This window comes from Amphibacillus marinus (assembly GCF_900110345.1).
GTDB classification, from domain to species: Bacteria; Bacillota; Bacilli; order Bacillales; family Amphibacillaceae; genus Amphibacillus_D; species Amphibacillus_D marinus.
The window spans coordinates 1-57,671 of record NZ_FODJ01000009.1 but is presented as its reverse complement, the minus strand read 5'-3'; the positions used below and the strand labels follow the sequence as shown (position 1 = coordinate 57,671).

The 57,671-nt window shown below is 39.1% G+C and carries 48 protein-coding genes; 16 read left to right on the top strand and 32 right to left on the bottom strand.

The features are described 5' to 3' along the window. Positions 1 to 171 precede the first annotated feature (171 nt). Positions 172 to 1,104 (top strand): LCP family glycopolymer transferase, encoded by a 933-nt coding sequence (locus BM000_RS12025; protein ID WP_177178294.1) that lies wholly within the window; start codon positions 172 to 174, stop codon positions 1,102 to 1,104. A 348-nt stretch (positions 1,105 to 1,452) separates the two neighbouring features. Here BM000_RS12025 and trhA read toward each other — a convergent pair whose 3' ends face one another. The 3 genes from trhA to BM000_RS12010 form a co-directional block, all read right to left on the bottom strand. After that, positions 1,453 to 2,103: a PAQR family membrane homeostasis protein TrhA gene (trhA, locus tag BM000_RS12020; protein ID WP_091498974.1), complete on the bottom strand. Its 651-nt coding sequence runs from the start codon at positions 2,101 to 2,103 to the stop codon at positions 1,453 to 1,455. 294 nt (positions 2,104 to 2,397) lie between these two features. Next, a complete protein-coding gene (locus BM000_RS12015) occupies positions 2,398 to 4,320 on the bottom strand; it encodes a PTS fructose transporter subunit IIABC (RefSeq protein WP_091498722.1) in 1,923 nt (640 codons plus the stop codon). Between the two features lie 92 nt (positions 4,321 to 4,412). Further along, the gene (locus BM000_RS12010) at positions 4,413 to 6,341 is read right to left on the bottom strand and encodes a BglG family transcription antiterminator (RefSeq protein WP_091498719.1); all 1,929 of its coding nucleotides are present in this window, start codon (positions 6,339 to 6,341) and stop codon (positions 4,413 to 4,415) included. Positions 6,342 to 6,482: 141 nt separating this feature from the next. Here BM000_RS12010 and BM000_RS12005 point away from each other — a divergent pair, with 141 nt between their 5' ends. After that, positions 6,483 to 7,877 (top strand): Na+/H+ antiporter NhaC family protein, encoded by a 1,395-nt coding sequence (locus BM000_RS12005; protein ID WP_091498716.1) that lies wholly within the window; start codon positions 6,483 to 6,485, stop codon positions 7,875 to 7,877. Positions 7,878 to 7,923: 46 nt separating this feature from the next. Here BM000_RS12005 and BM000_RS12000 read toward each other — a convergent pair whose 3' ends face one another. The 3 genes from BM000_RS12000 to BM000_RS11990 form a co-directional block, all read right to left on the bottom strand. Next, entirely contained in the window at positions 7,924 to 8,502 is a 579-nt protein-coding gene (locus tag BM000_RS12000; RefSeq protein ID WP_091498714.1) for a thioredoxin family protein, read from the bottom strand. A gap of 266 nt (positions 8,503 to 8,768) precedes the next feature. Further along, entirely contained in the window at positions 8,769 to 9,455 is a 687-nt protein-coding gene (locus BM000_RS11995; protein ID WP_091498711.1) for an LrgB family protein, read from the bottom strand. Beyond that, complete coding sequence (locus tag BM000_RS11990) at positions 9,452 to 9,811, bottom strand: CidA/LrgA family protein (RefSeq protein WP_091498708.1); 360 nt, start codon at positions 9,809 to 9,811, stop codon at positions 9,452 to 9,454. The genes BM000_RS11995 and BM000_RS11990 overlap by 4 nt, the downstream gene beginning before the upstream one ends. A 234-nt stretch (positions 9,812 to 10,045) precedes the next feature. Here BM000_RS11990 and BM000_RS11985 point away from each other — a divergent pair, with 234 nt between their 5' ends. The 3 genes from BM000_RS11985 (at position 10,046) to BM000_RS11975 (ending at position 12,020) form a co-directional block, all read left to right on the top strand. Then, entirely contained in the window at positions 10,046 to 10,420 is a 375-nt protein-coding gene (locus tag BM000_RS11985) for a GNAT family N-acetyltransferase (RefSeq protein WP_091498706.1), read from the top strand. A 15-nt stretch (positions 10,421 to 10,435) separates the two neighbouring features. Continuing rightward, entirely contained in the window at positions 10,436 to 10,894 is a 459-nt protein-coding gene (locus tag BM000_RS11980; protein WP_091498703.1) for an SH3 domain-containing protein, read from the top strand. 397 nt (positions 10,895 to 11,291) lie between these two features. Beyond that, entirely contained in the window at positions 11,292 to 12,020 is a 729-nt protein-coding gene (locus BM000_RS11975; protein ID WP_091498700.1) for a GntR family transcriptional regulator, read from the top strand. A gap of 25 nt (positions 12,021 to 12,045) precedes the next feature. Here BM000_RS11975 and BM000_RS11970 read toward each other — a convergent pair whose 3' ends face one another. The 6 genes from BM000_RS11970 to BM000_RS11945 form a co-directional block, all read right to left on the bottom strand. Next, on the bottom strand, positions 12,046 to 12,783 hold the full coding sequence (locus BM000_RS11970; RefSeq protein ID WP_091498697.1) for a sugar isomerase domain-containing protein: 738 nt from the start codon (positions 12,781 to 12,783) through the stop codon (positions 12,046 to 12,048). A 2-nt stretch (positions 12,784 to 12,785) separates the two neighbouring features. Further along, positions 12,786 to 14,048 (bottom strand): PTS ascorbate transporter subunit IIC, encoded by a 1,263-nt coding sequence (locus tag BM000_RS11965; RefSeq protein WP_091498695.1) that lies wholly within the window; start codon positions 14,046 to 14,048, stop codon positions 12,786 to 12,788. Between the two features lie 35 nt (positions 14,049 to 14,083). After that, the gene (locus BM000_RS11960; RefSeq protein WP_091498692.1) at positions 14,084 to 14,359 is read right to left on the bottom strand and encodes a PTS sugar transporter subunit IIB; all 276 of its coding nucleotides are present in this window, start codon (positions 14,357 to 14,359) and stop codon (positions 14,084 to 14,086) included. 47 nt (positions 14,360 to 14,406) lie between these two features. Next, on the bottom strand, positions 14,407 to 14,835 hold the full coding sequence (locus BM000_RS11955; protein WP_091498690.1) for a PTS sugar transporter subunit IIA: 429 nt from the start codon (positions 14,833 to 14,835) through the stop codon (positions 14,407 to 14,409). A gap of 186 nt (positions 14,836 to 15,021) precedes the next feature. Next, positions 15,022 to 15,846 (bottom strand): ABC transporter permease, encoded by an 825-nt coding sequence (locus BM000_RS11950; protein WP_091498687.1) that lies wholly within the window; start codon positions 15,844 to 15,846, stop codon positions 15,022 to 15,024. 11 nt (positions 15,847 to 15,857) lie between these two features. Next, positions 15,858 to 16,787, bottom strand: a complete 930-nt coding sequence (locus BM000_RS11945) for an ATP-binding cassette domain-containing protein (protein ID WP_091498684.1) — start codon at positions 16,785 to 16,787, stop codon at positions 15,858 to 15,860. A 198-nt stretch (positions 16,788 to 16,985) separates the two neighbouring features. Between BM000_RS11945 and BM000_RS11940 the strand changes: the two genes are divergently transcribed. Both BM000_RS11940 and BM000_RS11935 read left to right on the top strand, forming a co-directional pair. Then, positions 16,986 to 17,732 (top strand): MerR family transcriptional regulator, encoded by a 747-nt coding sequence (locus tag BM000_RS11940; protein ID WP_091498682.1) that lies wholly within the window; start codon positions 16,986 to 16,988, stop codon positions 17,730 to 17,732. Between the two features lie 53 nt (positions 17,733 to 17,785). Next, on the top strand, positions 17,786 to 18,070 hold the full coding sequence (locus tag BM000_RS11935; protein WP_091498679.1) for an MGMT family protein: 285 nt from the start codon (positions 17,786 to 17,788) through the stop codon (positions 18,068 to 18,070). Between the two features lie 117 nt (positions 18,071 to 18,187). Here the strand turns inward: BM000_RS11935 and nagE are convergent, their stop codons facing one another. Both nagE and BM000_RS11925 read right to left on the bottom strand, forming a co-directional pair. Next, positions 18,188 to 19,630: an N-acetylglucosamine-specific PTS transporter subunit IIBC gene (gene nagE, locus BM000_RS11930; protein ID WP_091498676.1), complete on the bottom strand. Its 1,443-nt coding sequence runs from the start codon at positions 19,628 to 19,630 to the stop codon at positions 18,188 to 18,190. A 223-nt stretch (positions 19,631 to 19,853) separates the two neighbouring features. Further along, entirely contained in the window at positions 19,854 to 24,482 is a 4,629-nt protein-coding gene (locus BM000_RS11925) for an LPXTG cell wall anchor domain-containing protein (protein ID WP_177178293.1), read from the bottom strand. A 200-nt stretch (positions 24,483 to 24,682) separates the two neighbouring features. Here BM000_RS11925 and BM000_RS11920 point away from each other — a divergent pair, with 200 nt between their 5' ends. Continuing rightward, on the top strand, positions 24,683 to 25,339 hold the full coding sequence (locus BM000_RS11920; protein ID WP_143063934.1) for a response regulator transcription factor: 657 nt from the start codon (positions 24,683 to 24,685) through the stop codon (positions 25,337 to 25,339). Positions 25,340 to 25,405: 66 nt separating this feature from the next. Here BM000_RS11920 and BM000_RS11915 read toward each other — a convergent pair whose 3' ends face one another. The 11 genes from BM000_RS11915 to BM000_RS11865 form a co-directional block, all read right to left on the bottom strand. Beyond that, positions 25,406 to 27,460, bottom strand: coding sequence for a sensor histidine kinase (locus BM000_RS11915; protein WP_177178292.1), 2,055 nt, complete (start codon positions 27,458 to 27,460; stop codon positions 25,406 to 25,408). A 156-nt stretch (positions 27,461 to 27,616) separates the two neighbouring features. Then, positions 27,617 to 28,657: a MupG family TIM beta-alpha barrel fold protein gene (locus BM000_RS11910; RefSeq protein WP_177178291.1), complete on the bottom strand. Its 1,041-nt coding sequence runs from the start codon at positions 28,655 to 28,657 to the stop codon at positions 27,617 to 27,619. Then, positions 28,650 to 30,074 (bottom strand): PTS transporter subunit EIIC, encoded by a 1,425-nt coding sequence (locus tag BM000_RS11905; protein WP_091498664.1) that lies wholly within the window; start codon positions 30,072 to 30,074, stop codon positions 28,650 to 28,652. Before BM000_RS11905 ends, BM000_RS11910 begins: the two co-directional genes overlap by 8 nt. Before the next feature lie 21 nt (positions 30,075 to 30,095). Further along, complete coding sequence (gene murQ / locus BM000_RS11900) at positions 30,096 to 30,989, bottom strand: N-acetylmuramic acid 6-phosphate etherase (RefSeq protein ID WP_091498661.1); 894 nt, start codon at positions 30,987 to 30,989, stop codon at positions 30,096 to 30,098. Next, complete coding sequence (locus BM000_RS11895) at positions 30,982 to 31,836, bottom strand: MurR/RpiR family transcriptional regulator (RefSeq protein ID WP_091498659.1); 855 nt, start codon at positions 31,834 to 31,836, stop codon at positions 30,982 to 30,984. Before BM000_RS11895 ends, murQ begins: the two co-directional genes overlap by 8 nt. Positions 31,837 to 32,120: 284 nt before the next feature. Continuing rightward, positions 32,121 to 33,206, bottom strand: a complete 1,086-nt coding sequence (locus tag BM000_RS11890; RefSeq protein WP_091498656.1) for a DUF871 domain-containing protein — start codon at positions 33,204 to 33,206, stop codon at positions 32,121 to 32,123. Positions 33,207 to 33,224: 18 nt separating this feature from the next. Beyond that, a complete protein-coding gene (gene anmK, locus BM000_RS11885) occupies positions 33,225 to 35,264 on the bottom strand; it encodes an anhydro-N-acetylmuramic acid kinase AnmK (protein ID WP_177178290.1) in 2,040 nt (679 codons plus the stop codon). A gap of 23 nt (positions 35,265 to 35,287) precedes the next feature. Beyond that, entirely contained in the window at positions 35,288 to 35,578 is a 291-nt protein-coding gene (locus tag BM000_RS11880) for a hypothetical protein (RefSeq protein ID WP_091498651.1), read from the bottom strand. 1 nt (position 35,579) lies between these two features. Then, entirely contained in the window at positions 35,580 to 35,900 is a 321-nt protein-coding gene (locus BM000_RS11875) for a PTS lactose/cellobiose transporter subunit IIA (RefSeq protein WP_091498649.1), read from the bottom strand. Positions 35,901 to 35,969: 69 nt separating this feature from the next. Then, positions 35,970 to 37,298 carry a PTS sugar transporter subunit IIC gene (locus tag BM000_RS11870; protein ID WP_091498973.1) on the bottom strand — a complete coding sequence of 443 codons (1,329 nt, stop codon included), beginning with the start codon at positions 37,296 to 37,298 and terminating at the stop codon, positions 35,970 to 35,972. Between the two features lie 36 nt (positions 37,299 to 37,334). After that, the gene (locus tag BM000_RS11865; protein WP_091498646.1) at positions 37,335 to 37,640 is read right to left on the bottom strand and encodes a PTS sugar transporter subunit IIB; all 306 of its coding nucleotides are present in this window, start codon (positions 37,638 to 37,640) and stop codon (positions 37,335 to 37,337) included. A 617-nt stretch (positions 37,641 to 38,257) separates the two neighbouring features. Between BM000_RS11865 and BM000_RS17105 the strand changes: the two genes are divergently transcribed. After that, entirely contained in the window at positions 38,258 to 40,972 is a 2,715-nt protein-coding gene (locus tag BM000_RS17105) for a glycosyl hydrolase 53 family protein (RefSeq protein ID WP_091498644.1), read from the top strand. A gap of 32 nt (positions 40,973 to 41,004) precedes the next feature. On the opposite strand, the gene nagB is transcribed toward BM000_RS17105, so the two are convergent. From nagB to BM000_RS11840, 4 genes are all read right to left on the bottom strand, one after another. Beyond that, a complete protein-coding gene (gene nagB / locus BM000_RS11855; protein ID WP_091498641.1) occupies positions 41,005 to 41,733 on the bottom strand; it encodes a glucosamine-6-phosphate deaminase in 729 nt (242 codons plus the stop codon). A gap of 88 nt (positions 41,734 to 41,821) precedes the next feature. Beyond that, a complete protein-coding gene (locus BM000_RS11850; RefSeq protein WP_091498640.1) occupies positions 41,822 to 43,222 on the bottom strand; it encodes a PTS transporter subunit EIIC in 1,401 nt (466 codons plus the stop codon). A gap of 20 nt (positions 43,223 to 43,242) precedes the next feature. Next, on the bottom strand, positions 43,243 to 43,974 hold the full coding sequence (gene chbG / locus BM000_RS11845) for a chitin disaccharide deacetylase (protein WP_091498637.1): 732 nt from the start codon (positions 43,972 to 43,974) through the stop codon (positions 43,243 to 43,245). Between the two features lie 22 nt (positions 43,975 to 43,996). Beyond that, positions 43,997 to 45,322, bottom strand: a complete 1,326-nt coding sequence (locus BM000_RS11840) for a 6-phospho-alpha-glucosidase (protein ID WP_091498635.1) — start codon at positions 45,320 to 45,322, stop codon at positions 43,997 to 43,999. Positions 45,323 to 45,471: 149 nt separating this feature from the next. On the opposite strand from BM000_RS11840, the gene BM000_RS11835 reads away from it, so the two are divergent. Next, a complete protein-coding gene (locus BM000_RS11835) occupies positions 45,472 to 46,188 on the top strand; it encodes a GntR family transcriptional regulator (protein ID WP_091498632.1) in 717 nt (238 codons plus the stop codon). Between the two features lie 44 nt (positions 46,189 to 46,232). After that, complete coding sequence (locus BM000_RS11830; RefSeq protein WP_091498631.1) at positions 46,233 to 47,156, top strand: alpha/beta hydrolase; 924 nt, start codon at positions 46,233 to 46,235, stop codon at positions 47,154 to 47,156. Between the two features lie 14 nt (positions 47,157 to 47,170). Here BM000_RS11830 and BM000_RS11825 read toward each other — a convergent pair whose 3' ends face one another. Beyond that, positions 47,171 to 47,893 carry an SDR family NAD(P)-dependent oxidoreductase gene (locus tag BM000_RS11825; protein WP_091498628.1) on the bottom strand — a complete coding sequence of 241 codons (723 nt, stop codon included), beginning with the start codon at positions 47,891 to 47,893 and terminating at the stop codon, positions 47,171 to 47,173. A gap of 165 nt (positions 47,894 to 48,058) precedes the next feature. On the opposite strand from BM000_RS11825, the gene BM000_RS11820 reads away from it, so the two are divergent. The 3 genes from BM000_RS11820 to BM000_RS11810 all read left to right on the top strand — a co-directional run bounded on the left by BM000_RS11820 (position 48,059) and on the right by BM000_RS11810 (position 54,020). Continuing rightward, a complete protein-coding gene (locus tag BM000_RS11820) occupies positions 48,059 to 49,429 on the top strand; it encodes an MATE family efflux transporter (RefSeq protein WP_091498626.1) in 1,371 nt (456 codons plus the stop codon). Between the two features lie 250 nt (positions 49,430 to 49,679). Next, on the top strand, positions 49,680 to 50,801 hold the full coding sequence (locus BM000_RS11815) for a response regulator (protein ID WP_091498623.1): 1,122 nt from the start codon (positions 49,680 to 49,682) through the stop codon (positions 50,799 to 50,801). Positions 50,802 to 50,921: 120 nt separating this feature from the next. Continuing rightward, complete coding sequence (locus BM000_RS11810; protein WP_091498621.1) at positions 50,922 to 54,020, top strand: hybrid sensor histidine kinase/response regulator; 3,099 nt, start codon at positions 50,922 to 50,924, stop codon at positions 54,018 to 54,020. A gap of 263 nt (positions 54,021 to 54,283) precedes the next feature. On the opposite strand, the gene BM000_RS11805 is transcribed toward BM000_RS11810, so the two are convergent. Together BM000_RS11805 and BM000_RS11800 are read right to left on the bottom strand one after the other, a co-directional pair. Continuing rightward, positions 54,284 to 55,408, bottom strand: a complete 1,125-nt coding sequence (locus BM000_RS11805) for a glycerol dehydrogenase (RefSeq protein ID WP_091498618.1) — start codon at positions 55,406 to 55,408, stop codon at positions 54,284 to 54,286. Positions 55,409 to 55,816: 408 nt separating this feature from the next. After that, positions 55,817 to 56,731 (bottom strand): DUF2628 domain-containing protein, encoded by a 915-nt coding sequence (locus BM000_RS11800; protein WP_177178289.1) that lies wholly within the window; start codon positions 56,729 to 56,731, stop codon positions 55,817 to 55,819. 260 nt (positions 56,732 to 56,991) lie between these two features. Between BM000_RS11800 and BM000_RS11795 the strand changes: the two genes are divergently transcribed. Then, complete coding sequence (locus BM000_RS11795; RefSeq protein ID WP_091498612.1) at positions 56,992 to 57,354, top strand: competence protein ComK; 363 nt, start codon at positions 56,992 to 56,994, stop codon at positions 57,352 to 57,354. A 48-nt stretch (positions 57,355 to 57,402) separates the two neighbouring features. Continuing rightward, the coding region (locus BM000_RS11790) for a transposase (RefSeq protein ID WP_143063867.1) at positions 57,403 to 57,671 on the top strand (269 nt) is incomplete at its 3' end.

Below are 57,671 nucleotides of genomic sequence, written 5' to 3'. Positions count from 1 at the left end.
TTTTTTGTAAAATAGTTATATCTTTGTTGTCCCTGTGAAATAGAATACTCTTGGCAAGAACAAACAGATTAATTAAAAAAAACTTGTTAAAATTATTGTTTTTGCTATACTTGAGAGATAGTAAATTATTCAAAAAGATAGTTTTTATTAATCATAGATAGGAAGATGAATATGAGTAGAAAAAGAAATGCTAACAAAAATCGTAAAAAAAGAAATTGGTGGGTTTTAACACCTTTAATTGCTATCCTTGTCTTATTTCTTGCTGTAGGTTCATACGCTGCCTATATCTATTTTAGTGTTAAAGGAAATATTGATGGTCAAATGCATGAATCCGTCTCAGCAATCGACTCAGAACGAACGCAAAAGAAATTAAACGAACGCGACAATTTAAATATTCTTTTACTTGGTCTGGACGCAGAGTCCTCAGATTCTGGACGTAGTGATGCAATTATGGTGATGACATTAAAGCCTGATGGCGATCGTATGCAATTAATTAGTATTCCTCGTGACACACGCACAACCATTATTGGTCGTGAAGACAGAGGAGAAGATAAAATAAATCATGCCTATGCATTTGGTGGTGCTGATATGGCAATTGAAACCGTTGAGAACTTTCTTGGCATTGATTTAGACTTCTTTGTTAGATTAAATATGGATGGATTGGCTGAATTAATTGATGAGCTCGGTACCATAACCGTTAATAACGAACTTGAATTTAGCCAGAGCGGCTACGACTTCCCTATCGGTCCAGTCGACATGGACGGAGCGAAAACAATGAGCTATGTTCGGATGCGTAAGCAAGACCCAGCTGGCGATTTTGGCCGTACTGAACGGCAACGTAAGGTTATAGAAGCGATTGTCAATGAGGGAGCGACTGTTGCAAACGCAACACGGATTGTTGAATTTACTGATATACTTGGTGGAAACATGGGAACGAACATGGAGTTTAATGACATGCTAACATTATTACAGCATTACCGAAATACAAGAAGAAATTTTGAAACATACCAAGTCCAAGGTTCTGGGACAATGATCAATGGTGTTTACTACTACATTGTTGATGAAGAAGAAGTTGCCAGTGTTAAAAGTATGATTGAATCCTAATAAGAAATACGCGTGCCTCAAAAGTTTGAATTACTATTCAACTTTTGAGGTTTTTATATGGACATTTTTTATCAACTCGCCCTCAGCCTCAATTTCGACCAGATAGTTGTGTTAATATCGGCGGCTCTTTTCTCCGCTTCGTTAATGCAAGTTCAAAAGTGGGAAGTGAATGATTGATTTTTGTTCTTACCAGCTAAACTAATTTTACTGATCAGATAGATTAATACCGCAATTGCCAAATTCTTTCGTTTTCGGTGCAGTAAAAAGCTAGATTTAGTCTGATAAACCATAAGACTAAATCTAGCTGAGTCAATGCTTAATTATTTCTTCTAAAAGCGTAGCGTTCACCTAAACAATAACTGGTAGCACATAAAAGATCACTGAAAAAAAATGCATAATTGTGCCTGCTAGTACAAACAGATGCCAAATCATATGATGAAATTTAAACCACCGCCAAATATAAAAGATAGCGCCAAGTGTGTACAAGACACCACCGATAATTAACAAGTGTAGCCCTCGTGTTGCAAGGTTTACTGACAGCATTGGCCAACCAATGATAATCAGCCAACCCATAATGACATACATGAGTGTTGATACAAACACAAATCGTTTGACAAAGAAAACCTTAAAAATTGTACCACCAATTGCTAATAGCCATACTGTCCCGAACAATGACCAACCGATTGGTCCTCGAACAATAACTAACAGAAAAGGTGTATAGGACCCTGCTATAAAAAAATAAATAGACGAGTGATCCAATATTTCAAAAACATTCTTTGCCTTCCCTTCTGGAAGACTATGTAATAATGTCGATGAGGTATACATTAAAACCATTGTCACACCAAATATAGTGAAGCTGACAATATGCCATACTGATCCATAAAGTGATGAGAATACAATTAACAACACTAACGCTGCACTACTCATTAGCGCTCCGACTCCATGAGTCGTTGCATTAGCGATCTCTTCACCTAATGAAAAACGGTGAGTTCCACCCATCATAGCTCCCCCCTCCTTATACTTCCAATTATGAATCGTTCAGATAAAAAAAGCAAGATACGGCTTATTGATCAATCAGTGCTTCTCTCACTAGAGTGTTACTAACATATTACACTAATTAACTAAAAACGCATCATTAACCTGTTTATGCTACCTAAGTTCTTCAAATTGACTATATCGCGTTATAGATTCCAGATAATTAATAAACATAGATACAGAAGAGATTCGCTAACACAACACACCTTGTTAGCGAATCTCTATTTAAACCTGTATTTGAACAAACGCTTACTTCACTTAAATTTGTTCGAGTAACGCATAGGCCTCTTCGGTTGATTGCACTGACAATAACTTTTCTCTGAATCCATCATCCATTAGCTTTCTTGATAACATTTGTAGAATTTTAAGGTGAGCATCGCCTTCAGACTCCTTGGGCACAGCAATTAGAAAAATCAGTTTAGATAAGCTCCCATCAACACTTTCCCAATTAACCCCCTCCTGTTTAATTCCAAATACAACCCGGGGCGCTGTTACTGTGTCAGACTTACCATGAGGGATAGCAACATTCATGCCAATTCCCGTTGTACTTTGCGCTTCACGCTCTAACAGTACTTGCTTAAAAGCTTCTTTTGAAGATAAGACACCTTCACCATCAAGTAGTTCAATCATTTCATCTAAAACTGCATCACGACTTGTCCCTCGCAATGATGTTGTTATTAATGCTCTGCTAGTAATATCCGTTAAGTGATCAATAACTTGATTGTTTGATGTTGATGCTTCTACTAAATCATCTTCATCTTTAGCATCTGAAACTTGATCATCATGAGAAGCAACATCACCTTTTAATAGCTTGATCATAAAGGCAACAACAAGAGAACCGACAGCAATTGCCACAAAAAACATGATAACATTAGTAACTGCACCTAATAATCCAACAATTGGACCACCATGAGCAACCCTATTCCCCACACCGCTCATCATCGCAATAACAGCTCCAGCCATCGAACCAACCATTATACTTGGAATAACACGTAGTGGATCTTGTGCAGCAAACGGGATTGCACCTTCGGTAATTCCAAAAAAGCCCATTGTAATAGAAGCTTTCCCAGTTTCACGTTGTTCCGGCAAAAACTTATTTTTAAACATCAAGGTAGCTAGACCTAGTCCAATTGGTGGGATTGCAATTGCAGCCGCAATTGGACCCATAATCCCGTAGTTGCCCTCAACAATCATAGCTGAGCCGAACATGAAAGCCACCTTATTTACTGGACCACCCATATCAAAAGAAATCATTGCCCCTAAGATGAGTGCGAGTAAAACAGAGCTTGTTCCTTGCATCCCTTCCAGCCAGCTTGTTAAAGAGACAAATAACTGCGCTACAGGAGCACCGATGACTAAAACAAAAATAAGACCAACAATTAATGATGAAAATACTGGAATAATAATAATTGGCATAATCGGATTCATCATTTTGGGAACTTTAATTCGCTTAATAGCTAACGCGACATAGCCAGCTAAAAAACCTGCGATAATACCACCAAGAAAACCGGCATCAGCCTCAGAGCCATAGAAGCTTCCATTTGCAGCAATGAAGCCGCCAATCATCCCTGGGGCAAGACCAGGACGATCCGCAATACTGTATGCTATATAGCCCGCTAAAATAGGCACCATAAAACCAAATGCCGCTCCACCAAGGGCTTCAATTGTGGACCAAATTGAGTCTTCTGGGATCGCAATCCCTTCTGCGCCCGGAACACCACCAATCGTTAATGCAATCGCAATTAGCAATCCACCAACAACAATGAATGGAACCATAAAGGAAACACCATTCATAAGATGCTTATAAACCGGATTCTGCTTATCATTTGCAGAACGCGTTGGCATCGAGAGACTATCATCATTGCCACGATACTCTTTAACATCACTATTTTCAAACCGCTTAATAATCTCCTCTGGCTTACGTATCCCCTCTTGAACACCAACTGCGACAAGTTTTTTTCCAATAAATCGTTCTTTTTCGACTGTCTTATCCGCAGCAATAATGACACCGTCTGCTCCTTCAATATCTTTTTGTTCTAATGCGTTTTCTACACCGACAGAGCCTTGTGTTTCAATTTTAATCTCCACACCTAGCTTATCGGCTGCTTTTTGTAGATTCTCAGCAGCCATATACGTATGGGCAATCCCATTTGGACATGAAGTAATCGCTACCAATTTCATTTTGAAAAACCTCCTTCTTTTTTCCCTTAATAAAAGTATATTCCCATTTTGAATGATAAAAATTAAGGACTTTTTCCGGAAGTTGTGGAAAGTTAGATTTTTTTAATCAACGCTGTCTTGTTCGTTATCTGTACAAGCTGATTGACAACGCTATGCTGCTCAGCTAATACCGTTAAACGTTGGTAAAGCTCACGACGATTAACACGAGAGTCTGGGCGAATAGCCAGCAGAAAGACTAACGAAACACGTTCACCATCCCAGTCTAATGGCTTTCGTAACGTTGCCACCGCAATAGCAGATTGCTCGACTAAGCTAGGGTCGCCGTGTGGAATAGCAATCCCACCTCCAATTGCGGTAGAAGCAGCCCGCTCCCTAAGTAACGCTTGATGAGCATAATCTTTAGCAACAAAACCATCCAAATATAAGCGATTTGCCAACTGTTCAATTAACTTAAAACGATGATCACTATCTACCTGAAGAAAAACATGGGCCTCATCCATAAAGTGATTAAGCTTTGATACCTTGCTTTCTAACTCTAACTGAGTAGGCTTTTTAATAAAGTCACGCAGCTTATCTTCTTCCTCTTTGTTTAACAGAGGTGAGATAAGCAGGTGTGGTGGTTGACTAAGTTCAATTGGAATTGTTGAAATTAATAAGTCTACTTGCTTTTCATTAATAAAACGAGCGAGGTCACGCTTACCTGTAGTCCCAACTATATTTGCAAAAGGAAATTTAGTCTCAAGCTTTGCCCGCAGAATTTCAGAAACGCCAACACCCATATGACAGACAATACCGATTCTGTTCTCCGGCTGCTGTGAACGATTAAGACGCTCGAAGGCAGCTTGATAATGGAGGGTTAAAAAAGCAATTTCATCCTCTGGCATGGCAAAACCAATCGCTTGCTCCATTTCGCTTAGTACTAGCATTAGCATATCAAATAAATAAGGGTACATTTTCTTAATATCCTGCACAAGCGGATTTGAAACATGGAGTTTGAATTTAAGCCGATTTAAAGTTGCATAAAAGTGTGTCTGTAATCCTTCAAGTAAAGCATCATCATCGGTAAAAGGGATATCTGTAATGCCTGAGAGACTTACTGTAAGCTCCTGCGCAAGCTGGTTAATACGTTGTTCCATTTCAACATCTAAAAATTGTTTTTCATCATCATTATTAGCTAGCTTTGCAGCTAATACGTGCATCGTCACATAGATGCTTTCAGATTTCGGAAACGTAACTTGAAAAAAATGCGCAAGCTCCTCCATTAACGGTAAAACGAATAGGAATTCTTCTTTCTCTTCAATATAGCAGATATCCTGTTCCGGTAGTTCTATTGATTGCTTAAGCTTCGTTCTTTTGATAACCAGTAGAATATGGATAACCATTCGTTCAAAGCTTTCATCAGTGAAATGAAAGATATGTTTATCTTGAAATTGCTTTAATAATTTCCTTACAACATCTAATTCATACGCTAAAAAATGATGTAGCAAGTAACCATGTAGCTGCATTTTATCAAGCCTAAGTTGATCAAGGTGAGTCAATGCTTGTCTAATTTCACGCTCAGAACCACTGATATACAGGCCGGTCTTTTGTTTAGTTATTAACAATAAACTGAAATTACTCAGCCAGTTCGCTATCTCCTTAAGTGCCTCTTTCAAAACAGATCGAGATAGATAAAATTGTTCGCATAATTCCTGTATCGAGGTTGGCTTCTGTGCCATTAGTAGTTGATACGCAATCAAAAGCCGCTCATCTTCCGAACATTCATGCACCCCAAAAGATTCATTCAGCGTGGCAATTAGCTTCTTTTTGTTTAATGAATTAATATGTAATCTAACCCCTTGACTAGCCTTTCGTTCGATTTGTGCCTCAAATACGTCTAATAAGTATGGCTGTAATTGCTTAAAGTCATTTCGAATGGTCTTTTCAGAACAATTAAATCGATCAGCAATTCTTTGTATTTGAATAAAATTACTGGGGGTATTAATAAGAAACATAAGTACTTGTTTTTGGCGTTCATTCATTTATTCAATCACTCCCCACACATTCACCTAAATAAGCAATAACATAAATTCAAATGCTTTGTCAAAAAAGACAGCTTTACGTATAAATAGAAATTAACCAACACACACTAACCTGACTGAAATTGAGGAGGGTGAAGATGAATGGCGAACAACTGGACCGCTATTATACCGTTTTTACTGGTCATTCCAATAGCCATCTATACAAAACAGGTTCTTCCAGGATTAATTGTTGGCTTATTAGTGGGTTCATTTCTCGTGGCACCACACCCCATAGCAGGGTTGCAAGCAATGATTACTTATTTAGTACAAGCTTTGATTGATGAGAATAATATTAAGATTATTCTTTTTTTATATGTCTTCTCAGGGATGATTGGTATGATCAAATTTACTGGTGGCATAAATGGCTTCGTCAATAAAGCGTCTGAACGTATTTCAACAAAACGAGATGCTCTTTTGCTTACTTACATCTCGACAATTGGAACCTTTAGTGCGCCGACCTTCCGCTTTGTAACTATTGCTCCGATCATGAAGGCGCTTTTGAAAAAGGTCAACATGTCAAGTAAGGAACTTGCATTTGTCATTGAAACGACTGCAACACCTGTTATTGTATTAATCCCTGTTGCTACTGCGTTTGTAGGTTATATGGTTTCCGTTATTCAAGTGGCTACAGAGTCAAGCGGCATAACGGCTGACCCTTATCGGTTATTTATCCAGAGCATACCATTTAATTTCTTTGCAATTGTGATTGTAATTTTAGGTGTGTATTTGAGTTTTTTTCACAAGAAAAAGGCGAATAATCATGATCGTAACCAAGAGAAAGGGACCATACAAGCGTGCTCACAAGCAACTGGTCCGATGCCAAGCCGACCACTAAATTTGTTTATTCCGATCATCTTAGTGATAAGCTCGACCATCTTTCTTACTTGGTGGGATGGACACTCACAAGGCTATTCATTCCTTGAGGCATTTATCAATGCTGATGTTCTGGAAGCTATGGTAGTTGGCTTAATGCTTACTTTCTTAATTACAACAGGCTTATACTTATTTCAGCGCTTTAATCTTGGTGATCTTATTAGTCATTTTGTTGAAGGTGGCAATGCGTTAATGAACGTCATTGTCCTCTTATCAATTGTGTGGGGACTTTCCTCGGTAACAAGTGATCTTGGTTTTTCTGAATTTGTAACTTCCTATACGAATTGGATCCCGGAATCTTTTGTAGCACCACTACTCTTCATTTTTGGGGCGCTCATTGCTTACTTTATTGGTTCCGCCTGGGGGACTTGGGGGATTCTAATGCCGTTAGGTATCTCGCTTGCAGCAAGTGCCAATGCACCGTTACCTATTATTATTGGTACTGTCTTTGCCAGTGGTTCATTCGGTGCCTTTGCTTCACCATTAAGCGATGACACGAACACCTTAGCAAATATTCTGGGCTTAACCATTATGGATTATGCTACTTATAAGTTGAGGCCAGCTCTAATTGCCGCTACCATCACAACAGTCCTTTATTTTATCGTTGGTCAATTTTTTTATTAAAAAATTAAAGGAACAGCCTTACAAAAGAAGGCCGTTCCTTAATAAATTAACCTAAATCGCAAGCATCGGCTGGCATCCAGTGGGCATCCTTGCCTGTCCATTTAACATTACAGCCAATTGGATTGGTTACAGGTACAGCAATAGGTTCGCCAGCTAAATAAGCATTCAAAGCAATCTCAAGGTCATTTTGGGTCATTCTTTCCGGCTCACGTGGTGAATCGATCCCTCGCCCGGTATAAATCAATTTACGTGTTTCATTAAACACATAGAAGTGCGGGGTTCTGAGAGCACCGTATGCTAACGCAACCTCTTGCGATTGGTCATGTAAGTACAGCCAAGGGAAATCATTTTCATTCATTCTAATAACCATGTCCTCAAACGAATCCGTTGGGTTGGTTAGCGCACTATTGGCATTGATGCCAATAAATCGTACTCCCTTGTCTTGAAATTTTTCAGCTGTTTGACGGGTAATCTGATCTGAACCTGTTACAAATGGACAATGGTTACAGGTGAAAAAAATAACGATTAGCTGATCAGTAAAATCTGCTAACTGATAGGTGTTACCATCTGTTGCAGGTAAGTGAAAATCTGGTGCTTGCTCTCCTATTTGTAAAGTAAACGACATACGCTCAGCTCCTTTTTGTTCATTGTAAACTGTTTTCGTTACCATGTCGATGAAAAGGGTTGCTAGACACAAAGACCTGCTACCTGAATAAAGTAAGTCTCCAATCAGTGAAGCCCTTTGTAATTGTTAGAGCCACAGACAAGTATGACCAAAGTGTGGCTAAAGAACGAGCTCTATACGAATCTCACTGTTAACCACCACCTGACGTACGCCGCTTCCACTTATAGTAGTGAGTGCATAGTCACTTAATCTGCAATAAATTCTGCTTATAACAGAAAGATAATTAAAGGCAGCACAGTCAATCCTAAAATAATGGTAATTACCCCTGCAAAAATCATTGCCAGGGTTGAGAACGTTACCGCCTCTTCCCCATATTCCAGTGCCCGATTGGTGCCGACAGCGTGAGCTGCCATCCCTAAAGCCAGCCCCTTTGCCATTGCAGATTGAATGTTTAGCAAATTAAAAACCAATGGACCAACTAGTGAACCTAATATACCAGTAATGATAACAAAAACAATGGTTAGAGCAGGAACACCACCAATTTCAGTTGAGACCTCAATCGCCAACGGTGTGGTGATTGAGCGTGGTAATAAACTAATCAGCAAATGCTCATCTACATTAAATAATAATGCCAATCCAAATGATGATAGAATAGCAACAATTGACCCAACCAAAACACCACAGATGATTTGGACAAAGTATTGTCTTAAAAAGGCAATATGCTTATACATTGGTATCGCAAAAGCAATGGTAGCCGGCGCTAACATGTGCGTTAATACTACTGACCCTGCTGTATAGGTATTAACAGAGATAGGAAGCAGTTGGATAACAATAATGATTAAAGCAGGCGTAAAGATTAAGGGATGAAACAAGAGGATTGGAAAGCGTCGTGCCAGCATACGTGAGAATCGATACAAACCAAAAGTTAATAGTGTAATGAAAATAATTGTCATGATTGGTTCACCTCCCATTTCTCGATTAATAAAGCCGTTACACCCAGCACAATAATTGTACTAATAGCAATGATTAGGACAATAAAGAAGCCTTGTACACCTGCTAACTCATTATAGTTGACAATCCCAACAGCGGATGGGATAAAGAACAACAATAGTTCTGCCATTAACCACCTGCCGCCCTCCTCGACCCATTCAATCTTGACAAGCTTAACAAGTAAAGCAAAAAATAAAAGTAATAAGCCAACAATTGTCGTTGGCAACGGTATTGGCAGAAACGCTTTTACACCGATAGCAGCAAAGAAAAATATATGGATAATGGCAACTTGCACAAGAATTCTAATAACTTTATTCATTTAAAATCTACCTTTCACTATTACATATATTTCCATTAGCAATTTAGCTAAATTAACTGAAAAGACAGCAAATTTGACGAGCTCCCTACTATCTTCCCCTAAATCATGATACACTTTAATGAAGAAAATGACTAGAGGTGAATAAACCTGGCTAATTTTTCACTCGAGTATATTCCAATTAACCGAAGAACCACATATATCCCACTGCTACTGCTAGCCGATGAGGACGAAGCAATGGTTGCTTCTTATATTAATAAGGGCGATTTATTTGTCATTACAAAAGCAGACGAGGAAGTTGGTGCAATACTATTTGTCAAGCACAACCATCATACAATTGAATTAAAGAATATAATTATTAACCAAACTAATCGTGGCCGGGGTTACGGAAAGGCTGTCATTAATGAATTGACGCCTTTTTATCAGCAGCAGGGCTATAGATGCATGGCCGTAGGGACAGCTAATTCAAGCATTGATAATATCGCTTTTTACCAAAAAGCAGGTTTTCGCTTAACAACTATTAAACGTGATTTTTTCCAACAGTATGCACAGCCCATTTACGAGCATGGCATCCGAGCAAGAGATTTATTATGGTTTGAGAAACTTTTGTAAAGCAGGTGTTAACTATTGCGCGCACAGAAATTTGCCGTACTTATTTTTTCTATTATAGCAATTACTATTTTAATCATGCTTGTTTTGTTAAATGAGCGACGCTTTGCCTCTTTTCTGCTTGTTCACCAGCAACCAATAGCCGCACCATACCAGTTGCTTACAAAAATGGATGCGAGACTAGAATCAATTAGCGCAAATGACGAGACAACTGACCCAATTAATAATCAAGAGCTTGTTGATAACTATCAGCCAGAGTCCTATACTACCATGTATGTCGATGCTGATTCACTTAATATAAGGTCTGGACCAGATACAACATATAGCGCTGTAGGCATTGTCTTTCGCAACCAAGTCGTGGAGGCTGAAGTAACTGGCACATTTGACGGCTGGCTCTATATTAGAACTGAAGAATTTGAAGGCTTTGTTAGTGATAGCTTTTTGGCTACTGATGCAGTCGATAATAATGGTGAATAGCAACTAAATAGTCAATTACCAACTCAACTTTCGCATCAACGTAGTAAAATTCAGCTAAGCAATGGGTGAGACTCGTGTGGTAATAGAATGAGCTGAAGATTCACTTTTGTGGCGTGTCTATCTTCACACAGCGGGGGATGCTAGGCTAAACCCGTCACCTCCTATCACAACGTCTAACCTGTAGACCCAAAGCCAGCCTTGCGGAGAGCAAATCCATTGCTTTTAGGAACAACATAGCGCGCCAAACTGATAAGAAAGTCAACAGCGGTAGCGCATACCGCCTCTCCCAAACACCTTCAAGGGTTTAGGACTATTTTCAGTGTGCGGAAGTTGAGTTACCAAGATATACAAGGCATTGATTTTTTGGTAAACTAGCTATAGGTAAGGAGGGCTAAACTTGATTAATAAAAACTCACCCATCCCCATTTATTATCAAATTGAAGAATATATAAAAAAGAAAATAATCGCTGAAGAATTAATGCCTGGAGATGCTTTATCATCCGAGCGAGAATTTGCTGAGCAATTTAATATAAGTCGCATGACTGTGCGCCAAGCGATTAATAATATGGTTAATGATGGGCTTCTATTCCGCCAAAAAGGGCGTGGGACTTTTGTTGCCGAACAGAAAATTGAACAAGATCTATCCAGCTTAACAAGCTTTAGCGAGGACATGCGTAAGCGTAATCAGACCCCTTCAAATCAATTAATTAGTATTCAATTAATTAATCATCAGCCCGCAATTAGTGAGAAATTAAGAGTTGGTAGTAATGAACCAATTTATGAAATAAAAAGATTACGATTAGCAGATGATGAGCCCATTGCCTTGGAAACAACCTATACACCTGAGAAAATAGTTGGTCATATTGACGAAAAACAAGCAGAACAATCGTTCTACACCTATATTGAGGAACAGCTACAATTAGATATTTCCTATGGTTTGCAAACTATTGAGGCGTCTATTGCCAACAAGGATGAAATGAAATATCTGAAGGTTAAAAAGGACGACCCTATCTTACTCATGCAACGTACCTCTTATTTGAATGACCCTCACCAAACGCCAATTGAATATGTCAAGAGTGCCTACCGGGCAGATAAATATAAATTTAATATGAAAATGAAAAGATGAAGAGCCACATGCTCCTCATCTTTTTTTAAAAGCGATAATGAATGGAATCCTTATACTGCTCAAACAGCATTTTATTTCTAGCATCGCCACCGTCTAAATTAGCACTATACAAAATTGGTGGCGGTGTATCCCCTAATTCCACCAGCTTCCGGACAACCTCTGCCACAATTGTATTAACAATCGTGGCACCAATGACTGTTGATGTTGGGGCGACCTTTTGATCTAGGCCAGGTAGTTCAACTGTTGCATCGCCGATATCACCATGGTTATCAATGACAATATCACAATAACGATAGAGATTATCACCGCTTGGGTGTCTTGATGAAACCGTTTTTGAATAGCTCAAATTGGTGATACCAATTGTTTTTACACCCTTTTGCTGGGCTATCATCGCCATTTCAATGGTAACAGGGTTACGTCCAGAAACTGAGTGAAGGATCAAGACATCCCCTTCTTTGAAAGGTGTCTTAGCAGCTAACTGCTCACCATAGCCAACCATACGCTCCATCTTACTCGTATGCGTGACAGGCTCGGTATCAAGCATAATTTCCCTTCCGAATATTGGGTTAATATTAATTAATCCACCAGCTCTAAAGTATAGTTCCTGGGTTAAAATGCCGGCATGACTTGCCCCAAAAGCAAAGATCGCACACTTCTTATTAATCGCTTCTGTTATTAATTCTGCGGCTTGATTAATTTGTTCATGTTGCTCTTGCTCTACTGTATGGAGAATTGTACGAATCTTATCAAAGTATTGAAACATGGTTATCCAGCAACTCCTGAAAATAGATTAGCTAACCAGCTTGCAATTGGACCAAACAAAGAAAAGTCGTTACCGCCAAAGACAAGCATCCAATTTTGAATCGTCGAACTGTAGACAATAACCGATATCCCCATTAAGCCAACCATAACAATAGAAGCAACTGCTGTCCCAATGATTGCGCCACGCTGACCACCTTGGCCTTCACCAATAACTGCTGCACCACCACATTCAAAAAATGAAGTGATAACCAATGGTATTAGGATGACGCCAAAAATATTAAAGGTGTTAGCAATGACAATCATAATGGTTGACGTAATCATTGCAGCAATAAATCCAATAATAACAGCGTTAGGCTTATAGTTAAAGATAATTGGCACATCTAACGCAGGAACTGCACCAGGAATTAACTTCTCAGAAATACCTTGGAAGGCTGGAATGATTTGATTAATCAGCATCCGAACACCATAAAGCATAATTAACAAGCCCGCACCAAAGGTTAAGCCTTGATTAATGCCAAGGAAAAAGGCATTTTCCCCCTCTGCTGCAATAGAGGGCTCAATAAACCAAACAACAACATACATTAAAAAGACAACAATGCCACCCGTAATAGAAATTTCTCTAAAAAACGATAGATTCTTCGGTACATTTAAATCTTCAGTTGAATTTGCTTTATTTCCAAACCGTTTTGCAACAAAGCCCGACACTAAGCTTAACACGCCAGTTGGGTGGCCAATCAGGAAGGATTCATCCTCAGTAACTGCCCAGACATATTTACGCATTAACCACGGCATAAATGACCAATATAATGCTGAAAGAACAGCACCAAATACAATTAACGTTACGCCACTTAGACCACCTTCAACACCTGCGGCCACAAAAATAAATGGGAACCACCAAAGCATGTGACCCGTTAAGAAAATGGTTTTTACTTTCGTAAAGCGTGCGATTAATAAATGAAGAATTAAGCCTAGAAACATCGCCAGCCCTACGTCACCACCATATGATGCCGTGAATGTTGCATCATTTAACGTTTCACCAACTGCAATATCTCCTGCCACTACTTCTTGAAAAGCAGCATTAATCGGTGCGATTGTACCAACAATGAGCCCAACCCCTGCATCTAGAATGATCATACCAAAGGCTGCCGTTAAGGCGCCTTTAATAATTTCGGCAATATTTTTCCTTTGTACAATTAAACCCAGCATTGCAATTAAGCCTAATAGTATCGGCGGGTTCCGCAATATATTGTCTGTAACAAAGCCCATTTAAAAACCTCCTCTTATTGTAAACTTATTCTGTCTTACCTTTGCTCAAGAAAGGCATCGACAGCTTGTCCCACTTCCGCTTTATCCATGTACCGTTTAATGGAAAAAACCGGACATTTAACGCTAGACTTTAGCTCTTCGCCTAATTCAAATGAAGTAAAGACCGCATCTGCATCTGTTCCCTTTGCTGAGCTGACGTCAGTATTTTCAACCTCACACTCAACGCCGCGCTCCTTACAAGCTTTTTCAATCGACATTTTTAAAACCATTGATGACCCAACACCAAAGCCACAAACTGCTAATAATTTCATCATAACCCTCCTTTCCCGTTATTATGTGAAAGAGATTTTCTCTCTATTCAACCTGTTAAAAGCTGATGAATATCATCAATGCTCCCATTGATGAATTGTTGATAATTGTCTTCGTCAGCTAACACTTGCGAGATCTCTCGCAACGCACCAATATGACTGTCTGCATCCTCTGCTGCTAACACTAACAATACTGTCACTGGATTTCCCTTCAAGTCTACCGGCTCTGTTAATTTTAGTAATGCCATACCAAGCCTATTAACACCATTCCCCGCTTCAGCATGTGGTAAAGCAAAATAATCCATTAAAACAATGTATGGACCATTCTGCTCCACACTTTTAATCATATTCTTAACATAGGTTTCCTCGATAAAGCCGAATTTCAATAATGGTTCACTAGCTAACTCAATCGCTTTCTCCCAGCTAGCAACTGACTTAATCTCTTGAATGTGGGATTTAGGTAATAATTCTGCTAACAATTTGGGCACCTCCTTAATGTAAACGCTTCTACATATCCATTATAACGACAACATATATAGTTGTCTATACCAGTTGACACAAAAATTAATTTGTCACTGTTCCTATTTAATTATACCCGATTTAACTTGTTACAGTACAAAATTGTTAGATTTTTTGACAAAAAAAAGCTAGGAAAGAATCCTAGCTCATTTTCTTCGACGGTACAGAAAAAGTGTAAGTGGTGCGAAAATAATAATGATAATGACCGAAGATAAAAACACCAAACCGATATTCGCTAGCTCAACATTCCCATGCATCAGACCTCTAACTGCATCAACAAGAATAGAAACCGGATTGTACTTAACCACATTTTCTAGGAACGTTGGCATTGTAGTTGGGTCAACGAAAGCACTACTTAAAAAGGTTAACGGAAAAATTACCATCATGCTCAACATCATTAACGATTGTTCCGAACGCATTAACAAAGCCAACGTATTCCACACCCAAGATAGACTAAAGCAGAACACTAGAATTAAGGCAATTGCGCTAATAACACCTACTACCCCACCCTGTGGTCGGAAACCTAATAAAAGCGAAAAACTAACCATCACTGTCGATGCAATTAGATAGCGAAAGGAGTCCACTAGTAATGATCCGAGTAATGATGATGGAAGCCAAATTGGTAAGGTGCGCAGGCGATCAAAAAAGCCCTTTTGAATATCTTTGTTTAAATCCATTCCCGTATACATGGTAATTTGTGTGACTGTTTGGACAAGTATCCCTGGTAAAATAAATTGTAAATATTCACGAGACGAACCTGCAATGGCACCGCCAAACAAATAAGTAAACATTAATAGAAACAGGATTGGTAGTGCTGCAACGTCAAGTAATTGCTCAGGGTGTCGTTTTATTTTTAATAGCGCTCGCCATGAGAAAGTTGTAATTGCATAAAGCGGATTTGGTGGTTCTGGACGTTCCTGTTTGGTTAAGACTGCTCGTAACTGATTCGTATTGATTTTCGATTGTTTCATTGTCTCTCCCCCTATCTTTCTTCTGTTAATGCTAAAAAGACTTCATCAAGACTTGGCTGACCAAGGGAGAATTCAGGTACTTTAATCCCAGCTTGCCCTAATTCTACGAGTAACTGTGTTGCTATCTGTGGTTGCTTAAGCTTGATCCTGAGCTCTCCTTCCTTCGCATCTGTGATCTTTTCAATGTCTTGATTACCTGCTAATAACGAACGTGCATGCATGAGGTCAGCTTGATTCGCTAGCTGTAAAGTTAGCACGCCTGAACCAAGCGACGATTTTAATTGAGCAGCTGTCCCCTCTGCCACGATACGCCCTTTGTTTATAACAGCAATATGGTCAGCGAGTTGATCCGCCTCTTCTAAATACTGTGTTGTTAATAGTATCGTTGTACCTGCCTCTGCTAAGGCTTGGACGACTTGCCAAACCTGACTCCGACTGCGAGGATCCAGCCCTGTTGTCGGTTCATCTAAGAAAAGTAACTCCGGTGTAACAATCAGACTTGCTGCAATATCTAGTCGTCGACGCATCCCGCCAGAATAAGTCTTGACTTGCCTCTTTGCTGCATCATCAAGGCCAAATGATTCAAGAAGCTCACTGGCTCTCTGCTTTGCTTTTCCAACTGAAAAACCTAATAACCTTGCAATCAAGATTAAGTTCTCTTGACCAGTTAAGGCTTCATCGATAGATGCATATTGACCGGTTAAACTAATACGCTGTCGAACAGCTTTAGACTGCTTGATTAAATCATAGCCAAATAAGCTTGCTTCGCCTTGATCTGGTTTAATAAGTGTTGCTAGCATCCGAATGGTCGTCGTTTTTCCTGCACCATTTGGTCCTAAAAAAGCAAAAATCGATCCTTTTTTGACAGTTAAATCAATGCCATTTACTGCTGTGAAATCCCCATATGTTTTCTTTAATTTTTTTGCTTTTATCGCATACATCGAACGTCACCCCATCAATAAATTTGTAAAGCTAATCTTTTTTCACTTACCCCTCTAATTTACTACATTCATGCAAATGCTAAAGTTTGTACTATTATAATTCTTTATCAATTTAAATTTCACAATAAAACCTACCATGTACTTTAATGTTTAGCTATAATGTTAATCTAAGGATTATTTAAATAGGAGCTGATCCTAATGAAGGGGATTGAGATTGCTCGTGCTTGTCATGTAAGTACAAGTACGCTAAAGCATTATGAGGAATGGGGTTTAGTACCAGAGGTAAAACGAGCAGCTAATGGTTATCGACAATACTCAGTACTTCACTTTGCCTACTTCAAATGTATTGTCAATTTAAATATTGGCTTTGGTATGAAGCTTGTCCGCGAGTTTATGCCATTAGTTCAGGCTGGGGAAATTGTTAAGGGACTCTGGCTCATTAATGAGCAGCACGCTCGATTACAAGAAGATAGAGCTGCAGCTGAGCATATTGTCCAGTTGCTTGATCTAGATGAGGTCGAATGGTTTTCGAAAAGTAGAACGAAGAAGAGCTGTTATAAGATTGGTGAAGTTGCTGGAATAGCACGGGTTGCTACTTCCGCCATTCGACATTGGGAAAAGGAAGAGCTTATTAGCCCATTAAGAGATCAAGAAAGCGGTTATCGTTATTACACTCCTGAAGATATTAAACGCATCTTAATTATTCGCACCGTGTCAAAGGCAGCATGGTCGTTAGCTGTTGTTCGTGAAGTATTAGCAGAGACAGAAAACAATCATTTTAAACGAGCAAAAGAACTGGCACAAAAAACATTGCATTATATTGACGAGAGTTTAGTAGCCAGAGCTAAAGCAATGCCAGCAGTCAATGAACTGCTAAGCTTGGTCACGACTGAAGACTCTCTTTGGCAGATCCCACAACTCGGTAGCTATGGTTATTATCGTTAGGTCCAATGCTGATCTTATAGTATTAATTAACGCATTAGAAGGCGAGGTATAGCATGAACCCATTTACTGAGAAAGTGATTGAGCTTATACAAACGATTCCAAGTGGCACAGTTAGAAGCTACGGTGATATCGCAAAGGAAGCTGGCAATCCACGAGGAGCTAGACAAGTGGCACGAATCCTCCATTCATCAAGCAAAAAATACAATTTACCTTGGCATCGAGTTGTTAATGCACAACACCAAGTATCTCTTCCAGCAGGCGAGGCACGGGATACACAAATTCTCAGATTGCGGCAGGAAGGTGTCAATGTTACTAATGGCGGGAAGATTGTTTATTAACCATCTCCATACACGTTAAAAGATAAACCCCAGAAGTTAGCTTTATTTAGCTAACTTCTGGGGTTTATTATGCCCACAATTAACTTGCAATACTGATAAGTAGCGAATATGGGTTAGCTATTTTCTCATTTTATAAATGACATTGGCAACTGATTCAACCTGTGTCCCAACGACAACTTGGATGTTGTAATCATCAATAACATTAATACCAGGTACACCTGTGCGTTTAATTCTATTCTGATCAACTAATGCCATATCCTTTACCTCTAGCCGCAAGCGCGTAATACAGTTGTCAACTGACACTACATTGTCATCACCACCGAGCGCTTGATAGATCACTGTTGCCATGGTTTTGTGCTTATCTGGAGCACGACTAGAATCAGCACCAACTTCATCGTCCTCAGTTTCCTCGATGCCACGACCTGGTGTTTTTAAATCAAACGTTATGATCACTACCCGAAAAACAACATAGTAAATAATTGCAAATACAAGTCCCTGTATAATTAGCATATAAGGATTGTTAGCTAACGGTAATCGTGAGCTGAGGAAAAAATCAATAAACCCAGCACTAAAACCGAACCCCGCTGTCCAATTAAACAGCGCAGCTACCATAAGTGATACACCGCTTAATAAAGCATGAATTAAAAACAATACTGGAGCGGCAAACATAAACGAAAACTCAATCGGCTCTGTCACACCCGTAAGAAATGCGGCAAAAGCAGCGGCAAACATTAATGCTGCCACCTTCTTTTTATTTTCTGACTTTGCTGTATGATACATTGCTAAACAGGCAGCTGGTAATCCAAACATCATCACTGGGAAGAAGCCAGCCTGATACATACCTGTTACACCAAGAACGCCTTCACCAGACCAGAATTTACCGATATCATCAATGCCAACCATATCAAACCAAAACACCTGGTTTAAGGCATGGTGTAAGCCAGTCGGAATAAGTAATCGGTTAGCGAAACCATATATCCCAGCACCAAAGGCCCCTAAACCACTAATTGCTTCACCAAAATTTACGAGTCCCTCGAATACGACTGGCCATATAAAGAACATAATAGCCGATACACCTAACATGGATACAGCTGTCATAATTGGGACTGAGCGTTTCCCACTGAAGAATGCAAGAGCATCTGGTAGCTTGACCTGATGAAAGCGATTATACATAACGGCTGCAACAAGACCAGAGATCATTCCAACAAACGCATTTCCAATACTGTCAAAAGCCGGTGATACTGCTTCACTTCCTTGCAGCAGAGCCACTCTATCAGGTGATAATAAGTTGGTAATAATAAGAAAGCCAATTAGTCCACTAAGCGCTGCCGATCCATCTTTCTCTTTAGACATTCCCAGTGCAACACCAACAGCGAAAAGTACTGGTATATTATCTATTATTGATGAACCCGCACCAATTAAAAAAGCTGAAATAGCATTGCCCTCTCCCCAACCACTAGGATCTAACCAATAGCCAAAACCCATTAAGACAGCAGCTGCCGGTAAAACTGCTACGGGTAGCATCAGTGATCGCCCAAGCCTTTGTAAGTATTTCATCATTTTTTTAACCCCCATTCTATTTCTTACAAATAGACTAGCATTATATAACAGCAGTCGTCTATACCAATGTAACAAAATCTAACATATTAGTAAACGGTATCAACTTAATTGTTTGGAGAAAAATAATATTTTTATTTTCCTTCTTTTTTTTGATAAAATATGCGAATATTATCCCTTTATACGCACAACGAAAAGGGACACACTTAAGTGTATCCCTTTCCTACTATACTTTCTTCCGTTTCACAAACTTCAACATGACTCCACTCACCATTAGGACGAAACCAGCAATTAACCAATTAAAGGTACTGCTTGCTGTATTGGGAAGGGCTTCTTTACTATCCTCGCTCGTCCGATCCTCAACGGTAATGTTATCATCCCCATCTTGATCACTTGATGCTTTCCCTTCGTTTCCTCCAACTCCATTTCCCCCACCTGGATTAGGTGGAGTTCCACCACTTCCATTTCCACCATCTTCTTCATCAGGATCAGTCGGTGTGGTCACTTCCTCAGCCAATTCGATGATTGTAAAGGTACTAAACTTTTCAATGGTAAAGGCTAGTCCAACTGGATTGCCTTGCTCATCATAAACAAGCTCTCCTTCAGCTACTACTATCTCACCATCACTATGCTCAATATAGACTCGAAGATTATTAAGATTAATTCCGTCATAAAAAACATCTGCTAATGGGAGCATAATTGTTGTTTCAAAGCCCTTGTAGTTTGTTTCAATCTCTACTGGAGCACCTAATATATTTATTTTTCCATGTTTACCATATAGTTGCTCAAGCTCTTGTTGTAATGGCAGATGGTTAAGAGCCCGGTTTACTAACTCGATTTGCTCACCTTGCTCATTGACTGGCACAAGACGGAAATATAGTTCATTACTGGTCGCTTGTAGACGAGCAATTTGTTCAGCAGACAAATAGATTTGACCATAGTCAGTGTGAATCTCCAATCCACCCGTCAATGCTGCTAATACATTTGCAGGAACCTCAACTGCTAATTCATCTGCTGGATTTATAACATCGTTAGGTAGGAAAATACGGATTGTACCAGCTCCAGCTTCTTGAACCATATCACTCGTTAAAATCAACTTGTTAATCTTATTAACTACCTGTGTATTAGATTGATCAAGTAAGTTAATCCGCTCAATCGCTGCAAACTGCTTGGTATTACTGTTTGAGCCAATATTAACCGGCCGTAATGTTTGTTCAGTAAACTTATCTCCAATTTGCTTACTCTTTACAATTAGCAAAAAGCTCTTCTCAATTTGCTGCTTACCATTGGTCAGGGTCGCCGTAAGAATACTTGATTGATCACGCTGTTGACGATTGGTAATTGCTTTGCCATTAGCAATGCCAATAACCTCCGGCTTTGTCGATGACCAATTAATAATTGAACCGTAATTTCCTTTGTTCAACGTAATAAACGGACGCGTGATGCTCTCCCAGGTATCATTGTCTGCAAAGTGAAAAGCTTGATCTCTTGTTAAGCTAATCATGTCGACATACAATTCATGTAATGTGCGCATTTCCGTTTGGTTACTTTCATTGGTAAGTGTTAAAATTGCCGCATCAATAGCCTGATTTGTTTGTTGCTGAAATTTATTTTTTTGGGTAGGTGCATCTGCTGCTGAAAGCTCTAAAATCGCCTTACCAATTAATGCTTTCTTTGCAAGCTCCTGTTCAGCTGCAGACTTATTTGACTTAGCAATTGCTTGTAGAATTAAGTCAATATCTTTAGCCCTTGTCAGTTTGACTGTTGGCTGATCAGATAACAGTTTATCGACAAATGCCGTAAATACGTCAGCTCGGTCTGTCTGAGTTAGCTTTGCTTGCTCAATCAAATTAGTCACAAGATATGCCATTGGCATTGTCTTAATTTCACCAATTTGTTCTATGATTGCCGTTTTCCAAAGTTGGTTAACCTCTTGATTTAGCTTTTTCGTCATTTCAGCTAAACCGTTGGTAAGTTGAACAATCTCATTTGTTTGCTCAATTGTACTCGTTTCAAGAAGCGAAGTTAATGTCTTATCAAGCTGAATAGTATTCACATAAGTTGGTTCAGTTTGATTACCCTGGATTGCTTGGTAATTAACTATTGCCTCAGTTGCTGCTTTGCTCACCTTTTGCGCATTTTGAGCAGCCTCAAAATGATTATTATGCTGATCAAGTAACTGCGCTAGCTCCAATAAAGCGTTTGTTTGTTCAATAATGGTTTCTGTACTAGGCTGCTCTAGTTCAAGCTCATGCTTTAACTGCTCCGTCGCTTGTTTTGTCTGGTCAAAAATATAGCTTGCATACTCACCATTCAAGCTTTGGTGACGTTCCACATGTTGCTTAGCAAGTTCAATTGCTGTCTCTGCTGCTTCTATCGCATTGGCTAATTCTTTTGCTTCGCTTGCAGCATTTAATTGTGCAATTGCTTGATCAAGCAATTGCGTCTGCTCTTGGATAAATTGTTTGTCTAATGGCTTGGTATCTATCGCTGTTGTTAAAATATCCTTTACTGCTAAATAGTCCAAATAGACAGATGTTTCTTCATCCCCGCCAGCATTTTGATAGCGTTGTTCAGCAGATTGTCCTTTAGATAGTGCTGCTTCAGCGGCTGCTAACGCATTAGCCAGCTCCTTGGCTTCGCTTGCTTGCTCTAACGCTTTTGTTGCTTCTTCTAGCTGCTTAGCTTGCTGTAAAATATCCTCTTTATTTTGCGGGTCAGCCGTTAGCTTAGCTTCAAGTTCACTAACTGCTTGGCTAAACTCCTGATAAACTTGTTCTTTCAGCTCGCCTGCAGCAGCTTGATAACGTGCATCGGCTATTTTAGCCAATTGTTGAATAACTTCTGCTTCATCAAGAACTTGGTCAAGTAGCTTTTGTTCAATCAACTGTTCTAAAGCCAAAATCGCTTGCTTTAAACTTGCTGCTTTCATCAAAATATTCTCTTTATTTTGTGGTTCAGCGTCTAATGCTGTTGCTAATTCTGCTTGACTTGTTTGCAGGCCAAGATAGGTTTCGTCAGTTAAATCGAACGCAAACGATTCATAGCGTGTAGTGCTGTCCGACGCAGTGTTCAAACTTTGCTCTGCTGCTTCAACAGCGTCTTGTAATGGTTTGCCATCATCAGTTGGTCCTACAATCGATGATTTTACTACCCGATTCTGATCATTAACTTCAACAACTTCAATATAAGAGCCGTTTGTCGCTTCAAGCTCATGACTAGCTTGTTCATCTAATGGCGTCCAACCAGAGGGATCAATCATTTGATTCTGATTCAATGGCACAGTTTCTTGATCGTGAACCCGATAGTATCGCATATTCTCTTCAGGTAATGAGTCGGGTAAAGTTAGTTGAACATAGCCTGGTTTAACTGGGCTAAACGGTTGTAAAGTTAAATTAATCGATTCTGCTTGTTCACCCTTTTTAATCACGAGGGTGAAGGTTTTTTCAGTCTTGTTACCATCCTTCTCAATAGTTGCGGTTAAGACAATCGTTTCATCTTCTGTTGTAAATGATGGCTTTGTGATTGTACCAGTCAATACATCAAAGAATTCCGGTTTATCAACTGACCAAGTAATGGTCTCGCCATCTTTTGTCTCAGTTACGAGTTCAATATCCTTTGAGACATGATTGCTGTCATCTTGATCAGCAAATTTAATTAACGGCTCTGTTTTAATGGGTTGCGTTACTTTTACTTCTTCTTCATTCGCATTTTTCACTTCAATTTCAATCGTTTTGGTTGTATTTTCATGACGCGGTGCATTGCTCGAGTATGTAATTAATCGAGCTGCTTGTTGTACAACAACATCAGAGATGACATTTCCAAAATATCTAATATTATCAATGTAAAGCGATGCGCCCATTAATCCTCCGCCCGTTCCATCATAGGAACCACTGATAAATTTAAAGCGGTATTGCCCATCATTTGGAATGCTCGCAGTTGTCGTTGTCCACGCTTGTGTTCGACCACGCCCATAAAATAATCGTGTCTCTACCCCAGTATTTTCGTTAACTAAAAAGGCATAAACATCATAATCATCCCCACCATTTACAGCAGACCAATCTAAGGCAATTGTATCGTTCTCATAGGCATAGAATGAATCACTTATTGCCCACGGACCGTGGAATACTGCAAAGTTAGGCTGAACCAGATTAAAGGCACCACGCGTCTCGTTAACCCAATATTCAGCCTCTAATCTTAACGCATAAGCCCCAGTTGATTTCTGACTTGCCTGCACTTCAAATTGCATTCTAAAGCTACTATTATATGAAGGATTGAGTGTTCCTTGGGTACCACTTTCTAGTGGACTAACCACATATTTATCAAGGGTAATATCCCAACCATTAATCCGATGCTTAGCCCCCATATCACTCGGCTGCGTAATAATTGCACGTTGTACATCTTCCTCAAACCCTGCATTAACTAATGGTGTTGAGAAATCAATCTGAATCGGTTGTCCATTTGCTCCATTATAGGTCGCGTTAACCGTACCGATAACTCGACTACTACCACCCTCTCCCAAATAAACAGTTGTACCAACAATGGATACGATCCCAGCTTCAGATGATGGCGAACTGGATTGAATAACGGAAAGCTGGTCAGTAGCTTCACTATTTGTAATTGTGAAACGAACATAACCATCACCGTATGATCCTCCCCCGGTAATCTCAATATTGGGTGCAACTTGAACGTCCCCATCACCTTCTTGATAATCAAGCGGTGGTAAATTTGTAATCGTTGGTGCTGCAGCAGTCACTGTTAAAAGCCGTAACGGTGTTTGCAATGGCGAAACTCCAATTAAGACAATTAACAAGACAACTAATAATTTCTTAAACAATTGATATGATAATTTCATTTCCTCACCCCTATTTAGTTCTAAAAACCCATGACCATCAACCTTTTTAAATAAAAAAATAAAATAAGTCATCCTTTTAACCTATTAAATCATATAAATTGTGAACAAAATAGTGACTTTTTGTCACAATTATTTTATTTTGTCAGAATATGCGGTAAAATGATAAGTAACATAGAATCTTGCAGATAGTGGTGATCACATTGAATAAAACGCGTATTTTTATTACCGATGATCAAGAGTTGATCAGAACTGGCTTGAAGGAGTTTATTGAATTACAGGACGATTTGGAAGTGGTGGGACTTGCTAGAAATGGGCAAGAGGCCGTTGAACAGTTGGCTATTATTGAGGCAGATGTTGTATTAATGGACATTAAAATGCCGATTATGGATGGAATAGAGGCTACTAAACTATTAAAATTAACCCAGCCTAATCTGATTGTTTTAATTCTTACAACATTTAATGAAGAGAACTATATTGTGCAAGGACTAGCTAATGGTGCAAATGGATACATATTGAAGGACAACAATTTTGATCAATTATTAAAGAATATTCGTGATGCTGCAAATCACCAGTATTATGTACCCTTTGAAATAGCGGAGAAGCTAGCTAAATTTGTCGTTACGCTTAGTGACGATGCGCATCAAGGCAGGTTGTTAACAGCACTTGACCCTTATCACTTTACTGCTAGGGAACGAGAAGTGTTATTACTTTTATTAAAACGTTATAGCAATAGTGAGATCGCTGCCAAGCTCTTTTTAGGTGAAGGCACAGTAAAAAACTATTTATCAATCATTTATCGAAAGCTTCATGTGAAAAATCGTAAGCAAGCTCTCGAAATATTAGAGCAGCTTCAATAAGAACATACTAAGATTAGTGGGCAAGATCATCGCCGGATGATCTTGCCCACTAATCTTAGTATGTTTTCAATTAAGTTCGAGAGGTAAGGTAAAGTAAAAAGTACTGCCCTCTCCCAGTTGACTGACAACCCCAACAGTGCCACCGTGCTGTTCAATAATTGCCTTTGAAATAGCAAGCCCTAAACCAGTTCCTTCTGTTACGCCTTCTCGATTGCTAAAAAAACGTTCAAATACATGCACTTGGTCATCCCCAGATATGCCAACACCGAAATCTCTAATTGAGACCTTTAAAAACTGATTGCTTTGAGAACTTTCCAATTCATACGAGATTTTTAACAAATACCCTTTTCCTCTACTAAACTTAACCGCATTTTGCAGGTAATTTTCTATAACCTGTTCTATCCGAGTCTGATCAATAAACAGCGTATAATCTTCTAGATCTAGCTCTTTTTTATATTCCCACTCCATTCCTTGATCTAATATACTTTGCTGGCATTTTCTATTATTATTTTGTACCCACCCTTCTGCCGGTACCCGCTCATAATAGAATGATAAATGCTTTAATTCAAGCTTCGATAAATCAAACAAATCATTAATTAGCCGTTTCATATAAAGGAGCTTTTCATCGAGTGCTTGAAGACGTTCACTGGCATCCTGTGACAAATCTGTTTTCTTCATAAGATGTAGATGTGTTTGAATGCCAAATAGGGGGGCACCTAAATCATGAGCGATATTGGTCAACAATTCTCCTCGCTGTCGCTGCAACGAATTTAATTCCTTATTCATCATTAACAACTCACTTGTGCGCTCCACAACCTTATCTTCTAAATTAGCTGTTAGTTGAATAAGTTCACTATTCAACTGTTCATTTCTTTCAAATGTTAACCCATATCGGTAAGAAGAAATCATTGCTCTAAAAATTAAAAAAGAAAAAATACTATAAGAAAATAGGTTAACGGTATCGATGACATTTGTGACAAACAAGGTATCGTTGATAATACCAACTACGCCGATCATTAAGCCAATAAGGTAGATGACCGACCCTGGCCGTTTCCGAAACGTGGCAATTATCCCAACATAAAAGATATAGTAACCAAGTAACAGGACCATAATCAAAACATGAATATTTATTAAATTGGTAAACACGCGCGTTGGTGTAAAGAGAATAAATGTAGAAACAACAACGATAAGCATGATTGACAAGTTTGCAACGGTCCCATTAACTTCAGCTTGATAATTCTTCTTCAGATATAGAATAAGCGCAATAAAAATAAGCAACGGTGTAATGTATTCAATCTTCATCATGACCTGCCAATCTATTTCTGGAAAAAGCAAGAAGACAAACTCCTCATTGTATACCCATGTACGAATTGCGCCAAGCACGCCTACTAAAGATATATATAAATTTGATAGATCGTTCCCTCTAATTCGAAGCACGATGAAATGATACAAGCTGATCGCGAGTAAGGCGCCGATTAAGACTGCTTCTAGCGCTAAATCTTTTAAATAACTGTTAAGAACAAACTGCTCCAGCCCAAAGTAGATATTTTGATAAATTCCACCCTCGCGAAAGGAATGGCTTGAAACATGCACGACAAGATCAATCTTTTCATCCTGTGGTTGAATAAACACAGCATTGCGTGTTAAGCTTGCCTGCTCGTGCTGAGCGGACTGACTGACAACGCCAACACCCTCTTGTTCAATTCCATTCACAAATAGGCGATACGCGCTTCCAATTCGCTCAAGGTAGAGACCAAAGGATTGGCCGACCAGTTGTTCTGGTATTTCTAACTGTAAATGATATGTTCCATAGCCATAGCGATCGGACTGTTTAAAGTATGTAACATCCTCATCTCTCCACGAGTGTGGAAGATTAACCAAAGTAGTGACTTCTTTTTCTTTCCAAATTGCCTCAGTTGTCAAAAATTGATTGGGATAAAATGACCATTCACCAGTTAAACTAAGAAGGCTTTGATTACCAAGCTGTTCTGCTGTAACAGAATGATAGCCATTTTCTATCGTCAAATTAACCTTATCATTATTTAAAATAAACATGGCTCCAGCCAAACCAAATAAACAAATTGCCATAATGAGGAAATTACTCTTTAGTACCTTTTGCATGTTCATTCACCTCGAGCTTGCTAGTTAATCTTTTTCAGCTCTATTATACTTTATTTTCATTTTAGAAAGGAAAAAAGTATAAAAAAACTTCTGCGACTATCCAAAGTGGATTAAGCACAAAAGTTTTTTAAAACGCATTACTTTAGTTATACATGGTTATTTTTTTATAAATTTGATCTGATCCCCATTTTCAATGCATTCAAGTATTTGAAGATAATCTTCAGCAATATTTCCGATCACATTTACTCTATGATCAGCTGGGTAGTCATTTCTTAACACCTGTATCTCACCTGAATAACGTTGGTAATTCTCATTATCCATGGTAATACTACCTCGACTTCTTGCTAAACAATTGAATTCATCAACCTTTTCACCCAAGCTTGCATAGCCCCTTGACTCTTGCAAACGCATTAAGCCTCTCGGAGAATCAATACGAATCGTAAAGGTTTGATCGTAGAGATGGTGATAGCGATCATGAAAAGTAACCGGCACTTGAATAACGTTAGTATGCTGAAACGCTGTTATCAAGCGTACCTGGTAATCTGAGATTAAGACATCTCCAACAAACACGTGCTTGACCTGGTAATTCTTCACCAAATCTAAATACGCCAAATATGGTGGAAGATAGCGATGGTGCTCCATTGTTGGTAGACCTTCAAAGATTGGTCCACGTTGCACTGCATCACCACTAATAAACACAATCGACTGAATACCTTGCTTAGCTAGGTCATTTTCAATAGATTGAAATAAATTTGAATCCAAGCCTGTTTCTGGTCTGGGATAAAAGTTGTGCATAGCATAGCTTTCAGCCTGCTTATCGTCTAATAGCTTCGGAAGTGATAGGGTTGACGCATTGAACGCTAGCGGAAACTGCTGATTAATCCAGTTAATTTCTTGATCAGAAAATCCATAATCTAAGCGTAATATTGTTAATTTCATTTGTTTCGCAAATAAAATAAGATCTGTTTCATTAAAAATCTCTAGTGTCTTTGGTGAAACATCAGCAATAATATTGAATTGCTTGTCATCAAGCCAATTACACATCGCTATCGCTTGATTACAGTAGCGATCATCGACTTCCTCGATGATATGAAAGGAAGTGAAAATGTAATTTTCACTTCCAGTTAACTTTTCCAGCATAGGCTTCTGCTGCTCAAAAGTTGACACATACACAGAGAATCCAAGTGAATTAGGCATTTGCGATATCATCTCGTTTAATAAATAAGTGTGTGATGATAAAGCCAGCGATATAAGAAATAAACACGCCAATTACGAAGTGGATCATTTTATCAGCATGCATTAAAGGAACAGCAACTAGACCAGATGGTCCCCAAGCATTCGCCATAACATTCGTTAGCATAACGTAAGCACCACCGAAGCCTGCCCCTAGACCTGCTGTAATAAATGGCTTTCCTAATGGAAGGGTAACACCATAAATTAATGGTTCACCAATACCAAGAATACCTGCTGGTAATGCACCCGCGATAACCTGCTTAAGGCGATCGTTGCCCACTTTTCGGCACATTAAATAAATTGAGATCGCAGCCCCAACTTGGCCCGCTCCCGCCATTGCTAGTACTGGGAATAGAGATACACCGCCTAATGCTTCTAGCTGAATAGCGTAAATCGGAATAAGACCATGGTGAAGCCCTAATAACACCATTGGTAAGAAGACAGCGGCTAGGATATAACCTGAGATAACGTTAACCACAGCATATTCTGAGCCAATGATGACACTTAAACCACTTACTAACCAATCTGATAGGATGCCTGATAATGGCATAACAATAAAAACAAATAAAAGAGCAGTGACTAGTAAAGTAATAACCGGTGTAACAATCAGATCTAACACATCTGGAATCCGTTTACGGACAGTTTTTTCAATTTTCGCTAGAATAAATACGCCAAGAATGACACCAATAATACCACCCTTACCTGTTGTAAGAATAGAATTCAATGGTTGTTCAGCATCATACAACCCAAACAATTGTGAAATATCCACAAGTGGGGCTGCGATTGACATTGCACCAACCATCCCACCTAAGGCTTCTGTTGCCCCAAAACGTTTTGCAGAATTAATTCCTGTATAGATAGCAAAGTAGCCTAAGAACCCTGTTCCGATCAATGAGAAGAGTAGACGAAGAGTTTCCCAAAATTGACCATCTATTACTGCTTCACCTTGTAAGGTGCCAATTAAACTACTGAATCCATTAAAGATCCCGGCAGCGATAATCGCTGGAATCATCGGAATAAAAATACCTGAGATCGTTTCTAAAGCCGATTTAAGCTTACTTTGTTTTTGCTTCCCTTTAATAGCATCTTTATTGTCTTGCCAATCATTAGTTGCTTGTCCATCCTGTTTAACAGCAAAGTTTTCTACGAGTAAATCAGCCAGCTTCTTTGCTTTTCCAGGTCCGACCACAATTTGCAGCGTCTCTGCTTTAACTACACCCATGACCCCTTCAGTTGCTTTTAGACTCTCAAAGTTAACTTTATCGTCATCCTTCAACCGAATACGCAATCTGGTCATACAGTTTGTGGCAGCATTAATGTTTGCCACCCCACCTACTAACTCAACGATTTCATTAATTAATTGTTCATTTCCCTTAGCCATACAAAACACCTCTTCCGATTATTATTGAATAGCCTTTCTAATATGACCGTTAGTACCTGCTAGCTTAGCTTTGGCAACATTTACATCACAGTCTATTAAAATCATGGTAATAGCTAGCTTAACATTGCCTTCGCCCTCTAATAATTTTGCTTTCGCTGTTTCGCGGTCAACTTCAGTTGCATGCATAACGATATTTTCAGCTCTTGTCTCAAGCTTCTTATTGGTTCGCTGAACATCAACCATTAAGTTTTTATAAACCTTTCCAATACCCACCATTGAAATAGTTGATAGCATATTAAGGACCATCTTCTGCGCCGTCCCTGCTTTTAATCTGGTTGATCCTGATAGAACTTCTGGTCCTGGCGCCACTTCAATAGGAATTTGTGCGACGGCTCCTATTGCAGAATTCTGATTACAAGAAATTGCAACCGACGTTGCTTTAATGGCATTTGCATATTCAAGTGCACCAATAACATATGGTGTACGACCACTTGCAGCGAGTCCAACTACGACGTCATTTGCCGTTAAATTAATCGCTCTTAAGTCCTGCTCGCCTAAGGCGCTGTTATCTTCTGCTCCTTCAATGGCTTTGGTAAAAGCTTGCGCTCCCCCTGCAATTAAACCAACAACCATTTCTGGCGAGGTACCAAATGTCGGTGGACATTCAGCTGCATCTAACACGCCCAATCGTCCACTTGTACCTGCACCAACATAAATGAGTCGCCCACCATTCTCAAGAGAAGGGACAATTTTTGCAACGGCTTGTTCAATTTGAGGTAAAACCTCTTTAACTGCTTCAGCCACTTTCATATCCTCTTGATTCATAACGGTTAACGCCTCTAAATAGGACATCTGATCAAGATTCATCGTGTTAGGATTTTGTTGTTCTGTTGACATGTTGTTTAAGTTAATCATCCCGATCCAGCTCCTTTCTAATCTGCGTTTTTTCTAAAATTTCAATTGATTTTTCATATTGCATATTGACATAGGCTGTATAAATAATGTCAATCAAATTTAGTTGTGATATCCGTGATGACATTGCACCACTTCTAAATGCGTACTCATTGGCAGCAACAAATAAATTATGATCTGCTAAATCAATAATAGGTGCACTTCCATACTTAGTTAGCGATATAATAGGTGCTTTATTCGCCTTAGCTGTTTTCGCACATTCGATCATTTCAGTAGTTTGTCCTGAATAAGAAATGACAATGCCACAATCCTTTGGTGTCATATTTCGTGCCATAAGTAACTGTGTATGCCAATCTTCACTGACATATGCCATTTTGTTTAAGCGCGTAAACTTTAGCTGTGCGTCCTTAGCAACAATTTGGGATGCACCTATCCCAAAGATAACAAGCTTCTCACAATCATAGATCATCTCAACACATTGATTAAGGACATCAAAATCAAGTAAATTCGTTGTTTCTTCTAAGGAAAGAATATTCTTATTCGTCACCTTATTAACAATTTCATCAATGTAATCGGCCTTTATTACATCAGCGATTTCTTTATTTTTATACGTTTTTCGGATCGCTTGCTCGTAAATGAGTGACTTAGAAAATTCCTTATACCCTGAGAACCCATTGTGTTTACATAAGCGAATAATTGATGATGGTGAAGAAAAGGTTTCTTCAGCAAGTTTGTAAATGGTCATTTTTGAAGCTCCATCCGGATGATTTAGCACAAAATCAATAATTGCTTGCTCGGTAATACTTGCGTGATCATAATATTCTCTTAATCGAATTGTTGCGATTTTCATATGCTTGCTCCTTCTTGCTATAGTTTGATCTTACCACCATAAAACTAAGTGTCAATAAAATAACGATTTCATGAAACATTGTACCACAAAGTGAACGTTTACATTGTTTTCCCTACTTTTTTTTGAAACTTTATGCGTATTCATGTGAGATATGCTGACATATTTACAGTAAATTGGCTAATTAATTTTAGTGATGATAGCCTTTAAATTAAAATATTTTTTAAACCCCCTCACAATAGACTGCAACTGAGTCTATTGTGAGGGGGCTATGATAAGCAACACAGTTATTTATGATACAGCCTGAACTTCTGCCAAGGTTGAATAAGATCTATTAAAAATAGTTCCTCATCAACAACCCGTCCAACAACATTTGTTTTCCCTGAATTATCCATGTCCTTAAGTGCAATTTGCAGTTCACCTGCGTAATGAGCATATAAACTACTTTCAATAATAATGTCACCTCTTTTAATTTCTTTCGGGTTAAAGACCTCGAAGTTATGCCCTTTGTACTTAACGCGACTTTGGGTTGAGCGGATCATATAATCAGATACATCGCCACGGTTAAAATGGAATTCATCCAAGACGATTTTTCGCTCTAACTCTGGTACATCACTATTCAATTCAACCTTGAGCTTTAGCAGGTATGGATCAAGATTAGCTAACTGCTTAAGCTCATCCTCGGTGGCAAATGCATTTGCAATAATCACATCATCAATCAGTTCAGTGGCAAATAAATGCTTCGCCTGAGCGTCAATTGGTAAGGTTCGATGTGCTTCTAAGGTGCAAAGCCCTTCATCAACTGGCCATGGTCCAATATGAGCATGTTGTGATGAAACAAATGCTGCTGTTGGTAGACCCAGCTCCTTAAACTGCTTAGAGGTCCTCATGAAATGCTCATACGATAACCCTGCATAGCGATGCGGATAAAAATTATGGCTACCAATGATATTAGCCAGATTGGGCTTATACTTCATGATATTATCAATGTACCTTGCACCGGTGCTCATATTAATCTCAATTTTTAAATTAAAAGGATTAAAAGTCATCAAGGCTTCTTCATTACCTGAATAGCCCATATCCAATCTTATCCCAGCAGCTTTCGTCTCAGCAAAGAAGGATAGATCATTATACGAGATATCCAGCTCCGCAAAGACACGGGGGCTTACATCTAAAATGGTCTCCATCCCTAGTGCATTACCATGTTCAATTAAACGACGAAATTCATCAATAATTTCGGCTTTACTCTTATTCACAGATAATAAGCAGGTGAAGATACGTTTAAAACCATATTTACTCGCCAAGCTTATATAGTCGATGTTATCCTGATAACTCGTATGCTCTGGATATATTGAGATGCCTAACCGTTTCATATTTATCTATCCCTTCTGTTAATCTGGGTACGTCACCGATCCTAAAACAGTATGCCTATTAGCACCTGTTACAGCTGGTACATTGGAATGTCGCTTATGCATTGTCTGATTACCAAGGATAACAAATGCAATAGCTTCCTTTGCATCTGATGAAAAGCCTAAATCCTCTTGTGTTAGAACCTTAATTCCCTCTGGTGCAAGTTCATTTTGCAAGTACCTTATCAACGTATGATTATGAGTACCCCCACCCGATACAATTAGTTCATCAATAGAATGCTTGATCTGTAAAAATTCAATAATATGCTTGCCAATGCTACGAGCAGTAAAACGCGTCAAGGTATGCACAATATCTGCTGGATTGTTATCCAGATATTTATTAACCATTTGTTCAGTATAGACCTTGCCAAATTCATCCCGTCCAGTTGATTTAGGCGGAGCTTTGTCAATAAACCAGTGGGACATTAGCTCTTCCAGCATTGGCTCAATTAGTTCACCGGTTTCAGCAATTTTCCCTTGGTCATCATATTCATAGTTAAATAACAATTGCATTGCTTCATTTATCATCATATTCCCCGGACCAGTATCAAATCCGATTAACGCATCAAGTGAACCGGCTGCGGGAATCAAGGTTAAATTGCTTATTCCACCTATATTTAATAGAATTCTTGTTTTGTCACTAGTATACAGAACATATTCACTAAAAGGAACTAACGGTGCCCCTTCACCATTAGCAGCAACATCCTTAGCTCTAAAATTAGATACAACTGTTGCTTCCGTCTGATAAGCAATGACGGCTGGCTCACCTAACTGTAATGTAGAACGTTGTTGTCTATCAGCCAATTCAGCTTCATGAAACACGGTTTGACCATGTGATGCCACATAGAAGAGGTCCCTAGTATTGAGTTGATTTTGTTGGCAGATTTCTTTAACGCAATTTGAGTATTCATAACTTAATTCAAAGTTTAGAGAAGACAGTTCAGATACACGTATATGGTCGCCGCTCACCATACGCTCTACCTTCTCTTTAACTGACAGTGTGTACGGATATGTTTGAAAATCAACGACCTCTATTGACGTATTATGATCAACTCCTGAAATACGACAAAGGACAGTATCTATCCCATCTAATGAAGTGCCAGACATTAACCCAACTGCATATTTCCCCTGATTGTTTATTTGCTTCTTTGTGTTGTAATAGAGGACAGCCCGAGTTGGATCTGCTGCTTTGACTAGCTCAACTACAATACCCTGTTTGTCCAAGTCAGCTAATATATAATCGACCAGTATAGGTGCATTTTCTAGGATTCCACCAGTTAAGCAAAGCTTACTAGCTGATGTGCCTTTACGGTCAATGAATTTTCTTATTTTATCTGCTATAGCTTCTGATGCTTCTTTAATGATCTGAGTTGCTAGCTGATTCCCTTCCTTTGCATGCTGAAGAACGATCGGTGCAAGCTTAGCAATCTCATCTTTCTTACTTCCATAAATAAAGTGCTTTATTTCTTCAATTTCTTGCATATTAAGCTGATGCAAAATCTGTTTCATAAGCACTGGTATTTCCGATTTTTCTTCAAAATAATCAATTGATGCTTTAATCGTTCGGATAACAAGATCATAACCGCTACCAATGTCACCTAGCAAATGACCCCAGCCACCAAACTTGACAGATTCTCCTGAGGCTTCTCCATACATGACAAATCCTGTTCCTGCGATCACTAGCAAGCCATCCTGATCAGCAAATGTACTTTTGTATGCAAGTAAGTAATCACTTACAATCTTTACCTCCACAAGATAGCGTGAATAAAAGTGCGCTTGTAGCATTTCTTGCTCACCATCTGGAAGTCCAGCAATACCAATTGTAATTCCCTTTAACGTTTCATTTCCATAGTGATGAATAAGTGCATCTATTGATTGGGTAATGTGCTCCAATGCAGTCTCTCGATTGACACGGATATTTCCAAAGCCCTCTTGATGTTGATTGAGCTTTGTTCCGTCTGAATCATACGCTGTACTAATTGTTTTTGTCCCACCTGCATCAACACCTATGAAATATGCCATATCGCTCATCCTATCCATGTTTATTACTTTGTAACTTGGCTTGACTTGAAGCCTGTTTTAATCTTCCCAGTCTCAAGCAGCATGCGTGTCGTTTCAAAAAAATAAATATTGGTCCAACAAAAAAGCGTAATTAAACCAACCCAAAGAAAGTTCGGTAAATTTGGTGTAAATATTAAGGGCAAAATTAAAATGAGCGGGCCAATAAAGCCAACTAACCAGCGATTTGGCTGGTATCTCTTTCTGAATTGTCTAACAAGCCAAATTCCAGAAAGGACAATGGTTAGTAAAGAGAGGGCAAAGATGAAGTAAGTCATCTTATTTAGCTTCTGCCTTCATTAGCTTTTTAAAAATAGGCAGCATCCGTTTAACCATTTGATGCTCTGAGATTGCCGTCATCAGATGATCTTGAGCATGAACCATTAATAGACTACCATCTACTTTTTCACCTTGAATCTCTTGTTGAATAAGCTTTGTCTGGGCATTATGTGCTTGATCCATTGTCTTCTCAGCCTGCTCAACCAATTCAAAGGCCTTTTCAATGTTGCCTTCTGCAACTTGATCTAGCGCTTGATAAGTTAAATCTCTAGCATCCCCAGCATTAGCAATAATTTCAAAAATCGCCTGTTCACTATTCATCGTTAATCCCTCACTTTTTTTATAGAATGAACTTAAGTGGTTAAGCGTTTAACCACTTAAGTCTTATTGTTAAACAGTAGCTGTATCTGCTTGTTCTTCTGCTATCATTTTCTTTTCATAGACTTTAAAGAATGGGTAGTAGATAACTAGCGCAATCGCAATATTAATCAATACTAGAATTACTGCGGCAATGCTACCACCAGTAGCCATCCAGGCCCCAATAGGAGCCGGTAATGTCCATGGTGCCATCACGGTAAATCCATTGACAATGCCCAATTGCACGGCAAAGTATGAAATAGTCGTCGTTACCACTGGTGCAATAATAAATGGGATACCCAGAATTGGATTCATCACAATCGGTGCACCAAAAATCATCGGCTCATTAATATTAAAAATACCTGGAACTAAACTGAATTTACCAACTTGCTTTAAATAGGTTGATTTTGAAACAACAAGCAAAAGCGCAAGTGCTAAGGTTGCCCCAGATCCTCCTACCCAGACTAGCCATTGGTAAAACGGTTCTGGTGCAATATAAGGGACACCACCATCACCATAGCTCATGCTCGCACCATCCGCTACAGCAGCAACGTTCGCATCAAGCATAATTAACCAAGCAGGTCGCATAACTGATCCGATAACAGAGACACCGTGAATACCAGCCGCCCACAATAAGGTAATAAGTAAGACAGGCAACATAACACCAAAATAATTATTTCCGGATAAATCAACTAATGGTGCAAATACGCTCATTAGCATTGCATTAACATCAAGCCCTAGCATGACTCTGACAACCCAAGTCAGGATAATGACAACACCTGCTGGAAACAATGCTTCAAAAGAGCGAGCAACTGATTCAGGAACCTGCTCAGGCATCGTTAAAGTAATTTTTTTCTTCTTCATAAACCTTAATACTTCCACGGCAACAACCATTGAGAGAATAGCAGTAAACATTCCAGCTCCACCCAAGTTACCCATTGGCAGGACCCAACCCATTGCTTCTGCTCCTTCAATTCCGGCACCTGCAGCTTCTTCCATAATGCCATCAACGTTAAGAGGGATATTCATCATTAAAAAGGTCGCTAATGATAACACACCACCTGAGACCCCATCAAGGCTGTATGATTTCGCTAAGCTATACCCCATTCCATAGGCTGCATAGACACTCATCAATCCTACCGTCAGCCGATACGGAATCATGATATCTCCAACATATGGTGCAACTAATTCAGCTAAAAACGGAATAGGTGGTTGAGCGATAATAATAAAGAATGAACCAATAATAATTAAAGGAAGCGTTGAAATAACACCATCTCTTACAGCTCTTAAGTGTCTTTGCTCAGCCAAACGCGCCATTGGCGGCATAAATTTTTCTTCTAACCATTGCAGGAATTTTTCCATCATAACTTGTTCATCCTTTCAAACGTATACTAGCTACTATTTGGCTCCTTCTTTAATTTGCTTAATGAGACTTGGCGCACCAATCGGTGTATATCCACGTGGAGGAATCATTTCACAAGGGACATTTGCTTGATCTGCCGCCTTCTTATACTCGTTATAACGATGCTTTACTTGTGGAGCAACAAGGGCATAGTTATAGTCCCTACCTACTTCTTCACTAAACTCACTCGTGCCTACTGCCTTGATTTCCATTTCCAAGCCCTGTTTTTCAGCTTCTTGCTTTAATGCTTTGACGACAATCGCACTTGACATTCCACCCGAACAAACCATAAGAACTCTCATAATAAAACCTCCTTGTTTTTTTAAAAAAGCACTGGCTCTTTTTAGGTAGATAAACTTACTTCTCCACCCAGTAGTAAGCCTAAACAAAGCAATGAAATCGCTTTATTTTTGAAATTACCTTAAATGACTACATAGCTAGCTCATGCCCAAGTTACTTTCACACTCTTTGTCTTCTTTTTTAAAATGATGGTAGCGCTTGCTATAGTCTGATCTTAACACCACAAAACTAAGTGTCAATAAAATAGCGCTTTCATGAAACAATGTACCAAAAAGTGAACGTTTACATTGGTTTTAAGTCCTATCTCTGAAACTTTTCCCTTGTTTATGTCAGGATTTTTGACACACTCCAAGCTACTTACTTTGGGTGTAAGGATCAATTAAAGTGTTACTAAATTAAGTAAAATTTAATAATCTGAAGATATGAGCGAACATGTTGCAATTTAAAAAATGGTGTAAGCGTTTTATAATTTTACTAAAGTAATTTTTCAATCAACACGATAACCCTCTTTATCTCATAAGGATTGGCAGGAGCACAGAGCGCCCTTCCAAAAGAACGGACTTTGAACAAATCAGGCGTTTTAAAGTCATTACATTGATACTAGGAGCTGAGAAAGAAAATGTTTAAGAAAATCCAGATTTTATTACTACTAATTGGGTTGCTTGCTTTTACTTTAATCCCGCACACACAACCAGTTATTAATGCTAGTCAACAAAATCTACTAGTTAATGGGAGCTTTGAACAGGATTTTTTTGCTGATAACAGTTGGGAGTTGGATAATATAAATTGGAACGATATTCAACTTAACCATAGTAATGAAACCGCTATCGATGGAAGCTATACCTTTAATTTTTTTGTCAGTGAAACTGTTGAATCTGCTGAATCCTTTCAGCTAAGTCAAGAATTAAAGCAGCTCCCAGCAGGAAACTATCAACTATCAGCCTATATCATGGGCGGAGCGGACACAGACGCGGCTCAGGTTCAATTATTTGCAGGTGATGGTGAGCGCGACGACGTTCACCTAACAACAGGATGGGCTGATTGGCAAAGAATTAGTTTAACGTTTGCGTTAGCAGAAGACCAATCGCTATTTGCGATAGGAATGAACATTTCAGGGAATTCAGAAGCTTGGGGCTTTATTGATGACGTTCGTCTTGAACGTATTACTGAACCAGAAGTTGCACCTGTTGAAGCCGATATTTTTGTCGAACGAGTAGATGGTTTAGCCGAGGATTTTATTAAAGGGGTTGATATCTCCACAATTATTTCCCTTGAAGAAAGCGGTGTCAAATTTTATAACGAGGCTGGCCTAGAACAGGATATTTTTAAAACACTTTCTGATGCTGGTGTTAATTATATTCGGGTTAAAGTTTGGAATGATCCCTATGATGAACAAGGTAATGGCTATGGTGGTGGAAATAATGATGTTGCAACCGCAATTAAAATAGGTAAACGAGCAACTAAGCATAATATGGCGTTATTGGTTAATTTCCATTACTCAGACTTTTGGGTAGACCCCGCCAAGCAGCAGGCGCCAAAAGCTTGGCAAAGCATGAATATAGTTGAGAAAGAGCAAGCAGTTTACCAGTTCACCTATGATACACTATCTGCTCTGCGTGATGAACAAATTGATATTGGCATGGTGCAGGTTGGCAATGAGACAAACAATGCTATTGCAGGTGAACAGGATTGGTCTAGCATGGTCCAATTATTTAATGCCGGAAGTCAAGCAGTTAGAGACTTCGATGACAGTACCCCAATCGCACTTCACTTCACCAATCCAGAAACAGAAGGGCGCTATCGGACATTGGCAGCTAATCTTGCTGAAGCTAACGTCGATTATGATGTCTTTGCTAGTTCATACTATCCCTACTGGCATGGAACATTAGCAAATCTAACAACTGAATTAAGTCATATTGCAGATACCTATGATAAACAAGTCTTAATGGTTGAAACATCATATGCATATACAGCTGAGGATGGTGATGGGCACAGTAATACAATTTCAAGTGAAGAAGTGAATCCCCCCTATCCCTTCACGATACAAGGTCAGGCAAATGCGTTACGTGATGCTTTTCAAGCAATGGCAGACATTGGTGAAGCAGGAATTGGCTTGTTTTATTGGGAACCGGCTTGGTTACCTGTTGGTCCACCAAATCAGTTTGAGCAGAATCAGCAACTATGGGAAACGTATGGTTCAGGTTGGGCCTCAAGCTATGCGGCTAGCTACGATCCTGATGATGCTGGTCAGTGGTATGGTGGAAGTTCGGTAGATAACCAGGCATTGTTCGACTTTAATGGTTACCCTCTTCCTACACTAAATATCTTTAATCATATTGAAACAGGTGCAATCACGCCAAGGGAAGTTGATTTCATTCAACCCGTCACTGTAGAAGTGCCGCTTGGTCAGCTCCCTAGCTTTCCTGAGCATGTTACTGTTGTTTATAATGATCGTAGTGAAGAGCGTGAAGCAGTTAGCTGGAATCAAGCAGAAATTAATAACGCTTTATCAACTGGTGTCAACACTTATATCATTCAGGGTACAACCGCTTCAGAACGCAACGTCTCAGCACAGCTTATTGTTCTAGCTGAAAATTTTGTTCGCAATCCCAGCTTTGAGGAAGCTGACCGTAGTATGTGGACAATTGATTTTCCAGAAGGTTTTACTAATCATGCTGATTTTACACATGGTCGAAGTAATTCTCGAACTGGTGAGTACCATGTCCACTTCTGGAATGATCGTATAGTTGATTTCCGATTAAGTCAAACAATTACAGGCTTGGAGCCTGGCTACTACACTTTGTCAATGGCTATTCAAGGTGATGCTTCTGAAGAAGAAATGTATCTGTTTGCACAGGTAAATGAAGAACGCTATCAAGAGGAAGCGCTGGTTAATGGCTGGGGAAATTGGTATGTACCAGAAATTACTGATATAAGAGTTAGTGACGGCACAATTACAATTGGTACCCAGATTTCAGCGGGAACTGAATCATGGGGTAGCGTTGATGACTTTTATTTAGCATGGACGGGAGAGCTTGAAGAAGAAAACTTTCCTGACTATGAAAATAGTGATGATCAAAATGATACCAACTCTGAAAATGATCATATTCTTAATGAAGAAGCACGGAATGATAGTGAATCCTCTGCTAATATGGACAAATCAGAAAACAATCTAGACAACAATAATGATCTATCCGAATCAAATGAACGAAACGGTGAAGCTTTACCAGAAACCGCAACACCATTATATAATTGGCTAGTCGGTGGAAGCATTGTCATCTTAATTGGAGTAGGGGTGAGTATTTATAGCTATCGAAAAAAAATAAATGAATAGCAAAGCACCACCAATTCGGTGGTGCTTTGCCGTTATTTCATCTCTGACAGTGCCGCCTGATCAGCAATAATCGTGACATTGCCATGCTCATGTAAAACAGAAGCAGGGAACTGCTCGTTTTTTTCTTGGTTAAGTAGTTGCTTTAACGCTTTCGCTTTACCATTTCCCGTAACAATTAAGAGAATTTCTTTACTCTTCATAATCGTGTTAATCCCCATCGTAATTGCTTGGGCTGGTACGGCAGCCTCCGATTCAAAAAAACGAGCATTGGCTGCTCTTGTGGACGCATCTAATTGAACGACATGGGTGTTACTTTGAAACGATGTTCCAGGCTCATTGAAGCCAATATGACCATTGCCACCTAAACCAAGGATTTGGAGATCAATTCCACCTGCATTAGCTATTAAGTGTTCATATACTTTACACTCACTTGCCAAATCGACTGCTTGTCCATTTGGCAAGTGTGTCTGTGTTTGATTAATATTAATTTGGTTAAATAATTTCTGAGCCATATAATAGTAATAGCTATTTGGATGCTCAGGGCCGAGACCGACATATTCATCCAGATTAAATGTCTTTACACTAGTAAATGACACGTTGCCTGCTTGATAATTAGCAACTAACTGCTTGTACAAGCCTTCGGGTGTTGAACCCGTTGCCAAACCAATGACTGGGTCTTGTTCTTGAGTTACCAAATTTATTAATAGCTGACTAGCAGCTATCGATGCCTCCTGATAGGTCTCTTTCTCTATTAGTCGCACTGCTGTCCCCCCCCCCTACTTTTCAAATTCATACGTCTAACCCTTCGACCTCATGTAAGGTTTTCATCTAGGTTACTAGACCAATTTTTTATTCAACAAACTTTTTAAATTCACTTAATACCGCACCTGCTTCAGGACCAATAATAATTTGCAGATGGTGTTTATCAACCTTAACAACGCCGTGTGCACCAGTTTGCTTAATCTTATCATCCTCTACTTTAGCCATATCGTTTACTACTAGTCGCAACCTTGTCATACAATTCTCATAATCGGTGACATTTTCTTTGCCGCCAATCGCATCTACAATTTTCTTTGCAATATACTCTAGTTTATTATGACCTAATGACAACTCTCTTTCCGATTCTGTTGATTGCTCAGAAAATGTTGCTTCATCCTCGCGTCCAACAACTTTGATATTCCGCTTCTTGATCAAGTAGTAAAAGGTAAAGTAGTATAAGACACCAAAGACAAGACCTACCGGAATCAACAATAAACCATTATTAGAGAGACCAATATTTAATGAATAGTCAAGCGCACTTCCACCCCATGCAAACCCAATTCTTATGTTAAGTAAATACAAGGTTGCCGCTGCCAAGCCTGTATAAACCGAGTGAATGAAATAAAGCAGCGGTGATGTGAAAATAAACGTAAACTCAATTGGCTCAGTAATACCAGCAATGATTGACGTTAGCCCACCTGATGACATCAGAGCTTTTGTTTCAGCTGCCTTCTCTTTTTTAGCTGCTCGACTAATGGCCATGGCAACAGCTGGAATACCAAAGATCATGATGACGAAGAAGCCACCAAGGAAATAACCTGCGGTTGGGTCACCATTTAAGAACCGAGTTATTTCTCCCGTTACAACTTCTCCAGTCTCTGTTTGATAGCTTCCTAGACCGAAATAAATATAGGTATTAATAACATGATGCAGGCCCAACGGAAGTAAAAACCGATTTAAAAAACCAAAGATAAAGACACCTAATGCGCCTAAGCCTACTAATGACTGGGCAAAACCGTCAATACCTTGCTGCGCATATGGCCAAATTAATGAGAATATTCCTGCCACAGGGATCATTAATAGAATAATAATTGTAATCGGGAGTTTTTCTCCGCCAAAGAAACCAAACATATTGGGAAGCTTGGTATCTTTGAAGCGGTTATAAACCATTGCGGCTAAAATACCACTGATAACACCACCAAATACCCCCATATCTAGCTCCGGGTTCATGATTGAAAGCCCTTCATTTAAGACAGTAATAGCTAGAAAACCGGTTAACGCCGGGATACCCTTATCCTTTGTTTTGGCTAAGCCCATGGCAACCCCAATCGCAATTAAGACAGTCATATGAATGAAAATGGCACCCGCAGCTTGGAATAAAGGAATATCTAACAAGTCACCAGCACTTAATCTAAATAAAATACCGGCAATTGGCATTGCGACAATTGGAATTAACATTGATTTCCCTAATGTTTGCATAAATCGTTTCATAATTCTTTAACCCCTTCCGTTTATAGGTCACGATAAGTTATTAATTTAAACTGGTTAGAACGATAAAGCTTTTCTTTTACCTTTGGGTTAACTAGCATGTCTAATTCTTCTATTCTCGGTGTCGCATATGATGAGCCTGTCATGACAGACTTATCAAGGTACGCCGGATGACACATGATCTCGATCGTGTCATACTTTTCGTATCTTTCAATGATTTCAGTTGCACTTGCATTAAGAATTTCTGGATTATATTCAAAATAGTCAGTAGAAACAAGGTTGTCCTGCTTAGGGTCGGTAAAATTGTGTCTCACAGGCAACTGATACTCTTTAGCAAGCTTCTTAAAGACTGGTAAAACGGCGTCTAGATTGTTTGTGTGATGATGACTATCTAAGTGTGTCGGTGTAACACCACCACTTATCACTGCTTCAATCTGCGCCTTCCACTCCTTGTACAATTCCTCTTGATCAATGTGAAAGAGCTTTTGATAATGATAAAGCTTTTTAAATTGGCCATCAGCATCAACAATAGTATGATGACCCTTAAGTAACGGCTGACCACAAGTTAGCGTTAAATGAACACCAATACCTAGATTAGGGTGCTGACTAGCAAGCTGGTAAGCATGCTCTGCTCCAGGCATATTCGCCATTAGCGTTGTTGAAGTCAATACACCGTCGACATGGGCATCAATAATTCCATAATTAACTGCTTTTGAGTAGCCAAAATCATCGGCATTAATAATGATTCCTTTCATGCCTTTACCTCCTTTTTCGTATTTATGTTAATGGTGGCCAATAATCTTGATTGGCTACGATTAAGTCATCTAATATTGCGCGTGCAGTATTCGCATTGACCACCGTGCGATTTAATGTCAGTGCCTGTAAAGCCTTACTGTAGCTTTGCTCAAAGTATGCATCGACAACTAATTTTTCATAAGCAAGCTGTCCCTCAATTAGGCCCTTTTGGAAAATCGGAATTTCACCCACAGCTAGTGGCTTTAACCCATTAACCGTTAATAAAGCTGGTACCTCAACCATAGCATTATCAGCTATGTTTGAGATAATGCCATTATTCTCAACCATAACAATGTAGATTTCATTTAAATTATAAACGAGGGCGGCAGCGGCTTTGACCATATAAATACCATGAACATCAACCTCTAAGTCTGCATCTGCGGTCGATTGGTTTTTAATAATTTGATCACAAAGCTCGTGAACCCGTTTTTGTCGGCCATTAATCACTTGTCTTGCTCTAGTATTATCCATTTTCTCTTTTGCAGCTAATTGATCTGGATATAAATAATACTGTAAATACGTATTGGGTAGGAAATCTGGAAAATCAATTAACATTTGACGTGCCTGTTGAAATGTTTTTTTCCATGACTCATCATTAGCGATTTCATTGTCGGTTGGTTTAAAGCCCTCATTAATAATTTTATCTTTAATGATTGGCGTTAAATCTTGTCCTTGCTTGTCCTCCAGCTTTGTAAACCAGCCAAAGTGATTAAGGCCAAAGTATGAAGGAACAAGATCCCACACCTCTTTACCAAGCATATCGGCATAACTATGCATAATAGCGATTGGCATATCACAAATATTTAAGATCTTCTTGTCTTCTGGAAACACACGTTGAAGTGCATCTGCTACAATGGCAGCTGGATTGGTATAATTTAAAACCCACGCTTCAGGTGCAAAGTGGCGAATCTCTCGAACGAGCTCAATCATATCTTTAATCGAGCGCATACCATATGCCATTCCTCCTGGTCCACATGTCTCCTGTCCTACTACTCCGTGCGATAAGGGGATTTTCTCATCCTGCTCACGCATAGCTAACCCACCTGTACGAATTTGAATAAAGGCGAGATCAATATTGGTAAAAGCCTCCTGCTTCGAGGTTGTATAGTGGAACGATTTCAATTCAGAATACTTCTCCCGTAAGATGACTTTTGTTGCTTCAGCTACTTGAGCTTGTCGTTCTTCATCAGTATCATAAAAGGTTAAACTTTCCAAAGGAAATTGCGCTTTCTCTTCAATTAGGCTCATAATCATCCCAATTGTATAGGTACTACCAGCCCCAACAATAACTAATCGATTTTTTTTCATTTTGTATCCCCTTTCATTTAATTTAATACAAATATAACATCAATTATTATTTAAATCAATACAATTTTAATACAAATTAGATACCTTTTATTTATAGGATGAATATGGTAAACTGAGATCAAGGAAATTTAAGAGAGGTTGGACGTATAATGCTTAGCAATTCATTGCCTTTATATAAGAAAGTGGCAGTTAAATTAAAAGAAGACATATTAAGTAGTGAGTTGGACAAAGGCGATGCTATTCCGCCTGAAAGTAAACTCGCTACCATCTATAAAGTTAGTCGGGTTACCATTAGACAAGCAATAAAAATATTAATTGAGGACGGTTTACTCTATAGTGTTCAAGGAAGTGGAACTTATCTAAGTCATAACAAGATTCAACACAACATTTTCAAACTTCAGAGCTTTACTGAAGAGATGGATGCATTAGATAACATGCCTTCAAATGAAATAAAAGAGTTTAAGTTAATGGCCGTACCTGAAGATATCAAGGATATTCTTCAGCTAGAGAGCGGTCAACAGGTTTACTATATTAAAAGGCTCCGCTTTGCCGATCAAGAGCCGCTCATCCTAGAGGAATCTTACTTACCAGTTGAACTTTTCCCCGATTTGTCGGTCGAGATTATGAAGTATTCTAAATATGATTACATTGCGGAGAAAGGGCGTATCATTGACAAACGCTATAGCGAACTTATTCCCATGCTCCCTAATGAAGAGCTCATGGAAATCTTCCATTTAAGTACCCATGATCCTTTATTGTTTTTAAGTGCATTTGCAACATTTGAAGATGGACTCATTTTTGAATACTCAAAAGTGTACTATCATCCGAAGAAATACGCCTTCAAATTTATCTCCCACAAAGCTTAATGCGTTGCAATTAGTTAATTACTTGACTAGAAGGGTGTGTAACGATGCAAGAAACATATTGGCTAGAAAACTCAGAACAAATGGCCATTTTTTTACGAAAATGGCATGAGCCAACTCAGCAACCAACCGCTATTCTACAAATTGCCCATGGGATGGCTGAACATGGTGGTCGTTATCATGACTTTGCTCAATGGTTAGTGGAACGTGGCATATTCGTCTATGCCCATGATCATCGTGGCCATGGTAAAACGGGTGAGCGCTCAGAATCAATGGGATTCTTTTCTAAGCAAAATGGCTTTGAGCGCGTAGTGGACGATATGAGAACGGTAACTAACCAGATCGAACAAGCACACCCTGATGTTCCTATTATTTTACTTGGCCATAGTATGGGGTCTTTTTTAGTCAGACGCTATATCCAGCGCTTTAACAATGTGGTTAACGGGGTTATTTTATCAGGGACTAGCTTTGACCAGGGCATAATGGGTAAAGCCGGTCAGCTTATTGCACGATTAGAAGCAAAGGTGCGAGGAGACAGGACTGCAAGTCCATTACTGCATAAATTAACCTTTGGTAGCTTTGAACGGCCGTTCAAGAAAAAGGGAGAGAGCTGGTTAAGTCGAGATTCAAGTATTGTTACCACTTATGAGCAGGATCCTTTGTGTGGCTTTGTTTCATCAACTCGCTTTTATGACGATTTACTTGGTGGCATTTCCTTAATCCATAAGCAAGAAGAAGTTAATAAAATAAATAAAGCGATGCCGCTCTTTATCATTAGTGGCATGTCTGATCCTGTTGGTAAGAACAGTAAGGGCGTAAGGCAAGTGGCGAACAGCTATCAGGCTGCCGGTATGGAAAATGTAACAACAAAGCTCTATCCAGATGCACGCCATGAAATTCTGTTTGAAACAAATTGGCTGGAAGTTTATCAAGACATCTTGCACTGGATAGAGCTTAAGATCTTGAGTTAAATGACGTTGATTAACTACTGATAAATCATTTTTTTGGTCATTCCACCATCAACTATTAAATTCTCTCCTGTAATAAAATTGTTAGCAGGGGCAGATAGAAATAAACACGCCCGCGCAATATCATCTGGTGTGCCGACGCGATTAGCAGGGTGTTGATTGTGATCACGTTCTGATAAGTTATCATAACGTTCGGTCTCGATCCAGCCTGGGCTAATAGCGTTTACCGTAATTTTTTGTTCAGAAAGGCTAATTGCCAATGAATGGGTTAATGCAATTAAGCCACCTTTACTTGCTGCATAGCTCTCAGTATCAGCCTCTGACATAAAGGCACGTGTTGAGGCAATATTAATAATTGCTCCCCCCTGCCCCATTAATTTAACAGCTTCTTTCGTACAAAGGAATGCCGAGCGTAAATTCGTCTCCAAAACCTCATCCCACTCATCAATTGAAAGCTTTAACAGCGGTTGATTGATCATAATACCGGCATTGTTAATAAGGATATCAAGCGTCCCCCATTTCTTATTAATAAATTCAAATAAGCTCGCTACGGATTGAGCATCCCTGAGATTGGTATTGAAAAAAAACAGCTGTTCATTAGTTTGAATGAGTGCTTCACCAGCTCTCTGATCGCGGTCCGCAACAATGACCGTTGCCCCCTGCTCTATGTAAGCAAGACTTACTGCCTTGCCAATCCCGTTAGCCCCGCCAGTTACAAGTACCACTTTTTTCAAAACCATTATGATCCCCCTTTTAATATGAAAGCTTGCTATCTCCTATAATAATTCAGCAACGTATACAAACGCAAAAAATATTTCGTAACTCGAAAAAAAATCTTTTTCTATTCATTTTTGTGATATAATAGCGGTTACATTAATTAAAAATGAAATTTGGTGGAATTTTTAGTGGAGCAATTAACAAGTACAACAACTATATCAGCTCGAAAACAACTTTTTTTAATAACGTGGCCGATCTTTATTGAGGTTTTCCTACAAATGCTCATGAAGTTCTCTGATGTCTTTATGTTAAGCTTTGTTTCTGATCAAGCGGTCGCTGCAATCGGCGTCGTTAATCAGGTGATGATGTTTACCTTCGTATTATTTAATTTTACGGCAATGGGAGCAGGTGTTGTCGTAGCTCAGTACGTTGGCGCACAACAGCCTAAACAGGTACGGAAGACCATTGCCCATGCCATAACCTTTAACCTTATCTTTGGTTTGCTGGTAAGCATCATTGTTGTCCTCTTTCGTTATCAGTTTCTCAATCTGTTCTCGTTAGAGCAAGAACTGTATGATTTCGCCAATACTTACATTTCAATTGTCGGAGTAGCGTTATTCGCACAGGCTATTATTCTCACAATATCGGCAATTTTACAAGCAATGGGGTTTACCAAAGACGTCATGTACACCGTACTTATTATGAACGCAGCCAATATTCTAGGTAACTATTTATTTATCTTTGGCGCTTTTGGCGTGCCACAGATAGGCGTTACTGGTGTAGCATTGTCAACCGCTCTTATTCGGCTATTTGCGATGATCGCTCTCTTTCGGATTCTATTAAAAAGAATGCCTTTAAAACTTTCTTGGCGGTACTTTGTTAAAATTGAAAACGCGTATATTAAAAAAATATTGCACATTGGCGCACCTGCTGCTGGTGAGCAAATGTCCTATAATCTTAGTCAAATTGTTATTACTATCTTTATCACAGCAATTGGTGGAACGGCTTTAGCAACGCGTGTCTATGCGCAGAATTTAATTGGCTTTATGATGATCTTCTCATTATCTGTAGCGAAGGGCATGCAGATTTATATTGGCCAATTGGTTGGTGCTGGTAGAGAAAAAGAAGCCTATAAAAATATGTTTATTGGCTTGCGTTACTCGCTTATTGTCGCTGTTACAATTGGAAGTATATTAGCACTATTGGGACAACAAATCTTTGGACTGTTCACTAGTGATCTTAATGTCATCTCATTAGGAGCCACCATTTTAATTATCGGCCTTATTCTTGAACCAGGACGGACAACAAACTTAGTTACAATAAGTTCACTCCGAGCATCAGGAGATGCCCGATTCCCTGTACTTGTTGCCGTACTGATTATGTGGGGAGTCTGTGTACCGCTTGCCTATCTACTAGGAATTACGTTCGACCTCGGATTAGCTGGTATCTGGATCGCAATGGCAGCTGATGAATGGATCAGAGCTGCTATTCTGTTGTCACGCTGGATTAGTAAACGCTGGATGGGTAAATCACTGGTACAAGGCGAAAGGAGTCGCTAAATAAACGTTACACAACTTAATAGTAGCGGTATGGTAAGTATCTATTTCCCTTCTAAACACTTACCATACCGCTGTTTTTTTATGATCTAGTCAACACCGTTTTCAGCCCTCTGTCCTTAAGCTTTTTTTATTTCTCTTCCATTATCTTTGAATTCTCAATCAATTTAGTTATAATGAACTAAATTAACTGAAGTACTTTAGATCAACTTATTATATGACGAAAGTATAGGTGAGAGGGGGCAATTTTTACATGAACGCCATTTTAGTAGATGACGAACCTTTAGCGCTTGACTACTTAGCAACTTTATTAGAGCAAACGAGTGATATTAAAATATTACATAAACTAACGCGTGCTTCTGTAGCACTTGAAGTTGTTAACTCGGAATCCATTGATCTTGTCTTTCTGGACATTGATATGCCAGATATGAACGGCGTTGAACTTGCAGAGCAATTAGTAGCCGTTAATCCAACCATCTCGGTGATCTTTGTGACTGCATACAATGAGTTTGCGATTGATGCATTTGAAGTTAATGCACTTGACTACTTGCTTAAGCCAATTAATCGCGAGCGCTTAGCCAAGACAATTGACCGCATATCACGCTATCAGAAGCTCCATGTCATTCATAATAGCGAAGAGACACTTAAGATCTCAGTAACAAATTGTCTAACCTTACAAATAGGCTCTGGAAGCAAAAACTCACCCTCCTGGCGCACCATGAAAACGAGAGAGCTATTTCTATATTTATTACATAAAAAGGACAAGCTTGTTAAACGCGAAGAGATTATTGATTTATTATGGGCTAACCTTACCTTTGAAAAAGCAGTTAACCAGCTTTATACGGCCATTTATCATATTCGAAAAACACTGGCTCCTTATCAAAACTGTTTAAAAATTATTAAAGAAAATGAAGGTTACATGCTCGCAACTAAGAACATTGTGCTCGACCTTGAGGATTGGGAGACTAATATGAAGAAGCTCCCTCCCCTAACTGAGCAGTATACGCATATCCATGCTACAACCTTACTTGAGTACCAGGGGCATTATTTAGATCAATATAATTATTTATGGGCTGAAGATTACAAGTATTTTTTGCAAACACTTTGGTGCGAGCATGCACTCCAGTTAGCTAGTTTTTTTAAACAGAAGCTTCAATGGGACGAAGCGAAGAAGTGGTACGAAGTTATCTTAACCTATGAACCTGAGCATGAGGAAGCTACTCTACAGCTTATGAAAATCTATGCGATTCTAAATGATAATGAGCGTGTTAATTCCTTATTTACGCGTTATCAAAAAGCACTTATTGAATCATTAGATACACATGCATCGAAAGAAATTAATAACTGGTATAAAAGCTGGCGCAAGTACCACTAGTGAGAACCGTTCATTTTTAACGGAACAAGTACGGGTCGTGCTGTGCTATAGTAGCCAACTTAATCTTTATTATAAGGTTAAGTTGGCTATAGGAAAGAGCTATATAATGGAGATGTTGGGGTGACAACGATAAACAAGCTGATCGAATCAAAACGTACACGTGCTTTACTTCTGATATCAAGTTATGCACTTATTTTGCTCGCTGTTCGGACAGGATGGGGTTACTACCATACTACCCGTAATCAACCTAATCTGGTAGAGGGACAAGTTAACCTAAGCAATTGGGATTTTTTAAATAAGAATGTCACTTTAAATGGTGAATGGCTTTTCTTTCCTGACCAATTTATTGTAGAGCCTAATTTAACTGCGGCTGACCAGCACCAAACTGCTATTGTTGTTCCAGGTAACTGGGAAGGCGCCCTACAATTCCGACCGCACAGTGACACCACTAATTATGGCTATGGCACATACTATTTAAAGGTTCAATTACCAGAACAGTTAACTGACCGTTACTATGGGTTTAAGTTTGATCGCATCACTTCTGCTGCTGCTATCTATGTTAATGGGGAGCTCTTAACAATCATTAATCAACCAGCAGAGCGTCCCGGACAAGTCAGTTACCGAGAAGGAGCCTTTAATGCTTTCTTCTCAACTAACCAAGACGAACTTGAGCTAGTTGTCCATGTGTCAAACTTTGACATGCCTCATCAAGGAGGGATAACTAAGCCGGTTAAATTTGGCTACATGGAACAGATTCAAAATGAGACAGTATTTATTAATACGTTACAAATTGTTGTGGCTACAATTTTTTTATTACATGCCGTTTATGTTCTTATCATGATATTTTTATTTAGGAGAAATAAGACGTCACTCTTTATTAATTACACGCTATTACTAATTGCCACAGCCCTTAGTGTTTTAATTGATGATGCAGTAGTAATTAATTTACCTATCCCGTTTCAATTAGAAACGCGTATTTTATTTTTTCTATTGTTTACTACCTTTTTTCTGTCTGTCCGCTTTATTTTGATTCAAATCGACTATCAAAAAGCTGTCGTTCATCGGCTGTTTCATATTCTTTATTGGGGAATGAACCTGCTAGCGTTCGCACTGCCATTTCGCTTATTAATTTGGCCAACGATTTCATTTGTCATTTTAGCGTTTATTACAGTGTGCTGTTTATACGGGCTCTTATTTAAAGCAGTAAAACAGAACCATCCCGATGCGTTATTGTTACTGTTTTTTTTGACAAGCTATGCTTCAAATGTCACTTGGGGCACACTCATTAAATTTTACATTGTTGATATTCCATTTTATCCATTAGATTTTATTTTCACCTTACTATTTATTGTTTTATTAGCTATTCGAACCCACCTGCGTACGATCAATTTAGTAAAGGAGCAATCAACTAAGCTAATTGAAGCAGATAAATTAAAGGATCAGTTTCTCGCGCACACTTCCCATGAACTGAAAAATCCACTCCATGCCTTAATAAACATTGCTGAGGTGTTGAAAACTGAGCAAGGATCAGAACTTAGCCACACCCAGACAAAAGATATTAACTTATTACTACAAATAGCTAAGCATATGCATCAAACCTTGGAGGATTTGCTTGATTTATCAACATTACGTGAGAAACGATTACAGCTAAATATCAATCCTGTAAATTTACATGCTGTTATTACAACCGTCGTCGATATGCTTAAGTACAAAATTAATGATAAACAGACGACTATTCATATTGAGGTTGCCCACGACTTTCCATTAATTAATGGTGATGAGCATCGGATTACCCAAATATTCTTTAATTTAATTGAAAATGCACTTAAATATACGCAACAAGGTAATATCTATATATCAGCTACACTGCTTAAACAGAGCTATGTGCAAGTAAGTATCCGCGATACTGGGATTGGCATTAGCGAGGAAGCACTAGGAAGAATATTCATCCCCTATGACCAGGGAGATCAACAGTCTAATCGAAATAATGGCTTAGGTCTCGGACTTGCTATCTGCAAGAATTTAATTGAACTTCATGGCGGGCAAATTACCGTGGAATCAGAAAAAAACACAGGGACGATATTTACTTTTTCATTACCAATTAGTGATAGCCCTGCTGTTTCACAAAGCACGTTTAACCAGCAGATTAGTGATGAGCAATTGAGCACTGGACAAAGTAACGCGAATGAAGCTGATAATCAAGGGGTCATTCTGCTAGTCGATGACGATATCGTTAACCTCAAAGTCTTTCTTGCGATGCTCAGTAACCAATACATCATTCATACCGCGACAAGCGCGGAACAGGCTTTGGAACTAATTAAAAACAGACATTTGGATCTTGTTATTACTGATGTAACCATGCCTATTATGACTGGCTTTCAATTAACAGAGAAGATTAGACTGGAATATAGCCTATCAGAGCTGCCGATCCTATTACTTACTTCTCGCGATCGGCTAGCTGATATTCAGACTGGCTTTCAAGCTGGCGCAAATGATTATATGACCAAACCAGTCGATGGTATTGAATTAAAGGCACGGATTGCGACATTAATTTACTTAAAACGATCTGTCGAACAACGCTTGCAAACAGAGGCAGCATGGCTACAAGCGCAAATTCAGCCGCATTTTCTGTTCAATACACTTAACACAATTGCCTCCCTCTCTGCAATTGATCATAATAGAATGCTAACATTACTTGATTACTTTACGATCTATTTGCGGAAGAGTTTTCATTTTAAAAATACGGAAGCACTTGTCGCTCTTACCGAAGAGCTGGAGCTGGTCAAAGCCTATTTATACATTGAACAGCAGCGTTTTCCTGATCGAATCACTGTCAATTGGCAGATTAACCAGCAGGAGAACATTGTTGTCCCACCTCTATCCATTCAGACGTTGGTGGAAAACGCATTAAGACATGGCATTTTGCGCCGACCAGAGGGTGGTACAATTGAGATAACAATTGACGAGCTTACAGATCACTACTGTATTAGCATTAAAGATAACGGCGTAGGCATGACGAATGCTCAGGTGGAACAGATCTTTGCAGCTAACATTGAAAAGGATAAGCCTGGTATTGGGTTACACAATACCAATAAGCGGCTTAAGGCGCTGTTTAATACGGCACTTGTGATTGAAAGTGAACCAGATCACGGCACAATGATTAGCTTTAACGTTCCCAAAACTCATACAACCGATGTAACTGGAACTGAGACTGACTAATTATTTTTAGCATTTATCAATGTTGGCAATAATCTTTCCGTATATCTCGGGCTCAAGTTTACACTTAAATTGCATTCAGTAACGCAATATAACACCATAGGCTTGATGTACCTGTATCTGTAAGTTTGCGTCACTCCGATAAAAAAGCGCAAACTCCACTCAAAGAGGAATGGGGTTTGCGCTTTCTAATTATAAAGAGGCGATGTTAACTTGCAAATTTGCATCGATAGATTATAGCCTTATACAGGCTTGAATACCCAATCTTAAGAAGTACCTTGGTCAAGCTGATATCTTTTTTTATAATCATTAACATACACATCAACCGCATGTAATGCTTCAACCACCTCATCAGCGGTAACCTCAAATGGCATATTGCTCATCGTATCATCTGGATCAACAGCAAGTTCGGCCGCTTTTTTTAGCTCCTCTTCACTTACTTGATCAAGATGAATCGCTTTTTTTGTAATCGGTAGATCGAGCTGAAGCATGAAACCAATGTAACGGTCTAATTCTTTAGCTGGTTTATTTTCTAAAATCATCTGAGCTACAATTCCGTAAGCAACCTTTTCACCGTGTGTCATTTCATGAATGTCACCTTGGATAGCTGCTAACCCATTATGGATAGCGTGAGCCCCCGCAATACCGCCATTCTCAAAACCTAACCCACTTAATAATGTATTTGCCTCAACAACGGCCTCTAGAGCCGGTGTCACGCGTTGCTCCTTATTAGCAGCATAGGCCTGTAACCCGTATTGAAATAAAATTTCCTCACATTTTTCTGCTATCGCATAGCCTGCGATAGTTGCCTTACCATCAAGCATATTATCGCCATTTGCTTGACTTGTTGCCCGTGCTTCTACTAAAGTTGCTAATGCATCGGCCATACCCGAGGCAAGCATTCTTTCTGGTCCTTGAGCAATGATGCGGGTATCATTCATGACCAGATCTGGATTCTTGTCATAAAATTGATACTTTTCTACCTCACCATCCTCGGTATAAATAACTGATAACCCTGAAGTAGGTGCGTCAGAGGACGCCAGTGTGTTAAAGATAAGCATCGACACATCTAACTCAGCAGCAACTGCCTTCGCTGTGTCTAATGCTTTGCCAGTACCCACGCCTAGAATGGCATCTACACCATTCTCTTGCCCGATTGAAGCAACCCGCTCAATCTCCTTAAACGAACATTCACCATTAAATGTTACATTAGTAATTTCAAAATCATCTTCTTTTAAACCATTAACAAGCTCATTACCGCAGATCTCTTGAACCTGTTCATCAGCAAGCACAAGTAGTTTTTTTCCATGGGGTTCAATGTATTGCCCCGCTCTAACTAGCAAATCTTTGCCCTGAATATAGCGACTTGGACTTCCAAACACTTTATCCAATTAAATTCCTCCTTTTACGATTGTCCTATTAACCTATTCCCAGATTAATTCTCGCTAAACACTTTTTGCACGTTATTCTCTTGAAAAAGCGCTTATTAGCAATCATCGACTAACCTAAAGTCAACTAATCGTTAGCATTTTAGCTAATTACAAAAAGCTAGTTATATTTTCTAACAAGGTAATCGCGTGAATCTTCTGTCTATTGTAAGATGTATTTATATTCATCATGACACTCTAAGGAGTTGATGAACAGTAGCGACTCTTGCCCTTAATGGTAGGAAGCGCAACGCATTGAATCACAATGGCTTATGATGAAGATGCGATTGACACGTCGCATTCCCCCTGTTCTCAGGCGACACCAAATTTAACGACCCACATCAAAATGATGCGGGTCAATTTTTTGTAAATTTAGTTGTATGCTGGGGTTACGGTAAAGCTGCCTTCACTTAACATTTCTCCCTCATAATAAACGCGAACAATATACTTGCCTGGCTCTAGCCAATCATATTCTGGACTATATAAATAATTAAAGTACCCATCCCATCCAGGCTCTAACAACTCGTCAAATTCGGCATATAATGTTTCCGTATCACCAAGGCTGGTATAAACACGAACCTGTACTGTCGAACCATCGATTGTTTCGCCAAAATCTACTTCATAAAAGATTTCATCGAGCTGAGTAAACTCTTCTTGGATAGCGTTCACACCATAGCTACCCTGCTCCGTTCCAAAGACAATGCCGCCCGTGTTAAAGATAGCTAGTAATATGCCATACACAAACACATAGCCAATAAGTAAGAATACTGCGCCGACTACACCTTTGCCACTCGTACCGCCGACAGTTGCAATGACATTAAGATCCTGTTCACGCTCTTGCAGACGTGACAATTTCGCTTTAGCATGTCGATAATAAAGTGTGTTACCGTACATGCCTAAAAAAACAGGAACACCAAACATAATGGCAGTTGATAGGTGCTCAGCAATTTGACTATTGCCACTTAGTAGTTCAATAAGATCTGTCAGGATAAAAAAACCTAATAAAAGTAAAATAGCTTTGTACATTTTACGATAGCCCAACCAAAATACACCCAAAAAGAAAGCAGCCCAATTCCAGTTAACAGAGCGACCTGGATTTGTCACCATCGTCCAATTCTTTTGATAATAATCATAACCCTTCCCTACAAAGGCAGCCATTTGCTCATCTTGTTTACTTTCACCTTCTGCACCATAAATGACTTCTGAATAATTGCCAAGTGTATGCCCACAGAATTGACAGTATTGCGCATACTGGTCACTCTCCTTGCCACAGTTTTGACAGTACATTAACATCCCTCTCTCCCAAGCTACTAGACTTACTTTCTATTCTCTTAATTACCTTAACTAAATTAGTTTAAACTGTTTTTGTCGAGAACTCAATAATCCCTTACTATTTATGAATGCAAGCTTTTAGTATGCATGAGTAGATTGATAATGGTAATTAATAGTAGCGTCATTTAATCTATGCGATAATAGCGTTAGGAAGAGGAAAGTATGAAAATTGTCTAAAAAAATCAAGGTATTATTGCTTTAGCTAAAGAAATGGAGTGAGGGAGATCAATTTAGTAAATACGTCTTATCAAGTAAATGAGAAAACACTTTATATTCGGTCAGCTTACCATAGTCAGGTCACAACTGAGATTGAAGAGGTTGATCAAACGCAGTATGCTATGAAAACGAGTAAACGGATTATTGAAGAAGCATGCATTCGCGGTGGCTCCTCCTACCAAGGGAGGACAGAAGCAATGAAAGCTTTATTAAACGTAACACAGCTTCCGCCAATTCCAATTAATCCAAATCAAGACATCTACGCATTTACAACGAAATCGCCACGAGAGCATTCCTGCATCTGGATCATTACCAAGCATATTAAACACATTGAATCGTGTGATATGCTCCCCTATAAGTAGACAGATAAAAAAATAAAAAATCTGGCTGCTTATGGGGGAGTATTTATTATGTCCAAAAGATCTTATTCCGCAGAATTGAAATGCGAGATATTAAAAGCATTAGATGAAAATTATTCAGCATATGAACTAGGTTCAAAATATAACGTGTGCCCTTCAACGATTTTGGGCTGGAAACGCAAGTATGATAAATATGGTAAGGAAAGCCTAAAGGCGTCTACTACCTGGAAAAAGTATGCAAAGGCATTCAAGTTAGCTGCGATCAGAGATTGTCTGTCTGGGAAGTATTCTATACGTGAGGTTGCGAGATTGTATGAAAT

What these genes read in the sequence shown, in the direction of transcription:
- BM000_RS11925 (WP_177178293.1), bottom strand. Translation starts at nt 24,482, where the DNA reads ATGAAATTATCATATCAATTGTTTAAGAAATTATTAGTTGTCTTGTTA.
- BM000_RS11905 (WP_091498664.1), bottom strand. Translation starts at nt 30,074, where the DNA reads ATGGCTAAGGGAAATGAACAATTAATTAATGAAATCGTTGAGTTAGTA.
- chbG (WP_091498637.1), bottom strand. Translation starts at nt 43,974, where the DNA reads ATGAAAGGAATCATTATTAATGCCGATGATTTTGGCTACTCAAAAGCA.
- BM000_RS11895 (WP_091498659.1), bottom strand. Translation starts at nt 31,836, where the DNA reads ATGAAAATCGCAACAATTCGATTAAGAGAATATTATGATCACGCAAGT.
- BM000_RS17105 (WP_091498644.1), top strand. Translation starts at nt 38,258, where the DNA reads ATGTTTAAGAAAATCCAGATTTTATTACTACTAATTGGGTTGCTTGCT.
- BM000_RS12010 (WP_091498719.1), bottom strand. Translation starts at nt 6,341, where the DNA reads ATGAATGAACGCCAAAAACAAGTACTTATGTTTCTTATTAATACCCCC.
- BM000_RS11915 (WP_177178292.1), bottom strand. Translation starts at nt 27,460, where the DNA reads ATGCAAAAGGTACTAAAGAGTAATTTCCTCATTATGGCAATTTGTTTA.
- BM000_RS11830 (WP_091498631.1), top strand. Translation starts at nt 46,233, where the DNA reads ATGCAAGAAACATATTGGCTAGAAAACTCAGAACAAATGGCCATTTTT.
- BM000_RS11985 (WP_091498706.1), top strand. Translation starts at nt 10,046, where the DNA reads ATGGTTGCTTCTTATATTAATAAGGGCGATTTATTTGTCATTACAAAA.
- BM000_RS11960 (WP_091498692.1), bottom strand. Translation starts at nt 14,359, where the DNA reads ATGAAATTATTAGCAGTTTGTGGCTTTGGTGTTGGGTCATCAATGGTT.
- BM000_RS12015 (WP_091498722.1), bottom strand. Translation starts at nt 4,320, where the DNA reads ATGAAATTGGTAGCGATTACTTCATGTCCAAATGGGATTGCCCATACG.
- BM000_RS11825 (WP_091498628.1), bottom strand. Translation starts at nt 47,893, where the DNA reads ATGGTTTTGAAAAAAGTGGTACTTGTAACTGGCGGGGCTAACGGGATT.
- BM000_RS11935 (WP_091498679.1), top strand. Translation starts at nt 17,786, where the DNA reads ATGAACCCATTTACTGAGAAAGTGATTGAGCTTATACAAACGATTCCA.
- murQ (WP_091498661.1), bottom strand. Translation starts at nt 30,989, where the DNA reads ATGATTAACTTAAACAACATGTCAACAGAACAACAAAATCCTAACACG.
- BM000_RS11815 (WP_091498623.1), top strand. Translation starts at nt 49,680, where the DNA reads ATGAACGCCATTTTAGTAGATGACGAACCTTTAGCGCTTGACTACTTA.
- anmK (WP_177178290.1), bottom strand. Translation starts at nt 35,264, where the DNA reads ATGGCATATTTCATAGGTGTTGATGCAGGTGGGACAAAAACAATTAGT.
- trhA (WP_091498974.1), bottom strand. Translation starts at nt 2,103, where the DNA reads ATGGGTGGAACTCACCGTTTTTCATTAGGTGAAGAGATCGCTAATGCA.
- BM000_RS11800 (WP_177178289.1), bottom strand. Translation starts at nt 56,731, where the DNA reads ATGTACTGTCAAAACTGTGGCAAGGAGAGTGACCAGTATGCGCAATAC.
- BM000_RS11995 (WP_091498711.1), bottom strand. Translation starts at nt 9,455, where the DNA reads ATGACAATTATTTTCATTACACTATTAACTTTTGGTTTGTATCGATTC.
- BM000_RS12005 (WP_091498716.1), top strand. Translation starts at nt 6,483, where the DNA reads ATGGCGAACAACTGGACCGCTATTATACCGTTTTTACTGGTCATTCCA.
- BM000_RS11970 (WP_091498697.1), bottom strand. Translation starts at nt 12,783, where the DNA reads ATGTTTCAATACTTTGATAAGATTCGTACAATTCTCCATACAGTAGAG.
- BM000_RS11840 (WP_091498635.1), bottom strand. Translation starts at nt 45,322, where the DNA reads ATGAAAAAAAATCGATTAGTTATTGTTGGGGCTGGTAGTACCTATACA.
- BM000_RS11890 (WP_091498656.1), bottom strand. Translation starts at nt 33,206, where the DNA reads ATGAAACGGTTAGGCATCTCAATATATCCAGAGCATACGAGTTATCAG.
- BM000_RS11940 (WP_091498682.1), top strand. Translation starts at nt 16,986, where the DNA reads ATGAAGGGGATTGAGATTGCTCGTGCTTGTCATGTAAGTACAAGTACG.
- BM000_RS11865 (WP_091498646.1), bottom strand. Translation starts at nt 37,640, where the DNA reads ATGAGAGTTCTTATGGTTTGTTCGGGTGGAATGTCAAGTGCGATTGTC.
- BM000_RS11945 (WP_091498684.1), bottom strand. Translation starts at nt 16,787, where the DNA reads ATGTATGCGATAAAAGCAAAAAAATTAAAGAAAACATATGGGGATTTC.
- BM000_RS12025 (WP_177178294.1), top strand. Translation starts at nt 172, where the DNA reads ATGAGTAGAAAAAGAAATGCTAACAAAAATCGTAAAAAAAGAAATTGG.
- BM000_RS11835 (WP_091498632.1), top strand. Translation starts at nt 45,472, where the DNA reads ATGCTTAGCAATTCATTGCCTTTATATAAGAAAGTGGCAGTTAAATTA.
- BM000_RS11850 (WP_091498640.1), bottom strand. Translation starts at nt 43,222, where the DNA reads ATGAAACGATTTATGCAAACATTAGGGAAATCAATGTTAATTCCAATT.
- BM000_RS11880 (WP_091498651.1), bottom strand. Translation starts at nt 35,578, where the DNA reads ATGACTTACTTCATCTTTGCCCTCTCTTTACTAACCATTGTCCTTTCT.
- BM000_RS11875 (WP_091498649.1), bottom strand. Translation starts at nt 35,900, where the DNA reads ATGAATAGTGAACAGGCGATTTTTGAAATTATTGCTAATGCTGGGGAT.
- BM000_RS11990 (WP_091498708.1), bottom strand. Translation starts at nt 9,811, where the DNA reads ATGAATAAAGTTATTAGAATTCTTGTGCAAGTTGCCATTATCCATATA.
- BM000_RS12000 (WP_091498714.1), bottom strand. Translation starts at nt 8,502, where the DNA reads ATGTCGTTTACTTTACAAATAGGAGAGCAAGCACCAGATTTTCACTTA.
- BM000_RS11910 (WP_177178291.1), bottom strand. Translation starts at nt 28,657, where the DNA reads ATGCCTAATTCACTTGGATTCTCTGTGTATGTGTCAACTTTTGAGCAG.
- BM000_RS11950 (WP_091498687.1), bottom strand. Translation starts at nt 15,846, where the DNA reads ATGAAACAATCGAAAATCAATACGAATCAGTTACGAGCAGTCTTAACC.
- BM000_RS11965 (WP_091498695.1), bottom strand. Translation starts at nt 14,048, where the DNA reads ATGGGCTTTGTTACAGACAATATATTGCGGAACCCGCCGATACTATTA.
- BM000_RS11870 (WP_091498973.1), bottom strand. Translation starts at nt 37,298, where the DNA reads ATGGAAAAATTCCTGCAATGGTTAGAAGAAAAATTTATGCCGCCAATG.
- nagE (WP_091498676.1), bottom strand. Translation starts at nt 19,630, where the DNA reads ATGATGAAATACTTACAAAGGCTTGGGCGATCACTGATGCTACCCGTA.